The organism is Sphingomonas sp. GM_Shp_1 (assembly GCF_026540895.1).
Lineage (GTDB): Bacteria > Pseudomonadota > Alphaproteobacteria > Sphingomonadales > Sphingomonadaceae > Sphingomonas.
The window spans coordinates 1-52,221 of record NZ_JALNUR010000015.1; the positions used below are offsets into that span (position 1 = coordinate 1).

Below are 52,221 nucleotides of genomic sequence, written 5' to 3' on the forward strand. Positions count from 1 at the left end.
AGATGTGTATAAGAGACAGCTCCCCGACCGGCCGAGTGCGATCCTGTGCAGCAGCGACGACATGGCCGCCGGGCTGATCGGCGAGGCGCACCGCATGGGACTGCGCCTGCCGGGCGATCTGACGGTGACGGGGTTCGACGATACCGCGATCGCGGCGCGGCTCTGGCCGCCGCTGACGGTGATCCGCCAGCCGGTCGGCGACATGGCGTTCCGCGCGGTCGAGCAGGTCTTGGCCTCGCTCCGGTCGCGGCAGGTGGAGGACCGGGTGGTGGAATTTGAGCTGGTCACGCGGGAGTCGGTGGGGCGGGGGTAGTTTCGTGAATCCCGTGGCCTTCGACTTCGCTCAGGCTGAACGGAGGTTGGGATTGGGGTTCAAGCCATCCAGCCCGTTCGCACTGAGCGAAGTCGAAGTGCACGCGCCAACATCGCCGCAAATCCCCGCCCCCCAGAAAAGCATCGAGAGGGCGGGGACATCACTCCCCTATCACCCCGTCCGGCCATACTCCGCCACCAGCGCCACTTCCTCCGGATCGCCCAGCACCACACCGACCCGCTGGTGCAGGCCGATCGCCTCGACATCCATGATCGGGATCGCGCCGTCGATCGACGCGCCGCCCGCCTGTTCGATCAGGAAGCTCATCGGGTTCGCTTCGTACAACAGCCGCAGCTTGGCCTTGCCCGGCTGGCGGTGGTCGCCGGGATAGAGGAACACGCCGCCGCGCTTCAGGATGCGGTGGATGTCCGCAACCATCGAGGCGGTCCAGCGCATATTATAGTCGACGCCGCACGGCCCTTCGCTGCCCAGGATGCGCTCCTCGATATAGCGGGCGATGCCGGGCGACCATTGGCGGCGGCGGGCCATGTTGATCGCGAATTCGCGCGTTCCCGCCGGAATGCGCATCGGCCCATCGGTCAGCCGCCACGATCCCAGTTCGCGGTCGAGGGTGAATTCATACACCCCCTCGCCGACGGTCAGCACCAACAGCGTCTGCGGCCCGTAGATCGCATAGCCCGCCGCCACCTGCGCGCGGCCGGGTTGCAGGAAGTCCGCCTCGGTCACCTCGCGCCCTGCGCAATCCTCGGGCGCGCGCAGGACCGAGAAGATGGTGCCGACCGACAGGTCGACATCGACATTGCTCGACCCGTCGATGGGATCGAACAGCAGCAGATACTCGCCCTTGGGATAGCGGTTGGGGATGCGATGGATCGTCTCCATCTCCTCCGACGCCATCGCGGCGAGGTGCCCGCCCCATTCATTGGCGTCGAGCAGCAGGTCGTTGGCGATCACGTCCAGCTTCTTCTGGACCTCGCCCTGCACATTCTCGCTGCCCAGCGAGCCCAGCACATCGCCCAGCGCACCCTTGGAAATCGCCTGGTTTACCGCCTTGCACGCCCGCGCGACCGTCTCGATCAGCAGGCGGAGTTCGGGCGGGCAGGTTTCCGGCGATCGGCGTTGCTGCTCGATCAGGAAACGGGTCAGCGTCGTCTGGCGCGGGGTGGTCATCGTCGCACGGCTCCGGGGACAGGGATGGGGACGATCGACCGTGCGGGCTCCCGTCCCGCCTGGCCGAGCCATGTGGCACGCGCCTCCATGCCCAAGCCCCGGCGCATCCGCAACCGCAGGTTAAGACAAGCGCGTGCTTTATAGGGACGAAGCATTTCTGTTATATCCCATTTGCCAAGTGGGATATGATCAGGGTCGGAGGATCGTGATGACGACCAGCAAGCTGACCGCCGCCCCCCGCCACGGGGAAGATGCCGCCACCGGGATCGACGGCATCGTCTCCGCGCTGCGCCTCGCCCGGCATGGCTGGCGTCAGCGGCAGGATGCGGGGCGTGATGTGGAGCGTTTCCCCTCGCGCGCCGGGGTGGAGGATGTCGTCGCGCTGGTCGGCGCCGCACTCTATCCGCGCCGTCTGGGCCATTTCCGGGGAACGCCCGTCGAGGAGGACCGGTTCGTCGCCGCCAAGCTGCTCGCCGCGCTGACCGCGCTGGAGCGGGAGGTCGGGGCCGAACTCGCTTATTGGCAGAAGGATGCCGATACGGCCTTCCCGCCCGAACAGGCGGCGCTGATCGCCCGGCTGTTCGGCGCGACCCTGCCGCATGTGCGCGAGATGATCGACAGCGATGTCGAGGCGGCGTTCCTGGCCGATCCGGCGGCGCGCAGCGTCGATGAGATATTGCTCTGCTATCCGGGTGCCGTCGCCAGTCTGCATCACCGGATCGCGCATGAGCTGAACGGGCTGGGCGCGCCGATCGTCGCGCGGATGATCTCCGAACTTGCCAATGAGCGGACTGGGATCGACATCCACCCGGCCGCGACCATCGGGCGGCATTTCTTCATCGACCATGGCACCGGCGTCGTCATCGGCGAAACGGCGATCGTGGGCGAGCGGGTGCGCGTCTATCAGCATGTGACGCTGGGCGCGCGATCGGCGCTGGGCACCGCGCCGCGTTCGCCGCGCGACCGCTTCGCCCGGCATCCGATCGTCGAGGACGACGTCATCATCTATGCTGGCGCAACCGTGCTCGGTCGGGTTACGATCGGCGCGCGCTCGGTGATCGGGGGCAATGTCTGGCTGCTGAGCGACGTCGCGCCGGACAGCGTCTTGGTCCAGCCCGAGGCGCGGGCCTTGCAGCGGGCGGAGGGGCGCGCGCTGCGACAGGAGCTGGAGGGGACGGCATGACGCGAACACGCAAGCCCATCGTCGGACTGATGTGCGGGAACGAGGTCGCCGGTCGCCCCATCCAGGCGGTAGCGACCCGCTTCATCGAGCCGGTGGTGCGGCTGTGCGGGGCGAGCGTGGTGATGGTCCCCGCCGTGCGCGAGGCGGTCGATCCGGCGGCGATGGCGGACATGCTCGACGGCCTGTTGCTGACCGGCGGGCGATCGCATGTCGAGCCCGCACAATATGAGGATCGCGGCCATCTCGCCCGTCATCTCTGCGATCCGGAGCGGGACAGCGTCGCGCTGTCGCTGGCCGGGCGGATGATAGAACGGGGCAAGCCCGTCTATGGCATCTGCCGGGGAATGCAGGAGATCAACGTGTTGTTCGGCGGCACGCTGACCTGTCTGGGCGGCCTGCCGCGCCACCATCGCGGATCGTGGGACGAGGATTACGAGGCGCTGTTCGGCCATCATCACCCCGTCGATCTGGCGGCGGGCGGCGTGCTGGCGGGGCGCAGTGGGCATCGGCGGCTGGAGGTCAATTCGGTACACCAGCAGGGCGTCGACCGGCTGGGCTATGGCCTGGTGGTCGAGGCGCGCGACAGCGAGGACGGGCTGATTGAGGCGTTTCGCGCGCCCGGCTGCGGCGCGGATGTGCTGGCGGTGCAGTGGCATCCCGAATGGGACGGCGCGCAGTGCAGCGTCGCGCACAGCTTCTTCACCTTGCTGGGCGAATCCATGCAGGGCCGCGCCTGATCCTCATCGGGAAAAACGCACTATCATATTTGCAAGTGGAATCGCGCGGCGGCCATCGGTAAGGAGGGCGGAGCGAGGGAAGGGCGCGTGAGGCGACCCGTTGGAGAAGGAGCCCGATCGATGAAGCTGCTGCGTTATGGTGAACCGGGACGGGAACGCGCGGGACTTCTGGATGCCGATGGTCGCATCCGTGCGTTGCCGGAGGCACTGGGCGATCTGGCCGCCGAACGGCTGAGCCCCGCCGGCCTTGCCGAGATCGCCGCGCTCGACCCCGCCTCGCTGCCGCTGGTCGAGGGCGAACCGCGCCTGGGTTCGTGCGTGGCACGGCCGGGCAAGTTCATCTGCATCGGCCTTAATTATCGCCTTCATGCCGCCGAGAGCAATCTGCCGATCCCGGCCGAGCCGGTGGTGTTCGGGAAATGGTCCAGCGCGGTCGTCGGCCCGAACGACGATGTCGAAATCCCGCGCGGCTCGGAAAAGACCGATTGGGAAGTCGAACTCGGCGTCGTGATCGGCACCCGCGCGCGCTATGTCGACCAGGCCTCGGCACTGGACCATGTCGCGGGCTATTGCGTCATCAACGATGTCAGCGAACGTGCCTATCAGTTGGAGCGCGGCGGCACCTGGGACAAGGGCAAGGGCTGCGACACCTTCGGCCCGACCGGCCCGTGGCTGGTGACGGCGGACGAGGTCGCCGATCCGCAGGCCCTGCATCTGTGGCTGGAGGTCGACGGCCACCGCTATCAGGACGGCAACACCAGCGACATGATCTTCACCGTTGCCGAGATCGTCTCCTATCTCAGCCAGTTCTGCACGCTGGAGCCGGGCGACATCATCTCGACCGGCACGCCCAAGGGCGTCGGCATGGGCCAGAAGCCGCAAACCTATCTGCGTCCGGGACAGACGGTACGGCTGGGCATCGAGGGCTTGGGCGAACAGACCCAGCGCTTCGTCGCGGCGGCCTGACACGACGGCGTGCGTTTCCCTTTCCCCGGGGCAGGGGAAGGTAGGGTCGGCCTTCAACCGGAAGGTTCATCATTCCTCCCCTGTAAGGGGAGGGGGACCATGCGCAGCATGGTGAGGGGTGTCCCCCTATCGAGAGGGCGACACCTCTTCGTCAGGCCTGACGGCCTGCCATCTCCCCTGCAAGGGGAGGAATGGGATGAATGCCGACCGGTCTTGCCCGTCACGGCCAAGGCCGGAAAGAGCCATGCCCGCTTGACGGAACCAGCGGGTTGCGCGAACCCGCTGGCCATGGCCGATACACCTCAAAAATCGGAGGCGAAGGACACGCTGCGCTTCTTCCTGAAGCTGGCGCTGTTCGTCTTCATCCTGCGCAGCTTCATCGTGACGTCGTTCGTCATCCCGTCGGAGTCGATGCTGCCGCGTCTGCTGATCGGCGACTATCTGTTCGTGACCAAGTGGAATTACGGCTATTCACGCTGGTCGCTGCCCTTCGGCCTGCCGTTGCTGCCCGGCCATATCCTGGCCCGTGCGCCTGCGCGCGGCGATGTGGTGGTGTTCCGCTCGCCGGGGCCCGACGATCATGACGTCATCAAGCGGGTGATCGGCCTGCCGGGCGACACGATCCAGGTGACGAACGGCCAGGTCATCCTGAACGGTCGCCCGATCCCCAAGCAGCGGATCGCCGATTTCGTCCTGCCGCTGACGCCCAATTTCGATGCCGACAAATGCGGCCCCTTCCTCGACACGGTCGCAGGGAAACCCGTCTGCCGATACCCCCGCTTCCGCGAGACGCTGCCCAACGGCAAGAGCTATGAGGTGCTCGACCAGGGCAATCTGCCCGATCGCGACGACACGGTGGTCTACACCGTTCCGGCGGACAATGTCTTCCTGATGGGCGACAATCGCGACGATTCGGCGGACAGCCGTTTCGCGCCGCCCATGGGCATGGGCTATATCCCGATGAACCGGCTGGAGGGCCGCGCGGCGGTGACCTTCTTCTCGACCGACGGCTCGGCGGAGTGGATCAAGCCCTGGACCTGGGTGACGGCGGCCCGCTGGAACCGGATCGGAGAAGGGTTTTGAGCGCGCTTGAGCCTTGGCTGGCCGAAATGTTCGGTCGCGCGCCCGCCGATGTCGCGCCCTTCCAGCGCGCGCTGACCCATGGCAGCCAGGCGGCGGAGAATTACGAGCGGCTGGAGTTTCTGGGCGACCGGGTGCTGGGCCTCATCATGGCCGAATGGCTGTGGGAGCAGTTCCCGAACGAGCCCGAGGGGCAATTGTCGCGTCGTTTGAATACGTTGGTGACGGGCGCGGTCTGTGCCGATGTCGCGCGCGACCTGGGCGTTCGCGATCATCTGCGGCTGGGCAAGCAGGCGCGCGATGACGGCGCATCGGACAGCGACAATGTGCTGGGCGACGTGATGGAGGCGCTGATCGGCGCCTGGTATCGCGAGGCGGGGCTGGAGGCGGCGCGCGCGTTCGTCCGCAAGGCCTGGGGCGACCGGGTCCATTCGCAGGGCAAGGCGCCCCAGCATCCCAAGTCGGCGCTTCAGGAATGGGCCGCCGCGCATAACCGCAAGGCGCCGGAATATGTGGTGACGGACCGCTCGGGCCCGCATCATGCGCCGCGCTTCACCGTGACGGTGCGGATCAACCGGTCGGGCGAGGCGACGGCTACTGGGGCGAACAAGCAGGAGGCGGAAACCGCTGCGGCGAAGGCGTTGCTGGCGAAGTTGAAGGAGTGAGGGTTCCCTTGGACCCTTCGACTTCGCTCAGGACGGGCTTCGACTTCGCTCAGCCTGAACGGCTTTTGTACGGGAGGTCCATTCCCAACCTCCGTTCAGCCTGAGCGAAGTCGAAGGCCACGGGAAGCCCTAAACCCCGCTCAAGCCGATTCCCGCGCCTCAGTGCTTGGCCGCCGCGTCCTTCTTCGCCTGAACCTTCGCCCGGTGATGCCCGATCGCGCAGCCCGCCGCGGCGCCCAGCACGGCATGGCCCTTGCCGACGAAATGCCCACCGACTCCGCCGACCGCCGCGCCCTTCAGGCAACCCTTGGCCGAGGCGGGGCCCGCGACGGTCAGCAGCGCGGCGGCCGACAAGGCGGTGAGAAGGGTCTTCATAACGTCTCTCCTTGCTCTGAAATCATGGGAGAAAAATGCGCGCTTCGCCGTGGCCGTTCCGTGATGGCCCCATTACATCGCGTCCATGCGGGCTTTCCCTTGCCGGGAAGGGGGCTTGGCCTGTACCGCTGGCAGCCATGACTGAACAACGTTGCGGCCTCGTCGCCGTCGTCGGCGCGCCCAATGCCGGCAAATCCACCCTCGTCAATGCGCTGGTCGGCCAGAAGGTCGCCATCGTCAGCCCCAAGGCGCAGACGACCCGCGCCAAGCTGCTCGGCGTCGCGATCGAGGGGGATGCGCAGATCCTGCTGGTCGATACGCCCGGCATCTTCGAGCCCAAGCGCCGCCTGGACCGGGCGATGGTCGCCGCCGCCTGGGAAGGGGCGGAGGGCGCCGACATCCTGGCGCTGGTCGTCGACGGGAAGGGCGGCATCGGCCCCAAGGTCACCGCCATCGCCGAGTCGATCGCGCACCGGCCCGAGCCCAAGCACCTGATCCTCAACAAGGTCGACATCGCCGACAAGGCGCGGCTGCTGGGCCATGCCGAAAAGCTGAACGCGGTCGTGCCCTTCGACGAAATCTGGTTCGTCTCCGCCCAGACCGGTGATGGCCTGCCCGAACTCAAGGCGCATTTCGCCAAGCTGATGCCCGAGGGGCCGTGGCATTATCCCGAGGACCAGGTCTCCGACGCGACCGAGCGCGCGCTGGCGGCCGAAGTGACGCGCGAGCAGATCTACCTCCAGCTCCACGCCGAACTGCCCTATGCCAGCGCGGTCGAGACCGAGGCCTATAAGGAGCGCGAGGACGGATCGGTCGAGATCCACCAGCAGATCCTGGTCGAACGCCCGACCCAGCGCGCCATCGTGCTGGGCAAGAATGGCGTGCGGATCAAGGAGATCGGGGCCAAGGCGCGTGAGGAACTGTCGCGGATCCTGGGGCACAAGGTGCATTTGTACCTGCACGTGAAGGTGAAACCGGGCTGGGACGAGGATAGGTCGGTTTACAAGGATATCGGGTTGGATTGGGTGGATTGATTTCTTGGGGTGGGGGCTCGGTGAGACACCGGAGCCCTCCCCCATCCCCTCCCGCTTGCGGGAGGGGTGCGTTGCTTGGCTGATGTCGTGCGTTAGCAACAAGCCGATCGCTTGTTGATGCGCTGACCGGTCCCGCTTGGCACGCCCCTCCCGCAGGCGGGAGGGGATGGGGGAGGGCAGAGGGGCTAGGCGACCGGCTCGCTCAGCCGCCCCAAAGCCCACTCCGCCGCCTCCACCACCACCGGATCATCGTCCCCCAGCAGCCCCCGCAGCACCGGCACCAACTCCGCCGCCCCGCTATTCCCCGCTGCGATCGCCGCGTTGCGGACCATCCGGTTGCGCCCGATCCGCTTGATCGGCGAGCCTGAGAACACCTGCCGGAACCCGGCATCGTCCAGCGACAGCAAATCCCCCAACTCCGGCGCGGTCAGCTCCGCGCGCGGATGGAACGCCATGTTCGCCTGCGCGGCGGCGGCGAACTTGTTCCAGGGGCACACCGCCAGACAGTCGTCGCAGCCATAGATGCGATTGCCGATCGCGACCCGGAACTCTTCCGGGATCGGCCCCGCATGTTCGATGGTGAGGTAGGAGATACAGCGCCGCGCATCCAGTTGATAAGGCGCGGGAAACGCATCGGTCGGGCAGGCCCGCTGGCACGCATCGCACCGCCCGCACGTGTCGCGCGCAACCGCATCGGGCTCCAGTTCCAGCGTGGTGTAGATCGCCCCCAGGAACAGCCAGCTACCATGATCGCGGCTGACCAGATTGGTGTGCTTGCCCTGCCAACCGAGCCCCGCGGCTTCGGCCAGCGGCTTTTCCATCACCGGCGCGGTGTCGACGAAGACCTTCAGGTCGCAACCCGCCTCCTGCGCCAGCCAGCGGCCCAGCGCCTTCAACTGGCGCTTCACCACATCGTGATAATCCGCCCCTTGCGCATAGACCGAGATGCGCCCGATCCGCACCCGGTTCGCCAGCCGCATCGGGTCCTCGGCGGGGGCATAGCTGACGCCCAGCGAGAGGATGCTCTTCACCTCGGGCCACAGGCTGGCGGGGCTTTGGCGCTGGTGCGCACGGTCGGCCATCCAGATCATCGATCCGTGCCGTCCCTCGGCCAGCCATTGGTGCAATCGCTCGACCGTCTTCGGCGCGGCCTCGGCATGGGTGATGCCGATCGCGGCGAAGCCCAGTTCCGCCGCCTTCGCCTTGATCCGGGTTTCCAGCTTGTCTTGCGCCACGTCCGCCCGCTACCACAGCCGCTCAGGGAGGAACAGTTGCGTGGATAATCAGTGGGCGGTCAGCGCCTCGGGCCTCGCCAAGCGATTTGGCGACCGGCGTGTGGTGGATGGCGTCGACATCGCGGTTCCGACCGGCGCGGTTTACGGTGTTCTGGGGCCCAACGGTGCGGGCAAGACGACGACGCTGCGGATGCTGTTGGGCATTATCGAGCCCGACGAGGGCCGGCGCACGCTGCTCGGCCATGACCATCCGCGCGAGGCCAGCGATCTGGTCGGCTATCTGCCCGAGGAGCGCGGGCTCTACCCCGCTATGAAGGCGCGCGAGGCGATCGCCTTCATGGGGGCGCTGCGCGGGCTCGACTGGGCGACCGGGCGGGCGCGGGCGGTCGAACTGCTCGACCAGGCCGGGCTGGGCCATGCCGCCGACACCAAGATTCGCAAATTGTCCAAGGGCATGGCGCAACTGGTGCAGTTGCTCGGCTCGGTCGTCCACCGGCCCAAATTACTCGTGCTGGACGAACCCTTTTCGGGGCTCGATCCGGTCAATCAGGAACGGCTGGAGGCACTGATTCTGGGAGAGCGTGACCGGGGCGCGACCATCCTGTTCTCCACCCATGTCATGGCTCATGCCGAGCGGCTGTGCGACCGCCTGGCCATCATTGCAGGCGGGCAGCGGCGGTTCGAGGGGACGGTGGACGAGGCACGCGGCACGTTGCGTTCGCGCGTCCGCTATCGCCCGCGCGACCCCGAGCGGGCGTCCCCCGACCTACTTCCCGCCGACGCGGTGCGGGAAGGGGAGGATTGGCGCTTCGTCCTGCCCGATGAGGGGATCGAGCCGGTGCTGGGACGGCTGCTGGCGGCGGGCGCGGGGATCATGAACCTCTCGATCGAGCGTCCCAGCCTGCACGAGGCCTTTGTCCGCATCGTCGGCGAGCCGGTTGAGGAGAAGGCGGCATGAGCCGGACACGTCGATTGCTTCGCCAGACCATGACGATCGCCCGCCGCGATTTCGTCGCAACGGTCTTCACGCCGATCTTCCTGCTGTTCCTGTTCGCACCGCTGATCATGGTGGCGTTCAGCACCATCGGCGCGATGGGCGCGGCGCAGGCGGCGGATCACGGTGCCGACCATGTGCGCATCGTCGCCATCGTGCCGAACGCGGTGGCGGGCGCCTTTGTCGAGGCGGACAAGCGCGCGCGCATCGTCTTCCGCCGCGACGAAGAACCGCCCGCGCTGGCGATCCTCAGCCCCTCGGGCGAGCCAGCGGCCCAGGCGCGCAAGGCGTTCGAGTCCGGCGACTATGACGCGACGGCGGTGCTCTATGGTCCGCTCGACCGGCCGACGATCCTGTATGGCCCGCGCGGCACGCGGGCGGCGGACTATCTGGCGGTGCTGGCGAGCAGCGCGCTGTCGGCCGAGCGGCTGGGCGGCGAACTGCCCCGGGTCGACGCCACCAAGGTGCCGTTCAGTCGCCAGCGCGCGACGCTGGGCGGGCAGAACCAGACCGCCTTCCTGGCGGTGTTCGGCGTCTTCTTCCTGACCCTGTTCCTTGCGGGGCAGGTCGTCGGCACCATGGCGGAGGAACGGTCGAACAAGGTGATCGAGGTGCTGGCCGCCGCCGTGCCCCTGGAGGCGGTGTTCCTGGGCAAGCTGCTGGGCATGTTCGGGGTGGCGGTGCTGTTCATCGGCTTCTGGGGCACGGTGCTGGGCCAGGTGACCAGCGTGCTGCCGCCCGCCTTCAGCGGCATGGTGGGCGAACTGTCCCCGGCGGTCGGCCTGCCGATGTTCATCCTGTTGTTCGTGACCTATTTCACCATGGCCTATCTGCTGCTTGGATCGGTGTTCCTGACGATCGGCGCGCAGGCCTCGACCATGCGCGAGATTCAGATGCTGTCACTGCCGATCACCATCGTGCAGGTGGGCATGTTCACCCTGACGCTCAGCGGCCTGTCCAAGCCCGATAGCTGGCTGGCGGTGATCGCGGAGGTGTTCCCGCTTTCCTCGCCCTTCGCGATGGCGGGGATGGCGGCGGCGAGCGACTCGCTCTGGCCGCATGCGGTGGCGCTGGCCTGGCAGGCGCTGTGGGTGGCGATCTTCGTGACGATGGGCGCGCGGTTGTTCCGGCGGGGCGTGTTGCAGTCGGGCAGTGTGCGGCCCTTCTGGCGGCGCAAGGGGGCGTAACCAAGTCCCCCCCATCGGAGATGGGGAGGATTTAGGATAGGTCCTTATCCCGAGTGGGGTGCCTTCCTATCTTGGGTTTATGACCGCATCTCCTTCCAATCGCCGCGCTTTTCTGTCGCTGATGGGGCTTGGCGCCCTGGGTGCGGGCCTGTCCGCCTGCGGGCGGGAGGCCGAGGCGGCGGAGCGCTTTCCCGTTGCGATGAGCGATGCGGCATGGCGGCAGAAGCTGGGCCCGGCGGCCTATAACGTCTTGCGTCAGGAGGGGACCGAGCGTCCCTATTCCAGTCCGCTCAACGACGAGCATCGCAGCGGCGTCTTTGCCTGCAAGGGATGCGCGCAGCCGGTCTTTTCATCCAAGACCAAGTTCGAGAGCGGCACCGGCTGGCCGAGCTTCTGGGCGCCCTTGCCCCGAGCCGTCGGGACACGCAGCGATCGGTCGCTGATGATGGCGCGGGTGGAGGTGCATTGCAGCCGCTGTGGCGGGCATCTCGGCCATGTCTTCGACGATGGGCCCAAGCCGACGGGGAAGCGCTATTGTATGAACGGCGTGGCGATGACGTTTCGGGCGGCGTGAGTACCGGCGTACCGCTTGGGCGGCTGGTCCCGTGGCCCCTTCGTCTATGCTCAGGACAGGCTTCGACTTCGCTCAGGCTGAACGGGCGTTAGGATTGTTGAACCGGCCCCTTGCCGAAATACGAAACCCACAGCCGTTCGCGCTGAGCGAAGTCGAAGCGCATGTTTCGCGTTTGCGGCTGGGCGGGGTCATCTCCCCCAGGAGCAGGAAACTTACTCGACCGGAGCGGCGAAGGTCAGGATGCCGCTGACACGGCCATCGGTGCGCGAGGCGATCTGGGTGGCGGGCAGGTCGGCGACGTTGCTCTTGTGGCCGGAATAGATGAAGCCCTTGGTCGGGTAGGCCGAGGTGCCCAGATCGCCATTGGGGCCGTACCACACCTTGACCATCGACCAGTCGTTGTTCGGCGAGACGTCGATCGCGCGGACGTCGCGCTCGATGCCGCCGCGGCGCGACCAGTTGGCGTGGGTGAGGAGGACTTCGCGGTCGCTGACGACCTTGCTGACCATCGCGACATGGCCGACGCGCATCCGGCGGGTGGCGTCGAAGGCGAGGACCGAGCCCGGCTGCGGGGTGTGGCCACGCTCGTAGCGGCCCTCGGCTTGGCCCCACCAGGTGTTGGCGTTGCCGTGAAGATCGATGCCCGAAATCTCGCGGGCATAGGGTGCACACTGCCAGAACTGCGCGGCAGCAGGGGTGGCCATCATCAGGCCGCACGATGCCATCAGCGCGAATCGCACTGCAAATGCCTTGAACTTCACAGGACCCCCCGGTCGGAATGTCGGTGTGAGTGTCGATTAACCGGGGCTAAACGGCTTGGAAAGGCGGGCCGGAACCATATCCGGTGAACGGTGTTTCGGCGGCGGTGACCTGAAAATCCGGCGGCGAAACGAAAATTTCGTTCCTCGTTTCGCCGCCGACGATACTCGGTTCATCGCCCGAGCAGGCGATCCACGGTAACCTGTGTGACCGAATGATAACCGGGACGCGCCTTGTCATAGATTCGCTTGGCCAGCGCCTGTCCCCATTCGCCCTGCCCCTGAAGCTGCTGGAACAGCGGTGCGACGAACTTGCGGCGGCCTTGCGACGTCAGGAACTGCTCGGCGGACGCCTCGGCGGGCGGATAACGATTGGCGAGCGCCAGCCGCAGCCAGGCGAAGCGGATCTCGCTGTTACCCGTCTCGTTCCAGTGGAAGCGTCCATCCAGCGCGGCGAGCCGATCGGCGGAGAGCTGGCGCGGTAACTGGTCGAGGAAGCGGACATATTCCTGCGTCGTGACCTTGTCGGGCAGCGCCGCCACCGGACCGCCTGCCGCAAAGGCTTTCGCCGCCGCATCGATCGCGGGGAAGGCGTCGGAGCGGACATGGACCGCATTGGCGGGAATGCCGGGCTGATAGACCCAGGCATCGACGCCGATCCTCTCGGCCTCACCGGGCTTGAGCAGATTCGCCTTCAGATCGGCGAGGAAGCCCGCGCTGGTCTGCGGCTGGAAGGCGTGGCGATCGAAATAGCTGCGCAGATAGGCGTCCCAGCGCGCCCGCCCGACCACCGACTCGATGGTGCGCAGGAAGGTCGCGCCCTTGTCATAGGCGATCTGGGTCATGCCATCGTCGGGGTCGCGCTTCGCGTCGAGATCGAGATGCAACTTGGTGTCGGGCGAGGCGGGGCCGCCCGCTTCCTTCACGGCGTTCTGCATGTCGGTCCAGGCGAGGTCCGCCTCCATCGCGGCGCGGCGCTTGCCGTACATCGACTCCATGATCCGGTTCTCGAAATAGCTGGTGAAGCCTTCGTTCAGCCAAAAATCGTCCCAGGTCGCGTTGGTCACCAGATTGCCCGACCAGCTATGCGCCAACTCATGCGCGATCAGGCTGACCAAGCTGCGGTCGCCCGCCAGCACGGTCGGTGTCGCGAAGGTCAACATCGGGTTTTCCATGCCCCCGAACGGAAAGCTGGGCGGCAGGACCAGCACGTCGTAGCGGCCCCAGCGATAGGGGCCGTACAGCCCTTCCGCCGCCGTCACGAACTTGTCGAGCCCGGCGAACTCCCAGGCCGATTTGTCGAGCATCGCGGGTTCGGTCCAGATGCCGGTGTTGCGGCTGAGCGGGCGGAATTGCAGGTCGCCGATCGCCATTGCGATCAGATAGGGGGCGACCGGCTTGTCCATGCGATAGCTGGCGGTGTGGCGGCCATCCTCGCACGGGGATTTGGCGACCCGCTCGCCGCTCATCACCACGGTCAGCGCGCAGGGCGCATTGACGGTGGCGTCCCAGGTCTGGCGGATGCCCGGCGAATCCTGCGTCGGGATCCAACTGCGGTTGAGGATCGCCTCGCCCTGGCTGAACAGATAGGGGTGTTTCTTGCCCGCCGTCTGTTCGGGCGACAGCCATTGCAGCGCCTTGGCGCCCGGCGCGGAGGCATAGGCGATCCGCACAATGCGCTGCCCGTTCAAGGTGATGGTCAGCGGCGCGCCGTGCACCGCATCGCCCTTGCCGACGCTATAGGGCAGGGGGCGGTTCTGCGCATCGGTGACGGTGACGATGCGCAGGCCGTTGTCGTCGACGACCAGCGTCTTGGCATCGGGCTTTGCGTCGACCGACAGCGTCGCGATCCCGCGCATCACATGGCTGTCGAAATCGGCATAGAGGTTGAGCGAGACATGGGTGACCCGCGCCTCCAGCGGGCGGGCGAAGCTGTGTACGTCGCGCGCGTCCGCGCTGGTCAGCACGGGCGCGGTCTGCGGGGCGGCGGCGGGGGATTGAACGGCGAGCAGCATCGCCAGGGCGGCCAGGAACATGGGCACTCCGAATGGGACAGGATGATTGCACCATAGCCGGATTGTCCGGGATTGTTAGGGCTCTGGACGGACGGACTTCGGCGCACCAGCTTGGGGCGCATGGACGAAATGACGCTGGCGGTGGTGGGAATCGACTTTCCCAATGAGGACAAGGCGCGGAGCAACCGGCGCTTCGAATGGCTGGCGTCCGCGATCGGCGATCCGGTGACGCTGCGCCCCGAGCCGCGCAACCGGCATGACCCCCATGCCGTGGCGGTGTTCAGCCAGCGCGAGGTCCAGCTCGGCTATTTATCCGCCGAACGGGCCCCGCTGATCGGGGCGCGATTGCGGCGTGGGGAAGAGGTGAGCGCCATCTATCAGGGGCTGAGGGGATCGGTCGCCTATATCCGCGTCCGTTTCGGCGGCGGTGCGCCCACCTTGCCGCCGGAGCGCGAACCGGTCGATCCCGTCGCGTCGTCGGGGGACGATGGCTTCTACCCCGATCCGGACGGTCCCGAATGGGGGGCGTGATCCGCGTTCCGGTCATCGCCCAACGAAAAAGGGAGCCGAAACCGGCTCCCTCCCCCCGCATGGTTGCCCATGCGCCAATGGTCCGGGCAGGGTTTCCCCCGCCCACGACGATCAGTTGCTGTCCGCGTCGTCGTCCTTGACGATCGCGACAACGCCGATGGCAACGACGCCAGCAGCGATGATCGCGGCCAGGATGCCCGCACCGGCCAGCTTGTTGTTCTTGGCGGTCGGAGCCGACGCGCGGACCGACTTCGAAACCGACAGGCTGGCGGCCGGGTTCGTCGGAGCAGCAGCAACCGGAGCAGCGACCAGAGCGGTGGCGGCAACAGCAGACAGGAACTTCATCATACTCAATCTCCCATGGCGAACTACCGCCAAGACGCGGTGGTGTTCATCGTCCCGATAGCGCATACGCGCGCCACAGTAAATTTGTTCCTGCACCGCACCAATTTTTTTGCAACTGCGCGGAACATTTCTGAACTATGAATTTCCGTTAACTATAGTGTCAGGAAAAATCGTTTCATTATGGATGGATCGCCGGTCCGCTGATCGCCAGGGTCGCCGCGACGAAGGCGATCCAAAGGTCTGGCCGCATCAGCGTCCGCCGTCACGCCGGGTCAGCGCCGCGACGCAACTCGCCCGGTCGATTGCGCTGCCATCGGGCTCGCGCGCGTCGAGATAGGTGACGCGCGGCTCCGACCCGTCCTTGGGATAGAGATAGGCGTCGAGCACGCAGAAACTGCCCTGGAACTGCAATTTGCGGGCGGCTCCTTCGCGGACATCGGCATCGGGATTGCCGAACAGCTTGGTCAGCCCGGCGGCATCCTGGCCCAGCACGCGTTCCAGCCCGACGCTGGTATAGGGCACCGCCACCGGGGCCATGCCGGTGCTGCGAACCGGGGCGGCGGTTTGCGGCACGGTACAGCCGGCCAGCAGGATCAGGGGGAGCAGCAGCGGCGCGGGGAACCGGATCATGGCTGTCGTCTCTTGTGAAAGAAATGGGTCGCCATGCTCGCCCCCAGGACGGGCGCGAGCAGGTTCAGTCCCGGAACCACGAACAGGGCGGCGGCGGCAAGTCCCAACAGGAAGCGGGCAGGCCCGGTCGCCTTGCGCCAGCGACGCATGGCGGGGCCGTCCATATGCCGCGCCGCCACCATGTCGCCCAGGTCGCGCGACAACAGCCAGGCATTGACCAGCAGGAACGCCGCCGCCGTCCCCACGCCGGTCGCGAGCAGGATGATGTAAAGCGGCAGCAGCAGCAGGTTGACCGCGATCACCCGGAGCGCCGATCCCAGGCCCATCGCCATGCCCCGCGCCAGCGCCACCGGCCGCGCGCTTGCCAGCGCCTGGGGATAGTGCCTGGCCTCCACCGCCGCGACGATGTCGTCGGCGAAGATACCGACGACCGCCACCGCGACCGCGCGAAAGGCGAGCCATAGCGCCAGCAACTCGACCACCAGGGTCAGCGCCGCCGACCATCCGCCCGCCTGCGCGCCCAGCCACCCGGTCAGGGCCGCCCGGACGCCCCACCACATCGCCACGCCGGCGGCGGCGAACAGCGCGAAGGTGACCGCCAGCGAACGGACCAGCACCCGGCGAATGGCCGGATCGCCCAATTGGGCCAGCGACAGGAAGAAGGCGCGGAACATGCCTCCGGGATGGCGCGGCGCGGGCCCTCAAGTCAATGCGGCGCGGGGATGGTCGCCCCAGTGCGGCACCGTGGCTTGCGCGGGGGGTAGGCCCTGACTAGGGCGGCTCCATCCAACTGCTTTATCTCCGGAGTCCGTTACTTGACCAAGCCCACTTACGACGTGGTGGCGATCGGCAATGCCATCGTCGACATCCTCGCCTCTGCCGAGGATGATTTCATCGCCGAGCAGGGCATGACCAAGGGCGCGATGCAGTTGGTCTTCTCGACCGAGGAAGCCGATGCGCTCTATGCCAAGATGGGCCCGGGGCGCGAGATTTCGGGCGGATCGGCGGCGAACACGCTGGCGGGCATCGCGGCGCTGGGCGGCAAGACCGCGTTCATCGGCCAGGTCGCCGACGACCAGTTGGGCCAGGTCTTCGCGCACGACATCCGCGCGGCGGGCGTCCGCTTCGACGTCCCGGCGCGTTCGGGCCTGCCGACCACCGCGCGCTGCATGATCTTCGTCAGCCCCGATGGGCAGCGGACGATGAACACCTTCCTGGGCGCGTCGCACTATCTGCCCGCCGAGGCGCTCGACCGTGCGTTGATCGCCGATGCGGCCTATCTGTATATCGAGGGCTATCTCTGGGACCCGGAAGAGCCGCGCGCCGCGATGCGCGCCGCGATCCAGGTCGCGCGTGAGGCGGGCCGCAAGATCGCCTTCACCGCCTCGGCCGAGTTCGTGATCGACCGCCACCGCGCCGATTTCCATGCGCTGATCGACGGCGGCATGATCGACGTGATCTTCGCCAACGAGACCGAGATCGTCGCGCTGACCGAGACGGCGGATGTCGAAGCGGCGATCGCGTCGCTGAAGGACAAGGTCGAGACTTTGGTCGTGACGCTCGCCGAAAAGGGTGCGCTGGCGCAGCGCGGTGAGGAGCGGGTGACGGTGCCCGCCCATCCGGTCGACAAGGTGGTCGATACGACCGGCGCGGGCGACCTGTTCGCGGCGGGCTTCCTCTATGGCCAGACGCAGGGCCAGGACCTGAAGGCCTCGCTGACCCTGGGCGCGGCCTGCGCGGCCGAGATCATCAGCCATTTCGGCGCACGGCCCCAGGTCGACCTGAAGACGCTGGCCGCTAGCCTCTGAACCCCGATCCTCCCCAAGCTATGCTTGGGGAGGGGGACCATCGCGACGCGATGGTGGAGGGGCAAAAGCCCCAAAGCAAAAGGGCCGGGGGATCGCTCCCCCGGCCCTTTTTTCATGCCTTGGCGAAAGCCGATCAGCGATCGATCGGCTTGGCGATTTCCGGCTGCATCGCGGGGTCCTCGACCACGTCGATGATGCCACGCCCGACATAGCTGCGCTTGCGGCTGTAAAGGAAGTAGATCGCCAGACCCACCGCGCCCCAGCCCGGCAGGACCAGGATCGCGATCAGCGGCAGCGAGAAGTAGAGATAGGCGCAACCCACCATGGCCAGCGGCGCGACGACCCATACGGCGGGCGTACGGAACGGACGCTTGCGGGTCGGGTCGGTCTTGCGCAGTACCATCACCGACAGCGCCACCATGAAGAAGGCGAACAGCGTACCCGAGTTGGAATAGTCCGCCAGCTTGCCGACCGGCAGGAAGGCCGAGGCGATGGTGGCGGCGATGCCGGTCACGATCGTCACGACGTGCGGCGTGTGATAGCGCGGATGCACCGAGGCCAGCTTTTCGGGCAGCAGGCCGTCACGCGCCATGGTGAAGAACACGCGGGTCTGGCCGAACATCATCATCAGGACGACCGAAGGCAGCGCCAGCGTGGCGGCCAGGCCGATCAGGTTGCCGATCTTTTCCCAGCCGATGGTGCGCAGGACATGCGCCAGCGCCTCGCGCGAGCAGGACAGGGGCTCGGCCACGCCGCTGGCGACGATCGCCTTGCACTGCGCGGCCAGTTCCGAGGTGCCCGGCGACAGGACGGTGCCCGCCGCATCGCGCACCGGCTGCGCCCCCAAGGGCGAGCCGATCGCGCCTGCCGATACCAGCAGGTAGAAGAGGGTGCAGAACAGCAGCGAGGCGATCAGGCCGATCGGCACGTTGCGCTGCGGGTTCTTGGTCTCCTCGGCGGCGGTCGACACCGCGTCGAAGCCGACATAGGCGAAGAAGATCGACGCCGCCGCTCCCGCGACGCCGGTCAGGCCGGTGGGCATGAACGGCTCGAAATGCGCGCCGTTGATGACCGGCACCGACAGGGCGATGAACAGGGTCAGCGCGGCGACCTTGATCGCGACGAGGATCGCGTTGAAGCGCGCGCTCTCGGTGGTGCCGATGACGAGCAGCCAGGTGACGAGCAGCGAGATGACGACGGCGGGCAGGTTGATATACCCGCCCGATGACGGGCCGTTGACCCACTCCATCGGTATGTCGATGCCCAGCAAATTGCGGATCTGCCCCACGACATAGCCGGACCAGCCGACCGCGACGGCGGATGCACCCACCGCATATTCCAGGATCAGCGCCCAGCCGACCATCCAGGCGAGCAACTCGCCCATGACCGCATAGGTATAGGTATAGGCCGATCCCGCGACCGGCACCATCGAGGCCAGCTCGGAATAGCAGAGCGCCGCCACGGCGCAGACGAAGCCCGCCATCACGAAGGACAGCATCATCCCCGGCCCCGCCTTTTGCGCGGCTTCGGAGGTGAGAACGAAGATGCCCGTGCCGATGACGGCGCCAATACCCAGCATGGTGAGCTGGAACGCGCCTAGCGATCGTTGCAGCCCCTTCTTCTCGGCGGTCGCCAAAATGGCGTCCAGAGGCTTAACGCGCCCGAAAATCATGAATGTCCAATCCCCCCAAGGGAAGGGCGGTCCCATTTGGAACGCCCCCGGTGTTTGGTGAATGATCCGGAAGGTTAGCTGCAATTTTATTGCGCGCAATCCCTAAGACGCCGGGGATGCGCCCAGGGGAGGGGAAAGGCGGTGATTACCGCGCTTCTCCCGTCAGCACCGAGGAACGGGATTGCCATTCCGTATCGCGGTAAGCCCCTCCCGTAAGCGGGAGGGGTTTGGGGAGGGCAGGGGGTCTCACAGAGCCTATTGCCCGTGGCTTTCCCTCCCCCCATCCCCTCCCGCCTGCGGGAGGGGCGTGCCAAGCGTCTCGATCAGCGCGCCAGCATCGGGCCCAGGGGCTTGCCCGCCAGGATGTGGACATGGAGATGCGGCACTTCCGGTCCCGCATCCGGCCCGATATTCGCCAGCAGCCGATATCCCGGCTCGACCGCGCCCGCCTCGCGCGCGACATGGCCGACCGCGCGGACGAAGCCCGCGATCTCCGCCTCGCTGGCCCGTGCCGAGAAATCGTCCCACGAGACATAGGCCCCGCGCGGGATCACCAGGATGTGCGTCGGCGCGTGCGGCGCGATGTCGTGGAAGGCTACCGCCCACTCGTCCTCATACACCCGCTTCGACGGGATTTCGTCGCGCAGGATCTTCGCGAAGATATTCTGGTCGTCATAGGGAAGGGTGGCGTCGATCGGCATCGAAACTCTCCGTAAAATCAGCGAGGCCGCGCGGCCTTTTCGTCATGCCCCGACACGCCCTCGCGCCGCGCCAGTTCGGCCCGGACATCGTCCAGCGAATGGCCGGCATCGGTCAGCAACACGATCAGGTGGAACATCAGGTCGGCGGCCTCGGACACGATCTTGTCCGGCTGCGCCATGGCGGCGATGACGGTTTCGACCGCTTCCTCGCCCAGCTTCTGGGCGATCTTGGGCCGTCCCTTGGCGAACAGGCTGGCGGCATAGGAGGCGGCGGGGTCGCCTGCGTCGCGGCGCGCGCGGATCGTGGCTTCGAGGCGGTCGAACATGTCCATGGCGGCTGGGTGGCGTGGGGAGCGGCCCGCGTCAATCCTTGCGATTGCGGCGGCGCATGGCGCGGCGCAGGAACCAGATCGCGCCAATGGCGAAGACGAACAGCGCGATGTCCGACCATTCGGGATGGGTGCGGACGTTGATGACATCGCTATGGCCGTTGGCGGCGGTCATGATGGAGAGGGGCATGGGGGGAGTTTAGCAGCGTGTTCGGCGGCGGTCATCGGGGGGATTGCGGTTCACGCGAAGACGCGAAGACGCGAAGGTTTTTGGTTCGCGCGGAGGGGCGGAGGCGCGGAGAGTTTGGTTTCGTGGTGACGCTTTGCCCTCTTCGCGAGGATTGGAAGGTCTGCCGATCGAGAGCCGTCGCCCCACAACCTCACCCCCGTTCGGCCTGAGCGAAGTCGAAGGCTACGGGAATCCGCGTAACCGAAGGCAGGGCGTGCGCTTCGACTTCGCTCAGCGCGAACGGAGGTTGGGATGAAGCCCGCGATCGGGAGACAAAAGCGCATCGTGGATTTTCCGGACACTTGCCCCGAAACCAACCTCTCCGCGCCTCCGCGCCTCCGCGCGGAAATCAATGCGTCCGAACCGGCACTCCCGCCGCCGCCAGTGCCTGGTGGGCATCCGCGATCGACGCATCGCCGAAGTGGAAGATCGACGCCGCCAGCACCGCCGAGGCATGACCGTCGCGCACCCCCGCGACCAGATCGTCCAAGCCGCCGACGCCGCCGGACGCGACCACTGGCACGCTGGTCCGGTCGGCGATGGTGCGGATCAGGTCGAGGTCGTACCCGCCCCGCGTCCCGTCGCGATCCATCGAGGTGACGAGCAATTCCCCCGCACCCAGTTCGGCCAGGCGCAGCGCATGTTCCACCGCGTCGATCCCGGTCGCGCGCCGCCCGCCATGGGTGAACACCTCCCAGCCACCCGCCGTCCGCCGCGCGTCGACACTGGCGACGCAGCACTGGCTGCCGAATCGCTCGGCGATGTCGGAGACGACCTCCGGGCGGCTGACGGCGGCTGAGTTGACCGCCACCTTGTCCGCGCCCGCCAGCAGCAGCGCGCGCGCATCCTCCGCCGTGCGCACCCCGCCGCCCACGGTCAGCGGCATGAAGCACACCGCCGCCGTCCGCCGCACCACGTCCAGGATCGTGCCGCGCGCCTCATGGCTGGCAGTGATGTCCAGGAAACAGAGTTCGTCGGCTCCCGCCGCGTCATAGGCGCGGGCCTGTTCGACCGGATCGCCCGCGTCGATCAGGTCGACGAAGTTGACGCCCTTGACCACGCGCCCATTGGCGACGTCCAGGCAGGGGATGACGCGCGCGCGGACGGTCATGCGGCGGCCGCCACAGACAAGGCCGCCGCCAGATCGAGCCGCCCGTCATAAAGCGCGCGGCCGGTGATCACGCCCTCGACCCCGTCCTGATGATGGAGCGCCAGCATATGGATGTCGCCGATCCCCGCGACCCCGCCGCTGGCAATGACCGGAATCCGCACCGCGCGGGCGAGGTCGACCGTCGCGGGCACGTTGCAGCCCTTCAGCATCCCGTCGCGACCGACATCGGTGAACAGCAGCGCGGCAACGCCCGCATCCTCGAACCGCCGCGCCAGATCCTCGACCGACACGTCCGACACATCGGCCCAGCCGCGAGTCGCGACCATGCCGTCCTTGGCGTCGACTGCAACGACGATGCCGCCGGGATACGCCTTGGCCATGTCGCGCACGAAGTCGGGCTTCTCCAGCGCCGCCGTGCCGATCACGACGCGCGACACGCCCAGGTCGAACCAGCGCTCGACATTCTCCGGCTTGCGGATGCCGCCGCCCAGCTGAACGTGACCCGGAAAGGCTTTGACGATCGCCTGCACCGCTTCGCCATTGACCGACTCGCCCGCGAACGCGCCGTCCAGGTCGACGACATGGAGATGCTGCGCCCCCGCCTCGGCGAACAGCATCGCCTGATGCGTGGGGTCGTCGCCATAGACGGTGGCGCGGTCCATATCGCCCTCGGCCAGGCGGACGACCTGGCCGCCCTTCAGGTCGATAGCGGGGAAGACGATGAGGCTCACGGATGCCACTCCAGGAAACGGGTCAGGAACGAGAGGCCGTAGCGCTGGCTCTTCTCAGGATGGAATTGCGCGCCGACCACGGTGTCGCGGCCGATGGCGGCGGTCACCGGGCCGTCATGGTCGGTGGTCGCCAGCACATGTTCGCCGGTAAAGGCGTAGCTGTGGAGGAAATAGGCCTCGCCCGGCACGATCAGCGGATGGTCGACCAAGGGCTGCACATCGTTCCAGCCCATATGCGGCACCTTGGCCATCGGATCGGTGGGCGTCAGCCGCGCGACTCGGCCGGGAATCCAGCCCAAGCCCCGATGCTCGCCCATCTCATCGCTCCCATCGGCGAGAAGCTGCATGCCGACGCAAATGCCCAGAAAGGGCCGTGCGCGGGTGAGGGCGGCATCGCGCAACGCTTCCTCCAGCCCGTCGACCGCGCGCAAATTCGCCGCGCACGCCCCGAACGCGCCGACGCCGGGCAAGACGATCCGGTCGGCCTTGGCGATCACGTCCGGGTCGGCGGTGATCACGACATCGCTCGCCCCCGCCGCGCGCAGCGCGTTCTCGACCGAGCGGAGATTGCCCGATTCGATGTCGATCAGCGCCAGCGTCACAACATGCCCTTGGTCGAGGGGATGGCGTCCGCCTTGCGCGGGTCGATCTCCACCGCCATGCGCAGCGCGCGGGCGAGGCCCTTGAAGATGCTCTCGGCGATGTGATGGTTGTTGTGGCCGTGCAGCAGCTCGACGTGCAGCGTGATGCCCGCTTCCTGCGCGAAGCTGTGGAACCAGTGCTCGATCATCTCGGTCTGGAGGGTGCCCAGCATGGGATTGGTGAACGGCACCTTCCACACCAGCCAGGGGCGGCCCGAAATGTCGAGCGCGGTGCGGGTCAGCACCTCGTCCATCGGCGACAGCGCCTCGCCGTAACGGTAGATGCCGCGCTTGTCCCCCAGCGCCTTGGCAAAGGCCTGTCCGATCGCCAGCGCGCTGTCCTCGGTCGTGTGATGCCCGTCGATATGCAGGTCGCCCTGGACCTTGACCGACAGGTCGATCAGCGAATGCCGCGACAGCTGGTCGAGCATATGGTCGAGAAACCCGATGCCGGTGGCGTTCTGATAGACGCCGGTGCCGTCGAGATTGACGGTGACGTCGATGACGGTTTCCGCGGTGGCGCGGTGGACGGTGGCGGTGCGCATGGCCTCTCCCTTAAACACCTATCCGTCCCATGCAATCTTGACCCGCGAACAAAGGCCGCTAGTCCATGGCGCATGACCGAAGGATTGCCCGACAGCCTCATCCCCTATGACGAGATCGTACAGGAGGCCCTGCGCGCCGTGGTGGGGCGTGTGCTCGGCCCGGTGGCGGAGACGGGGCACCTGCCCGGCACCCACCATTTCTATATCACTTTCAAGACCCAGGCGCCCGGCGTCGACATTCCGCAGCGGCTGATCGAGCGTTTCCCCGACGAGATGACCATCGTCCTGCAGAATCGATTCTGGGACCTGACGGTGGACGAGAATCGATTCTCGGTGGGGCTGAGCTTCAACCAGGTGCCGTCGAAGCTGGTCATCCCCTATTCGGCGATCACCCGTTTCCACGACCCGGAAGTGCAGTTCGAGCTGGGCTTCCACGTCGCTGACGACCCCGAGGGCGATCCCGATCCGCATGATTCGGCCGAGAATGACGAACCCGTCGGCAAGCCCGTCGAGGACGGCAGCAATGTCGTCGCGGTGGATTTCAAGCGGAAGAAGTAAGAGGCATACGGGGAGGGCATGCCCTTCTCCCTCTCCCCTCCGGGGAGAGGGGCGGGGTGAGGGGTGATGCTGGGCGAAGGCCTCCGACGTATTGCCGGGCCCCAGCCCCTCACCCAACCCTCTCCCCGGAGGGGAGAGGGCTTTAAGGGCTGAGCCGTGGGCTCTACACTGATCGGGAACCCATTCCCCATCCGGTGAGTCCCTGTCCCATGAGCCAAACCCGCACCGAAACCGACTCGATCGGCCCGATCGAAGTTCCCGCCACCGCCTATTGGGGGGCGCAGACCGAGCGGAGCCTGGAGAATTTCCCCTTTGGCGCGCGCGAGCAGATGCCCATCGGCATCGTCCATGCGCTGGCCATCGTCAAAAAGGCCGCCGCGCGAATCAATCGCGGCCATGGCTTGGCGGTGGAAAAGGCCGATGCGATCGAGGCGGCGGCGCAGGAGGTGATCGACGGGCGCCATGACGACCAGTTTCCGCTGGTGATCTGGCAGACGGGCTCGGGCACCCAGTCCAACATGAACGCCAATGAGGTGATCGCGGGCCGCGCCAATGAGATGCTGACGGGCACGCGCGGCGGCAAGTCGCCGGTCCATCCCAATGACGACGTGAATCGCGGCCAGTCCTCCAACGACACCTTCCCGACCGCACTTCATGTCGCCGCCGCGCTGGCGGTGACGAAGCAGCTTTTCCCCGCGCTCGACCGGCTCCACGCCGCGCTCGATGCCAAGGCGAAGGAATGGGACTCCATCGTCAAGATCGGCCGCACCCATTTGCAGGACGCGACCCCGCTGACGCTCGGTCAGGAATTTTCCGGTTACGTCCAGCAACTCGCCAATGCCCGCGACCGGATCGAGGGGACGCTCCACCGCAACATCCTGCCCCTGGCGCAAGGGGGAACGGCGGTCGGCACCGGGTTGAACGCGCCGAACGGTTTCGCCGAGGCGATCGCGGCGGAGATCGCGGAGGCGACCGGACTCGACTTCGTGACCGCGCCCAACAAGTTCGAGGCGCTGGCGAGCAATGACGGGCTGGTCGACCTGCACGGGACGCTGAACGTCCTGGCGGTGGCGCTGACCAAGATCGCCAACGACATTCGCCTGCTCGGCTCCGGCCCGCGCTCGGGGCTGGGCGAGCTGGAACTGCCCGCCAATGAGCCGGGCAGCTCGATCATGCCCGGCAAGGTCAATCCGACCCAGTGCGAGATGCTGACCATGGTGGCCGCCCAGGTGATCGGCAACAACGCCGCCGTCACGGTCGGGGGCTTGCAGGGGCATTTGGAACTGAATGTCTTCAAGCCGCTGATCGGTGCGAATGTGCTGCGCTCGATCCATCTGCTGGCGGTCGGCATGGAGAGCTTCGCCGAGCGGACGGTCGAGGGGATGACGGTCAATCGCGACCGGATCACCGAACTGCTCGACCGCTCGCTGATGCTAGTGACGGCGCTGGCGCCCGAGATCGGCTATGACAATGCCGCCAAGATCGCCAAGCACGCGCATCAGAATGGCCAGACGCTGAAGGAGGCCGGGCTGGAACTGGGGCTGGTCGACGAGTCGACCTTCGACCGGGTGGTGCGGCCGGAGTTGATGCTCGGGCGGTGATCGCCGAGGCTTCGTGAACCAAGCAGGGCATATCTCCAAACCGCCGTTCAGCCTGAGCGAAGTCGAAGGCCAAGGGAATCCGCCGGCCAAGCCGCAACGGCAGGACGTGCGCTTCGACTTCGCTCAGCGCGAACGGGAGGTGGGGTGTCTCGACGGGCTCACTCCCGATCCCAACCCTTGGCCGGATAGGCGGGCAGGGCGATCCGGTAATGGATCGCCGCCCCGCGCAGCACGAACCCTGCCAGCGCCGCGATCGGCCCGGCCAGCGGCACGCCCAGCAAGGTCAGGATGACATAGCTGGTCGAGGCCAGTGCGGCGGCGGTGACGTACAGCTCGGGCCGCATCAGGATCGACGGCTCGCCCGCGATCACGTCGCGGATGATCCCGCCGACACAGGCCGACACCACCCCCAGCATCGCCGCCGGGATGGGCGAGATGCCATAGCCGCTCGCCTTGGCCGCACCATAGACCGCATAGGCCGCCAGCCCCACCGCATCGAACCAGTCGAGCGCGCTGCCCCGCCACCAGCGCTCGGGCGTCGCCCACACCGCGATCGCGGCGATCAGGCAGACCAGCGGCACGCGCGGGTCATGCACCCAGAAGACCGGCGCATCGATCAACAGGTCGCGCAGCGTCCCGCCGCCGACTCCGGTGATCAGCGCGAAGAAGACCAGCGTCACCATGGTCTGGCGATGCTTGGCGGCGACCAGCGCGCCCGACACAGCGAACACCGCCAGCCCGGCGAGGTCGAGCCAGGGCATCACGGCGGGCAGCATGGCGGTGGGTTCGGGCAGCATCGGCAGCGATCCTAGAGCCCCTGTCCCGCGCCGGAAAGGCCGTCCGCAAGATGAATGCGACGTTATCTCGCGTTCATGCAACGGACAGTAGAATATGGACGTTACGGCGTCAGATCATTTTGAAAGGAACAATGTCATGCGGAAATTGATGCTCGCTTTGGGTTGCACGGCGATGGTCGTCCCCTCGCTGATCGTGCCCGTCACCGCCGCCGATGCGCAGCGCCGCTACAAGTATCGCGAATGGCGTGACGATCGCGGTCGCGTCCGCTGCCGCAAGCCCGATGGCACGACCGGTCTGGTCGTGGGCGGCGTCGCGGGTGCGCTGCTGGGCCGCACGATCGATACGCGCGGCGACCGTACGCTGGGTACGCTGGGCGGTGCCGCCGTCGGCGCGCTGGCGGGTCGTGAAGTCGAGCGGAGCACCAGCAACCGTCGCTGCCGCTAAATATCCACAGACCGGTTCGCCGGAATGACGAAAAGGACGTCACCTTCGGGCGGCGTCCTTTTTGTTGAGTTAGAACAACAATTAACGCTGTCCCGATCGTGAACGGGACGTAGTTTTCGGTTCACGCAACAGGCCGGCAAAGATGCGCGTTAAATCCGCATCATCATCGGGAGTCCAGTCATGCGTATCGCTCTCTTGTCGGCCACGATTGCCGCCACCGCCTTTACCGCCATGCCCGCCGCCGCCCAGCGCAACGGATGGGAAGCACGCCAGGAATATCGCGAGGACGTTCGCGATGCCCGCCGCGACTATCGCCGCGATGTTCGCAATGCCGATTCGCGCCGCGACGTTCGCGAGGCGCGCCAGGAATATCGCGAAGACATGCGCGACGCGCGCAAGGACTATCGACGCGACACGCGCAACGTCCGTTGGCGCAATTACGACTATAACCGGTTCGAACCGGGCCAGCGCGGTTACTATCCCGAGCGCTATTATCGCGATGGTCGCTACTATCAGCCGCGCACGCTGGGGCGGAACGATCGCATCTATCGCGGGATGAACGGGCGCTATTATTGCCGTCGCAACGACGGCACCACAGGGCTGGTGATCGGCGGTCTGGCGGGCGGTGCGCTGGGCAATATCATCGCGGGCGGCGGTTCGCGGCTGCTGGGCACCGTGATCGGCGCGGGCGGCGGCGCGCTGCTGGGTCAGCAGATCGATCGCGGTCAGGTACGCTGCCGCTGATCCGGCAGGCCGGAGGATCGGGACGGCCCGGCGGGGAGACTCGCCGGGCCGTTCCTCGTTCAGATCAGACCGCCGCCCAGCATCAGGCGAAGGCCGAAGATCAGGATGAGGATCAGGTTGAGATTGCGCCCGCTGTTCCGCGACGACAGCGCGCCCACCGCCGCGCCGACGATCGCGATGGGAATGACGAACCAATAGCCCCAGGCGAAAAAGGGCAGGAACGGCACGATGCCGAGCATAAGCGCGACAAAGCCGATAAGGATCGAGAACAGGTTCAGCATGGCGGCAAGATGGCGTCGCTCTTGCCGATGCACAAGCGGCGCGTGGACGATCCCGCACCGGGACGCCGGGCTGGCCAGGCGCGTTCGCGATTAAGGATCGCGTCGCTTCCTCATGCTAGGAACGGCGGATGATGGTCATGTCGCGACGAGTCCTTGTGTCCCTGGGGTATCTCCTGCTCGCCGGTTGCGGAGGCAGGCAGGATGACGATGCGCAACTCAATGCGCTCGACAAGGAATTGGCCGAGATGAACGACGGCAGCCCGACGCGCGACCCGCAATTGCGCGAGGCGCTGGCCGGGCAGATCATGGTCGATCCCGGCCTGACCCAAAGCGCCAACGCCAATGCGGTGCGCCCGCCCAACCAGCCCGCCAGCGACAAGCTGCCCTCGCTGCCGCTGCCCGCCGATCCGGTCGATGCCAAGACGCTGAAATCCGCGCCGCTGGCCGCGCGCGACTGTCCCGAATGTCGTGCATCCGCCGGGGCCTTCACCCTCGCCGCGAAGGCGGGGCAGCAGGTGGGCAATGCCGCCTGCATGGGCGGTCTTCGCTATTCGGCGGGATGGGCGGGGCGCCTGCCCGCCGCGCTCCCCGTCTATCCGGGAAGCCAGGTGGCGGAGGCGGCGGGCAATGACGCACAGGGCTGTGCCTTGTGGATCGTCAGCATCCGCACCTCGGCCCCGGCGGCGAAGGTCATCGACTATTATTACACGCGCGCCTCGGGTGCGGGATATTCCGCCGAGCACAAGATGGACGGCACGCAGCATGTGCTGGGCGGCACGCGGGGGGACGCGGCCTATATGATCTACGCCACTGTGCGGGCGGGTGGTGGCACCGATGTCGATCTGGTGGTGAAGGGCGGGTAGGGCATGATCTCATCCCTCCCTTGCAAGGGGAGGAAAGGGGGGCGTGGACTGACACTACGGCCCGAAACGCTTGTCCTTTGCGCCGAACGCGCGGTTGCGCTAGGGGGACGGGATTATGTCACCGCTTCTACTCGTGATGCTGGGCGGCGCGCTGGGCTCGGGGGGACGGTATTGGACGGGGCGGGTGCTGACCGATGCACTCGGTCCCGGCTTTCCGTTCGGTACGCTGGCGGTCAACTGGATCGGCTGTTTCGCCATGGGCCTGCTCGCGGGCACGCTGACGCGGATCGGTGGGCATGAGGGGTGGCGGCTGTTCATCGGCGTTGGGGTGCTGGGGGGCTATACGACCTTCTCCGCCTTTTCGCTGGACACCATCACGCTGATCGAGCGGGGGCAGGGGGCGGTGGCGCTCGCTTACGTCGCGCTGTCTGTATTGGGTTCACTGGTCGCCTTGTGGGCCGGGCTTTCGTTGACGAGGATTTTCGCATGACGGACTCTGTCCGCCAATTCACGGTCGGCTATGACGATGACGGCATCCGGCTGGATCGCTGGTTCAAGCGGCATCTGCCCGAAACCAGCTTCACGACGGTCGCCAAATGGGCCCGCACCGGGCAGTTGCGCGTCGACGGCGCGCGCGCGACGCCGGGCGACCGCATCATCGCGGGCCAGGTGCTGCGGGTGCCCCCCGCCGAGCCCGCCCTGGTCGAGAACAGCAAGCCGACGATGCGACCGCGCAACATCCTGTCCGAGGATGAAGAGGCCTTTGCGCGTGAGATGGTGATCCACAAGGATCGCGACGCGCTGGTCCTCAACAAGCCGCCGGGCCTGGCGACGCAGGGGGGGACCAAGACGACCACCCATGTCGACGGCCTGCTCGACGCGTTGCAGTTCGAGGCGGAGGGGCGGCCCAAGCTGGTCCATCGGCTCGACAAGGACACCTCGGGCGCGTTGCTCGTCGCGCGCAATGCGCGGGCGGCGGCGTTCTTCGCCAAGGCCTTTTCGGGGCGCACCGCCAAGAAGATCTATTGGGCACTGGTCGTCGGCGTCCCCTCGATCGAGGACGGCACGATCGAACTGCCCATCGGCAAGCAGCCGGGCACCGGCGGCGAGAAGATGCATGTCGATGAGGAGAACGGCCAGGCGGCGCGCTCGCGCTACCGGGTGATCGAGCGGGCGGGCAATCGCTGCTGCTGGGTCGAGTTGCAGCCGTTCACGGGGCGAACCCATCAGTTGCGCGTCCACATGGCGGCGATCGGCCATCCCATTGTCGGCGACGGCAAATATGGCGGGGCGGCGGCTTTCCTGACCGGCGGGATCAGCCGCAAGATGCACCTGCACGCGCGGCGCATCCGGGTCGATCACCCCGATGGCGGGCGGATCGACCAGACCGCCGAACTGCCCAGCCACTTCGCCGAGTCGATGAACCAGCTCGGCTTCGACGAGATTCGTGGCGATGTGCTGCCCCAGGACGAGGATCGCGGTCCGCCGCCCAAGGACGTGCTGAAGCAGCGTGCCAAGGCGCACGCCAAGCAATATCGCAAGGAACGTCGCGGCGAACGGCGGGGCCGGGGCGCACGCTGACCCCTATTCCTCCCCTACAAGGGGAGGTGGCAGGCCATAGGCCTGACGGAGGGGTGTCCCGGTCAGCGAGGGGATGAAGGCGAGCGATCAAGCCCCTCCACCATCCTTTGGATGGTCCCCCTCCCCAAGTGGAACTTGGGGAGGAATTAGATAGCGGCCCGCCCCAACAGATGCCGCCCGGTGCCGCGCAGCACCAGCGTCGCCAGCGCATAGCAACCCAGCGCCCCGGCCAGCGCGACCGGCAGGATCCACAGGCCCATGACCTCCGGCGCGGCGGGCGGGTCGGTCAGGATGCCGAAGGCCCCGCCTTGGGGCAGCGACCACAGCCCGACATGGGCGGGGAGTAGCGGCTTCGTCACCGCGACGGCGGCGAAGCAGAAGGCGAACAGATACAGCAGCATCGCCGCCAGCACCGCGCCGAACGCCGCGACGCTCCGTCCCGACCGGACCAGCATCGCGCCGATCAGCGGGGCCGGGCGATCCTCCGCCAGCGCCCCCGCCAACCGATATTCCTGAACGAACCGCGCCGCCAGCGCGTGCGGCGATCCCAGCGCCGAGAGGCTGGCGTCCAGCCTGTCCGGTCCGGCGGCAAGGCTGTCCGTCAGATGGCTCTCGATCTCCCGCACGATGCCCGTCCGATCCTCGCTGGGGATCGCCTGGAGCGACCAGCGGAGACGGCGCACATAGTCGGCGATCATTCGGGTGGGCTCGGTCATGGCTGATCCTCCACTAGGGTCGTGATGGTGGTGCGAAAGTCGATCCAGGCGGCGCGCATCGCGGTGGCGAGCGCGGCCCCTTCCTCGGTCAGGCGATAATATTTGCGCGGATTGCCGCCCTCGACCGGCAATTCCCAGCGCGCGGCGATGCGGCCCGATTTCTCCAACCGGCTTAGCAGCGGATAGAGCGTGCCCTCGCTGACCAAGTCACCGCCTTCGCGGATGCGCGCCAGGATTTCGACGCCATAGGCCTCGCCGCGTGCGAGCACGCAGAGCAGCACCAGCTCGGCCGCCCCTTTGCGCAATTGTGACTGCCAACCCGCGATATCCATGGGTTTGACTGTAATGCCATATGCCTTGCTATGCAAGGTACCGTATCGCCAAAGTGTGTTCCGAGGTGACGAATACGGAAAACCCCGCCGACCAGAAGGCCGACGGGGCTCCGACGAAACCGGGGGGAGGGGGGCGAACCCCCTTGAAAACCGGGCGTTAGCGGCAATAGCCGGGGTTATTCGACTTTTCGATCGCATGACCGGCCAGCGCACCGGCGCCACCGCCCAGGATCGTGCCGAGGGTACGATCGCCCCGGCTGTCGATGGTGCGGCCCAGCAGGCCACCGGCGATCGCGCCGACGATGGTGCCCGTGGTGCCGCTGTTGCAGCGCTGCGGGCCGCGATTGTAATAACCGCGATCATAGCCGCCGCGACGGTCGTAATAGCCACGGTCATAGCCCGGGCCACGGTTGTAACCGTCCGAATAGGCCCCGCCATAGGCGCGGTCGTAGCGGTCATAATAACGCTGCGCCGAAGCAGCGGTGGGAACCATGGCCGTGGCGCCGACGGCAAGGGCGGCGGCAGCGAGCGAGAGCTTCTTGAACATCACAATCTCCCTTGATCTTCGATCCGGCGGCGGCGGGGATTCCCGTCGTCGTTGATGCTCTTCTGCCCGATTCGCGATGTTCCGATGCTGAATGCGGTTGTTAGCTGTTGTTCATGCGAAACGTCATGCTTCCCCCATGGGCCCCATGCCGATAGGAGAGGATGGATGACGCGACCGCGCCTTGCCCTGTTCGATTGCGACGGCACCCTTGTCGATAGCCAGGCCAATATCTGCCTCGCGGCGGTCGAGGCGTTCGCCCTGTCCGGCCTGACCCCGCCGCCCGCCTCCGCGATTCGCCGAATCGTCGGATTGAGCCTGGTCGAGGCGATGCGGGTACTCGCCCCCGACCAGCCGGAGGCGGCGCATCATCGCCTCGCCGCCGACTATAAGGCCGCCTTTTTCCGGCTGCGCACCGAAGGCGAGCTGGAGCCCGAGCCCTTGTTCGATGGGATCGCAGCGCTGCTCGATCATCTGGCCGAACAGGGATGGCTGATGGGCGTGGCGACCGGCAAGTCCGATCGCGGTCTGGCGCGGGTGCTGGCTGAACATGGGCTGGCGCATCATTTCGTCACGTTGCAGACCGCCGACCGTCACCCGTCCAAGCCCGACCCATCGATGCTCCTCGCCGCCATGGCCGAGACCGGGGTGGCCGCCGAAGACGTGGCGATGATCGGGGATACGAGCTTCGACATGGCGATGGGCAAGGCGGCGGGCGCCTTCGCGGTCGGTGTCGCCTGGGGATATCATGACGTGCACGAACTGGTGAAGGCGGGGGCCGAAGTCGTCGCGCAAGAGGTGGTCGACCTGCCCGCCCTGCTGGTGCGGCCATGAGCGAGGATATCGCACGCGCCCGGCGGCGCTGGCTGGTGATCGTCGCGGTGCGGCTGATCGGTGTGGCGGGTGCGGTGTTCGGTATCGTCCTGGCGTCGCGCGGGGTGGCCTGGCCGCACAAGGTGCTGGGCGTGGCGATCGTCCTGTCGGCGCTGGCGATGATCGCGATCGTGCCCGCCGGGCTGGCGCATCGCTGGCGGAGTGGTGGCGAGTGAAGCGTTTCTGGAAGCAGGTCGACGTCGATGCCGATCGCGTCGTGCGGCTGGACGATCGCCCGGTGCGGACGCCGGGCCGTACCCCGCTGGCCCTGCCGACGCCCGCATTGGCCGAGGCGGTGGCGGAGGAGTGGCGCTCGGTCGGCGAGACGGTCGATCCGCGGGCCATGCCGCTGACCGGGCTGGCCAATGCGGCGATCGACCGGATCGCGGTCGACCCCGCGCCCTTCGCCGCCGGGCTGGCTCGCTATGCCGAGAGCGATCTGCTCTGTTACCGCGCCGATTCGCCGCCGGAGCTGATCGCGCGGCAGGATGCGGTGTGGAACCCGCTGCTCGACTGGGCGCGCGACCGCTATGACGTTCACTTCACGCTGGTGACGGGGATCATGCACCAGCCGCAGCCCGAGGCGACCGTCGCGCGACTGGCGCAGGCGGTGGCGGCGCTGGGGGCGTTTCAACTGGCCGCGCTGTCGCCGGTGGTGACGATCACCGGGTCGCTGGTCCTGGCGCTGGCGCTGCTGGAGGGGGCGGCGGATCCCGATGCCGTGTGGACGGCGGCGCATGTCGACGAGGATTTCCAGGCCGAGCAATGGGGCGAGGATTATCTCGCCCTGGAAGCGCGCGAGGCGAAGCGGCGGGAGTTCGATGCGGCGGTCGGGTTCCTGAAGGCGCTCGGGGGATGATCTGCGTGGTGGGCTTGTCGACCAACCGCGCCCTCCGTTCGCGCTGAGCGAAGTCGAAGCGCACGGGATTCCGCTGGCGGACAGGGCGGGGCGTGGGCTTCGACTTCGCTCAGCCTGAACGGGGCGGGGGTGCCCCTTCGTTTTCTATCGCCACTCTTCCGTTCGCACTGAGCGAAGTCGAAGTGCAGGCGACACCACCCCCTGCGGAGCAGCGAACCCCTTACTTCGTCGTGAGCTTTCGGATGAACCCGATCAGCCCGGTCTGCCGCGAACGCTTCAGCCGTTCGGCTTGCAGGATGGTCTTCACCCCCTGGAAGCATTTTTCGACATCGTCATTGACCAGGACATAGTCGTATCCGTCCCAGTGGCTGACCTCATTGGCCGCGCGGGCCATGCGCGCGTCGATCACCTCGACCGAATCGGTCGCGCGGCGTTCGAGCCGCTGGCGAAGTTCCTCCATCGACGGGGGGAAGATGAAGACGCGGACCACGTCGCCGCCCGCGATCTGGAAAAGCTGCTGCGCGCCCTGCCAGTCGATATCGAACAGCACGTCCTTGCCCGTCGCCAGCATCGCCTCGACCTGTGCGCGGGGGGTGCCGTAGCGATTGTCGAAGACATGCGCCCATTCGAGGAATTCGTCATTCGCCACCATCCGGCGAAACTCTTCCAGATCGACGAAGTGATAGTCCTTGCCGTCGACCTCGCCGGGCCGCATTCCGCGCGTCGTCGCCGACACCGACATTTGCAGGCCGTCATCATCGGCCAGCAGCTTGCGCGCGATGGTCGACTTGCCCGCGCCCGAGGGAGAGGACAGCACGAACAACATGCCGCGGCGCTTCAGCTTGTGGGGATCGTCGGGATGGGCGGGCGAATTGGACATGCCTGCCTTTGACGCACGCGGTCGCAGCGCGTCAAGACATGCTTGACGCGCTGCGACAAGTGGAGCGGGACGAAACCGTCCTTAGTAGCGGTCGCCCGCGATCTTGCTTGCCTTGTGCCGGTCATAGGCCTTCTTGGCTGCATAGCCGCCGCCGAGCAGCAGACCGAGCGGGCCCAGGCGCCGCATTCCGCCGACCGCCAGCGCGCCCAGCGCCGCGCCCTTCAGGCCGCTATTGCCGTCGCGGCGGCTGACTTCGCGCCCGACCAGCGCTCCCACGATCCGTCCGATCATTGCACTTCTCCGAAAACACGGTCCTTGAGTTCACCCGCGCCGCGCAGCACCGCCCAGCCGACCGCATAGGTGATGGCGAGCGGCAGCACGACCTTCAGGACATTGGCGGTGACCGCCCCGATCACCGCGCCGTCGCCAACCCCGTCATCGCCCGACATCCCGTCGATGGCGGCGCCGACCAGCGCGCCGATTGTCGTTGCACCCATGCTCATGCCCTTCGTTGCTTGGGACAGGAAAAGCATGGGACGGGGGATGGGTTCCGTGGGGGCTAATCCTCCCCGGTACGGGGAGGTGGCAGGCCGAAGGCCTGACGGAGGGGGGCTTCCACACAAGACGTCCCTGGCGGCGAGCCCCCTCCACCATGCTTCGCATGGTCCACCTCCCCTTGCAGGGGAGGAATAAGCTCAACCCTTCGCAGCGACCTTGGCCTCGATCGCGTCCCAGATCAGCCCGGCGACATCGGTGCCGTCGAATTTCTCGATCGCGACGATCCCGGTGGGGGAGGTGACGTTGATCTCGGTCAGCCATTCGCCGCCGATCACGTCGATCCCGACGAACAGTAGCCCGCGCCGCTTGAGTTCCGGCCCCAGCACCGCGCAGATCTCGCGCTCGCGCTCCGTCAACTCCGTCTTCTGCGCCGAACCGCCGACCGCCAGGTTGGAGCGGATCTCGCCCTCGCCCGGCAGGCGGTTGATCGCGCCCGCCACCTCGCCGTCGATCAGGACGATGCGCTTGTCGCCCTTGGCCACGGCGGGAAGGAACGCCTGGACCATGTGCGGCTCGCGATAGGCGGTGTTGAACACCTCGATCAGCGCGGACAGGTTCGCGCCGTCACGCCCGACCTTGAAGATCGCCTTGCCGCCATTGCCGTGCAGCGGCTTGATGACGATCTCGCCATGCTCCGCCAGAAACGCGCGCGCCTCGTCCAGCGAACGGGTGACCAGCGTCGGCGGCATGAACTGCGGATAGTCGAGGACGAAGACCTTTTCCGGCGCATTGCGCACACTGCGCGGATTGTTGACGACCAGCGTCTTCTCGGCGACCCGCTCCAGCAAATGGGTGGCGGTGATATAGCCCAGGTCGAAGGGCGGGTCCTGTCGCATCAGCACGACATCGGCCTCATCGCCCAGGTCCAGCTTCACCGGCTCGTCGAAGCTGTAATGGTCGCCCGCCACGCGCTGGACGGTGACGGGGTGCGCCCTGGTCCAGAGATGCCCGTCCGACCAGTTGAGGTCGCCCGCATCATAATGGAACAGCCGGTGCCCGCGCGTCTGGGCGGAGAGCATCAGCGCGAAGGTCGAATCGCCCGCGATATTGATCTGGTCCATCGGGTCCATCTGGACGGCGACGGTCAGCGGCTTGGACATGGGGGTGTTCCTTCGTTCGGGCGGGTCTTTCGGGAGGGGAGGTAATCCTTCGCTCGTCCGCTGTCACCCGCACCAGGCATTTTCGATATGGCGCGGCCGGGTGCCCGGCGCGAGCAGGATCACGTCGACGCGGATATCGTCGCCCGGCCCGGCGTAAGTGGGCATCAGCACTTCGGCGGCGGCGGCCACCCGTGCGAGTCGCCGCTCGTCGATCGCGAAGTCCAGTTCCGCGGCGGTCTTGCGCGTCTTCACCTCGACGAATGCGACCAGTGACCCGCGCCGCGCGATCAGGTCGACCTCGCCCGCAGGCGTGCGGACGCGGCGGTCGAGAATGGTCCAGCCCTTCAGGCGCAGCCACCAGGCGGCGAGGCGTTCGCCGCGTCGGCCTGCCGCTTCGGCACGCTGGCGTTCGGGCGTCGGCCTTTTGGCGATGGGACGCCCGCCCTCGCTTGCTGTCAGAGAACGGCTACGGGACCGTATGCGGACATGATCGGATGCCATGCCATATCGTGCGAAGCGCCATCGATCGGCGCAAGCCCGTATCGGTCCGGTTTCGTTTCGGCCCTCAAGCCGCCACTTCCTCCGGCGCGGTCAGCCAAGCCAGGCTGTCTTCGGCGGGATCGAACACCCGCAAATAGGGCTGGGTCATCAGCCGCCGGATCTGCTGGCGCCCGATCGCGCTGCCGTTGACCATCGCGATCCGGCTGGCGCGGGGGAAATCGCGCAGCGCCTCGTGCACCGTCATGATCGCGTCCTTGGGCTGGACGTTGATCGCCGACATGTCGATGCGCAACCGATAGCCGGGGCGGAAACCGCTGCGCCGGAAGGCGTCCAGCAATTCCCGGGCATAGCGCATGGCGATCTCGGGCGTGAAATGCCCGGTCCACTGGATGTCGAGCAGGTTGAGGTCGTGACGAAATTGGAAGGCGTACATGGGGGAGCGGCTCCTGACCTCTCCCTGCGCGCCCGATCCTTGCCGAATCGCTAATGCCGGACCCTAATCGCCTGCGTTATCGTCCTTCATCGCCAGCGCGCGGGCATAAAGCGCCTTACGGTCGAGCCCCAACGCCTTGGCCACCTCGCTCGCCGCGCGACCGACGGGCAGGCGGGTCAGCGCTTCGGCCAGCGCGGCGTCGGCGTCCTGTTCGGTGGCGGGGGGCGCTTCGCCCGGCGGCGCGACGACGATCGCGATCTCGCCCTTGGGCCCCGCTTCGGCATAGCGGGCGGCGAGGGTGGAGAGGGTGCCGGTCACCGCCTCCTCGAACTTCTTGGTGATCTCGCGCGTCACCGCTGCCTCGCGGTCGCCCAATCCTTGCGCCAGTGCGGTCAGCGTTGCCGCCAGGCGTGGGCCCGATTCATAAAGGACCAGCGTCGCGCGGATGCTGGCGATTTCGGCAATGGCGTCGGCGCGCGCCTTTTCCTTCGGCGGCAGGAAACCCAGGAACAGGAATCGGTCGGTCGGCAGCCCCGCCAACGTCAGCGCGGCGATGGCGGCGCAAGGGCCCGGGATCGTCACCACCGCATGCCCCGCCGCGCGCGCATCGCGGACCAGCTTGTACCCCGGATCGGAGATCAGCGGCGTGCCCGCATCCGACACCAGCGCCACCGCCTGGGTCGCCATGCGGGCGATCAGGCCGGGGCGGACATGCTCGGCATTATGGTCGTGATAGGGCTGCATCGGCCGCTTCACGCCGATATGGCGGAGCAGCCCGGCGGTCACGCGGCTGTCCTCCACCGCGATGACATCGGCCTTCGTCAATATGTTGGCCGCGCGGGGGGACAGATCGCCGAGATTGCCGATAGGGGTCGCGACGATGTACAGGCCGGGTTCGAGAATAGGTTCGGATTGGGTCACGGGGATCGTCATGACAGAGGCAGGGCTGTTCGTACAACCGGGGGCCGTCATTCCGGACTCCGGAAAATGGGGCGTGGGGCGGCTGGGCCGCGCGGTGGCGCTCGCCGCGACGCTGTTTCTGGCGGCCTGTCAGACGATCGTGCCGCGAGGGCCGGTCGAACAACCCCCGGCGCGCCCCGAACAGACCAGCCCGCGCCCCTCGACCGAGGTCGAGCCCGGCCTGCCGCGCGATACGGCGCGGCACCGCATCGCGCTGCTCGTACCGCTATCGGGCAGCAATGCCGGGGTGGGACAGTCGATCGCCAATGCGACGATGATGGCGCTGCTGGATGCGCAGGCCGACACGATCCGAATCACCAATTACGACACCACGCCCGGCGCGGCGGCGGCGGCGCAAAAGGCGATCGCGGAGGGCGCGCAACTGATCCTGGGGCCTTTGCTGTCCGAGGATGTCCGCGCCGTCGCCCCCGTCGCCCGTGCGGCGAAGGTGCCGGTGATCAGCTTTTCCAACGATGCGGGCGTGGCCGGGAACGGCACCTATCTGATGGGCTATACCCCCGCCCAGTCGATCGACCGAGTGGTCGATTATGCGCGCGGGCGCGGCGTCACCAGCTTTGCTGGGCTGGTGCCCAACGGCCTTTATGGCGAGCGCGCCTCGACCGCCTTTCTTCGCGCGGTCGAAGGGGCAGGGGGACAGGTCGTCTCGCTCCAGCCCTATGGCCGGGTTGCGGGCGGCATCGCGGGGGCGGCGCAGCGGCTGAGCGCCAAGGCGCCCTATGACGCGGTGCTGATCGCCGATGGCGGCGCGGCGGCGGCGGCGGCGGCCCCGATCCTGAAGCGGGGATCGGGCGCGACGACGCGGCTGCTGGGCACCGAATTGTGGAATTCCGAATCGGGCATCGCCGCGCGCGCGCCGCTGAACGGGGCATGGTTCGCCAGCGTGTCGAACAACCTCTACCGCCAATATGCGACCAAATACCGCGCCCGGTTCCGGGCCGCGCCCTATCGCCTGTCGAGCCTGGGCTATGACGCGGTGCTGCTGACCGTGCGGATCGCGCGCGACTGGAAGGTGAATGCGGCCTTCCCGGAAGCACGGCTGCGGGCGGCGGATGGCTTTTCCGGGATCGACGGCGCTTTCCGCTTCGGCCGCGACGGCGTGGCGGAGCGCGCGCTGGAGGTGCAGGAGATTCGTGGCGGTACGGCAGTGACGGTGTCGCCCGCGCCGACCGGGTTCAGGGATTGAGCGACGACGCCATCGTCGTAATGTGCGTGGCGGCCTCCCGCGAAGAGGCTGCCGTGATCGCCCAGGCGCTGGTCGAACGGCGGCTGGCGGCCTGTGTTCAGATGATGCCGATCGAAAGCTGGTATCGCTGGAACGGGGCCGTGCAGCACGAGCCCGAGGTGATGCTGCACATCAAGACGGTCCGGGCCCGCTTCGCCCCATTGTGCGAGGCGATCGAGACGCTGCACAGCTATGACGTGCCGGAGATCGTCGCCGTGCCGATCACCGACGCTTCGCCGCGCTATCTGGCGTGGTTGCGCGAGGCGGTGCAATGACGGTGCACGTCAGGGGAACGGTCGCACCGTATCCAGCCGGGCAAAGCCCCTCCCCTTCAGGGGAGCGGTTGGGGTGGGGCCTTGTCCCGAGGGGTGCGCTTGCGGCGACGCCCCACCCCCGGCCCCTTCCCTGAGGGGAGCGGCGGCCTTACCTCATCGCGCATCGGGTTCGTCGGTCACCACCACTTCGCGCAGGATCGCATCGAGCAGCAACGCGCCCGCATCGGTAACGATCAGCCGCTCGTCCTCCATCCGCACCAGCCCCTGCCGCGACAGTGTCGCCACCGCATCCCGGTCCACCATATCGCGTCCATCGGCCAGCGCCGTCACGCGCGCCAGATCCACGCCCTCGGCCAGACGTAGCCCCATGACCAGCGCCTCGGTCGCGCGGGTGATGGGGGACAGGGTTTCCTCCACCTCGATGCCATGGCCGTTGCGGTCGACCGCCGCCATCCAGTTTTCGGGCTTCTTGCGGCGCACGGTGGCCACGCCCTCGCGGCGGCCATGCGCGCCGGGGCCGATCCCGGCATAATCGCCATAGCGCCAATAGGTCAGGTTGTGGCGGCTCTCCGCCCCGATCCGGGCGTGGTTGGAGGTTTCATAGGCGGGCAGCCCGGCGGCGGCGGTGATCGCGCGCGTCGTCTCGAACAGGTCGGCGGCGGCATCGCCATCGGGGATGGTCAGCCGCCCCGCCGCCGCTTCGGTATGGAAGCGTGTGCCGGGTTCGATCGTCAACTGATAGAGCGACAGATGCTCGGTCCCGTATCGAAGCGCGCGGGTCAGTTCGGCCTCCCAGTCGGGCAAAGGCTGGCCGGGGCGGGCATAGATCAGGTCGAAGCTGACCCGACCGAACAAGCCTTGCGCCGTCTGGAGCGCGCGCAGCGCCTCGTCCACGCCGTGCGCGCGGCCCAAGAAATGCAGCGCCTGATCGTCCAGCGCCTGCACGCCCAGCGACGCGCGGTTGACCCCGGCGGCGGCGAGATCGGCGAAGCGCGCCGCCTCCACCGAGGAGGGATTGGCCTCCAGCGTGATCTCGATCCCCTCGGCAAAGCCCCAATGGCGCTCGGCGGCGTCCAGGATCGCGGCGACGGTGGCGGGCGGCATCAGCGAAGGGGTGCCACCGCCGAAGAAGATCGACGTCAGCCGCCGCCCCGGCAGCGCCGCCGCCTCATGCGCCAGATCGGCGAGCAGCGCCTTTTGCCACGCCGCCTGGTCCACCGACTCGCGGACATGGCTGTTGAAATCGCAATAGGGGCATTTGGAGACGCAGAAGGGCCAATGGACGTAAAGCGCCAGCGGGGCGGGGGCCAAGGATGAAACAGTCGATATTGCGGAGGACATGATGCGCCCCGATATGGCGGCGATGGTCGCACTTCGCCATCTCTTATCGCTGCCCGTCCTCGCCGCCCTGCTGGCGGGATGCGGTCCTATGGTGTCCGCGCCCAAGGTGTCCGCTCAGGGCGGCTCGACCGAGCGCACCCCGGCGCGCGTGGTGGAGGAACGCGCCTCCGACGCGCCCGCCGCGCGCGGGGTGGGGCTGCTCCGTCAGGCGATGCTGGAGGGGCACCGCGCGGTGCGGGCCGAGATCGGGCTGCCGCCGCTGCTCTGGGACGACCGACTGGCGGCGAGCGCCTTGGCCTATGCGCAGGAGATGGCGCGGACCGGGCGCTTCCAACATGCCGAGCAGCCGATGGGGCCGACCCGGCAGGGCGAGAATCTGTGGACCGGCACGCGCGGCGCCTATCGCTATGACGAGATGATGGGGCATTGGGTCGCGGAGAAGCGCGACTTCGTGAACCTGCCCATCCCCCAGGCCAGCCGCACCGGCCAGTTCGGCGACGTGGCGCATTATACCCAGATCGTCTGGGCCCGATCCACGGCGGTCGGTTGCGCGATGGCGAGCAACAGGCGCGACGACTTCCTCGTTTGCCGCTATAGCCCCACCGGTAACGTCGTCGGCGAGCGGAGCTTCTGACTCGCGCGGAACGGCGGGAAGGCAATATGCAATGGCGAATCCCTATGATCCGATGGCCTGGCTGACCTTCTGGACCGCGCCCGCGCGTTTCGCGGTGATGGCGGGCGAATCGATGCTGAGCGCGCAGAGCGTGATGGCGACCCGCATGGGCGCGATGGCGACCGGCACCTCCTCGGCGGCGGAAATGACGCTGATGGTCAGCGAGAAGGTGAAGGCCTTCGACCAGTCGGCCAAGGTCTGGAACCGCGATCAGGCGGCCTTGTCGAAACTGTCGCGCCACGATCCGCGCGGCGGGGTGCTCGATGCCTGGGAGACGATGGCGCGCGCCATGCTGATCGGCGCGTCGATGCCGCTCCAGGCGATGGCGCCGGTGCACCGCGCGGTGACAGCCAACCAGAAGCGGCTGGCCAAGGGGTAACTTCATCCTCCCCGGTACGGGGAGGGGGACCATCCGAAGGATGGTGGAGGGGGGATCGCCGTAAAGGGCGTTCTTTGCGGAAGCCCCCCTCCGTCAGGCCTTCGGCCTGCCACCTCCCCGTGCCGGGGAGGATTGTTTCAGAACACCGCCTTCACCAACTGGCTGAACGCATCGGCGCGGTGGCTGATGCGGTTTTTTTCGTCTTGGTCCATCTCGGCGAAGGTTTCGGTATAGCCGAGCGGCTGGAAGATCGGGTCATAGCCATGGCCCTTGTCGCCCCTCGGCGGCCAGACGATGGTGCCGTCGACGCGCCCCTCGAACCATTCGACATGGCCATCGGGCCAGCCCACCGCCAGCGCGCAGACGAAATGCGCGGTCCGGCTCATGTCCGGCTCCTCGTTCAGCCGATCCTCGACCGAGCGCATCGCCATCGCGAAGTCCTTGGTCGGCCCCGCCCAGCGCGCCGAGAACAGCCCCGGATCGCCGCCCAGCGCATCGACGCACAGGCCGCTATCGTCGGACAGCGCGGGAAGCCCCGACAGGTCCGCCGCCGCCAGCGCCTTCAATTCGGCATTGGCGACGAAGGTGGTGCCGGTTTCCTCCGGCTCGGGCAGGTCGAGGTCGCCCGCCGCGATCACCTCGACGCCGTAAGGTGCCAGGAGTTCGCGGAATTCGACGATCTTGCCCTTGTTGTGGCTGGCCAGCACCAGCTTGCCGGGTTCGAGCTTGCGGATCGCCTGACGGCCGTTTCCTTCGCCGCTCATGCGCGGATCGCCCGGTCCTGCGCCGCGAAAATCTCGGTGCAGCCCATGCGCGCCAGGCGGAGCAGACGCAGCAGCGCCTCTTCGTCATAGGTCGCGTGTTCGGCGGTCGCCTGGACCTCGGCGATATGGCCGTTTTCGATCAGCACGAAATTGGCGTCGGCATCGGCACCCGAGTCCTCGATATAGTCGAGGTCGAGTACGGGCGTGCCCTGATGGATGCCGCACGACACGGCGGCGACCTTGTGGCGGATCGGATCGCTGGTCAGCTTGCCCTCGGCGAGGAGCTTGTTGACCGCCATGCGCAGCGCGACCCATGCGCCCGAAATCGCGGCGGTGCGGGTGCCGCCATCGGCCTGGATCACGTCGCAGTCGATGGTGATCTGCCGCTCGCCCAGTGCCTTCAGGTCGCATACGGCGCGCAAGGATCGGCCGATCAACCGCTGGATTTCCTGGGTGCGGCCCGACTGCTTGCCCTTGGCGGCCTCACGGCTGCCGCGCGTATGGGTGGCGCGGGGGAGCATGCCGTACTCGGCGGTGACCCAGCCCTCGCCCTTGCCGCGCAGGAAGGGGGGGACGCGCTCCTCGACGCTGGCGGTGACGAGCACCTTGGTATCGCCGAACCCGATCAGCACCGATCCTTCGGCGTGGCGGGTGAAATTCGGCTCGATGGTGATGGGACGCATCTGGTCGGGCATCCGGCCGGACGGGCGCATAGTCTTCTCCTTGTTCCTTGCCCCCAGCCCTAACCGCCCCCTGCGATTAGCGCCAGAGACCAAGGGGGGGCGATCGGAAGACACTCTTCTCTTCTCTGCGTCCTCTGCGCCTCTGCGCGCAAAAAAGAAGATTGGTTCACGCGGAGGCGCGGAGACGCGGAGGGGAAGCCAAACAATCTCCGCGGCTCCGCGTCTCCGCGTGAGAAATTTCGCGCAGAGGCGCAGAGGACGCAGAGAAGAAGGCGGTTGTCTCCCGATCGCTTGAGCCGGTGCGGGGGGATGCCTACATTCGCCCCATGGTCACCGTACCGATCACCGAGTTGACCGACAGGGCGCGCGATATTTTTCGCGTGGTGGTCGACAGCTATCTGACCAGCGGCCAGCCCGTTGGGTCGAAGACGATCGCACTGTCGGGGATCAACCTATCGCCCGCCTCGATCCGCAACGTCCTTCAGGAACTGGAGGAGCGGGGATTGCTCGCCGCGCCGCATACCAGTGCGGGGCGGATGCCGACCGATATGGGGCTGCGGCTGTTCGTCGACGGCATGATGCACGCGATGGAGCCCAGCATCGAGGAACGCGCCGCGATCGAGGCGCGGGCGGCCCGCTCCGGCCCGGTCGAGGAGGCGCTGGCGGCGACCACGGCGGTGCTGTCCGGCCTGTCGGCCTGTGCGGGGCTGGTGATGGTGCCCAAGCGCGAGATGAAGCTGCGCTCGATCGGCTTCGTGCCGATTTCGGCGACCCAGGCGCTGGCCGTGCTCGTTGCCGAGGACGGCGCGGTCGAGAACCGGGTGCTGGAACTGCCGCCGGGCATGACGGGATCGACGCTGATCGAGGCGGGCAATTACCTGTCCGCCACGCTTGCCGGGCTGACGCTGGGCCAGGCGCGTGAACGGCTGGAGCGCGAACTGGCGGCCGGCCGCGCGGCGCTCGACGGCGCGGCGCGGGCGCTGGTCGAACAGGGGCTGGCCGTCTGGAGCGAAGACGGCGAACGCCGTCCCATCCTGATCGTGCGGGGGCAGGGGCGGCTGATCGATGCCGCCGCCGCCGCCGATCTGGAGCGGGTCCGCGACCTGCTCGACGATCTGGAGGGCAAGCAGGAGATTGCGCACCTGCTCGATTCCGCGCGGGCGGGGGATTCGACCCGCATCTTCATCGGCGCGGAGAACAAATTGTTCGCGCTGTCGGGATCGTCGGTGATCGCGCGGCCGTTTCGCGGGCTGGACGGCCAGGTGGTCGGTGTGGTCGGCGTAATTGGCCCCACGCGGTTGAACTATGCCCGCGTCGTGCCCATGGTGGATTTCACGGCGGCAACGCTTGCCCGGATGATGGGCTGAACAGGGATTATGATGAGCGACAACAAGACGAACGAGACCCAGACCGATCTTCGCGAGGAAACGGCGGAGGCCGCGCCCGAAGTGGCGGGGCAGGACCGTCTGGCCGAGTTGGAGAACCAGTTGGCCGAGGCCAAGCAGCAATATCTCTATGCCCAGGCCGAGATTCAGAATGTCCGCCGCCGCGCCGAAAAGGAATCGGCGGACGCGCGCAACTATGCCGCGACGTCCTTCGCGCGCGACATCCTGTCGGTCGCGGACAATCTCCAGCGCGCCCTGGCGACCATCCCCGCCGACCTGCGCGAGGATGACAAGTGGAAGGGGCTGGTGACCGGCCTGGACGCCACCGGCCGTGAGATGGACAGCGTGCTGGGCCGTCACGGCATCACCAAGATCGAGGCGATGGGCCAGCCGCTGGACCCCAACAAGCATCAGGCGATGATCGAAATGCCCTCCGACCGGGAGCCGGGCACGATCGTTCAGGAGATGCAGTCGGGTTACATGATCAAGGATCGCCTGCTGCGCCCGGCGCTGGTGGCGGTGGCGAAGAAGCCGGATTGATCCGGTCTTTGTGTGATGCATGACGGAAGGGGCGGGCCGGTGGGTCCGCCCTTTTTGTGTTTGGGAATGCGTGGCTTTCCCTCCCCCATCCCCTCCCGCTTGCGGGAGGGGCGTGCCTGAGGCGGCCGCATGCGCGCCGTCGAGAATGGGGCGCATCCTTGCCGCGCATCGCACCCCTCCCGCAGGCGGGAGGGGATGGGGGAGGGCCTTCGCCCCAAGCGATTCGCCCTCGCTAAGCCCCCTGAAACGGCACCAACGTCTCATATTGCGCCACCGGTGGCGCCCCCGCCACCACCGCGCCCCGCCGCAGCAGGAACGCATGCCGCACGATCTCCGCCTGCTGCTCGATGCCATAGCGGGTGAAGGCCTGCCCCGGCTTCAGCGCATAGCTGTAGCGGCAAAAGGGATGGCGCTTCAGCGGCAGGAAGATACCCCGCTGATGCTGCCAGATATGCACCATCTCATGCACGAACAGCCCCTGTTCGTGGAGCGGGCAGCCGCCGAAATCCTCGCGCCACAACCCGCCCTTGGGATGGAAATGGATGCAGCCGGTCGGCGCCATCACCGTATCGCGCGGCTGGAAGAAGGCCCATTTGGTGGGCGACAGCCGCACCCGGTCATAATCGATGGCATCGCCGAAGACGCTTCGCGCCAGCGCTTCCTCCCCCGGGGTGAGCGGCCGCTTCGTCACGAGTCCGTCGGCGCCGGATCGCCCGCGCCGACCACCCGCGCGCCCTGGCGCAGGCGGGTGCCGTCGGAAAAGGTGAGGAGCAGCGACAGGATGCGCCCCGGTTTCACGCCCGGGTTCATGTCGTACATCATCACATGCCGCCCGCCCGGCTCGAACCGCACCGTCCCGCCCGCCGGAACGCTGACCCGCTCGAGCTTGCGCATCGCCATGCCGCCCTCATGCATCTCGGTGGTGATGGCGACGTCGCTGCCGACCGAGATCAGGTCGACCGGCTTCGGCCCGCCATGGACGATGAAATAGGCGGCCGCCGGGCGACCGGGCACGGCGGCCAGGCGGACCCAGCCTTCCTCGGCATAAAGCTCCGGCGCGCCGCTGCATCCCGCCAGCGTCGCCGCCCCGGCTAGTGCCCCAAGGCCCAGAAAAATGGCGCGACGCATGACAAACCCTCCCGTTTCGGCAAATCCTGACGCGACCCTAGGTTCCATCCAATCTTGCGGCAACGGATCGCCCACCTATATCCGGCCAGTGAACGGGGTTTTCGGGTTGCCGCTTTCGGGACCGGATGACCCCGGCATTTGACTTCCAGACTATGTTCTTGAGGGGCATTTAGAGACTTATGGCAAAAGTGATCGGCATCGACCTCGGCACCACCAACAGCTGCGTCGCTGTCATGGAGGGCGGCAAGCCCAAGGTCATCGAAAACGCGGAAGGTGCGCGCACCACGCCGTCCATCGTCGCCTTCGCCAAGGATGGCGAGCGCCTGATCGGCCAGCCCGCCAAGCGCCAGGCGGTGACCAATCCCGACAACACCATCTTCGCGGTGAAGCGCCTGATCGGTCGCCGCTTCGACGACCCCGTCACCAAGAAGGACACCGAGCTGGTTCCCTACACCATCGCGCGCGGGCCGAACGGCGACGCGTGGGTGAATGCAGGCGGCAAGGATTACAGCCCGTCGCAGATCAGCGCCTTCACGCTCCAGAAGATGAAGGAAACCGCCGAGAGCTATCTGGGCGAGACGGTGACCCAGGCGGTCATCACGGTTCCGGCCTATTTCAACGACGCGCAGCGCCAGGCGACCAAGGACGCCGGCCAGATCGCAGGGTTGGAAGTGCTGCGCATCATCAACGAGCCGACCGCGGCTGCTCTGGCGTACGGCCTGGAGAAGCAGGACGGCAAGACGATCGCGGTCTATGACCTTGGCGGCGGCACCTTCGACATCTCGATCCTCGAGATCGGCGACGGCGTGTTCGAGGTGAAGGCGACCAACGGCGACACCTTCCTGGGCGGCGAGGACTTCGACAACAAGATCGTCGATTTCCTGGCGTCGGGCTTCCAGAAGGAAGAGGGCATCGACCTCACCAAGGACAAGCTGGCGCTCCAGCGTCTGAAGGAAGCGGCCGAAAAGGCGAAGATTGAGCTGTCCTCGGCCCAGTCGACCGAGGTCAACCTGCCCTTCATCACCGCCGACCAGAACGGCCCGAAGCATCTGGTGAAGACCATCACTCGCGCCGATCTGGAGCGTCTGGTCGAAGACCTGATCCAGCGCACGCTGGAACCCTGCAAGAAGGCGCTGGCCGATGCGGGCATGAAGGCCGACGAGATCGCCGACGTGGTGCTGGTGGGCGGCATGACCCGCATGCCGCGCGTCCGTGAGGTGGTGAAGAACTTCTTCGGCAAGGATCCGCACACCGGTGTGAACCCCGACGAAGTCGTTGCCATGGGCGCGGCGATCCAGGCGGGCGTGCTCCAGGGCGACGTCAAGGACGTGCTGCTGCTCGACGTGACCCCGCTGTCGCTGGGTATCGAGACGCTGGGCGGCATCATGACCAAGATGATCGACCGCAACACGACGATCCCGACCAAGAAGAGCCAGGTCTATTCGACCGCCGACGACAACCAGAATGCGGTGACGATCCGGGTCTTCCAGGGCGAGCGCGAAATGGCGCAGGACAACAAGCTGCTGGGTCAGTTCGACCTGGTCGGCATCCCGCCCGCACCGCGCGGCGTGCCGCAGATCGAGGTCACGTTCGACATCGACGCCAACGGCATCGTCAACGTCTCGGCCAAGGACAAGGGCACCGGCAAGGAGCAGCAGATCCGCATCCAGGCGTCCGGCGGCCTGTCGGACAACGACATCGACCAGATGGTCCGTGACGCGGAGAAGTTCGCGGAAGAGGACAAGAAGCGTCGTGCCGAGGCCGAGGCGAAGAACAACGCCGAATCGCTGATCCACACCACCGAGCGTCAGCTGGCCGACAATGGCGACAAGGTCGACGCCGCGCTGAAGTCGGAAATCGAGGCGGCGATCGCCGAGGCCAAGACCGCGGTCGAGGGTGGCAATCCCGATACGATGAACGAGAAGGCGCAGGCCCTCGCTCAGGTCGCGATGAAGATGGGCCAGGCGATCTACGAGAAGCAGCAGCAGGCCGATGCCTCGCCTGCCGCCGACGCTGGTGCGCCCAAGCAGGACGATGTCGTCGACGCCGAATTCTCGGAAGTCGACGAGACCAAGTAAGGCCCATGCGCCCGGTCCGCCTTCGGGTGGGCCGGGCCATGGTCGTTTGGAATACCGCCCCGGTGTGTAGAGCCGGGGCCCATGACGAAGCGCTTCGCGGTGTCGCTCCGTCCGGCCTGTCGGGCGCGGTCGGCCAGCGAAGCGCGCACGGGCGGACGGGGCGAAACCGGGCATGAGCACGACGATCGACTATTATGAACTGCTCGAATGCGAGCGCACGGCGGACGATGCGACGATCAAGTCGCGCTATCGCAAGCTGGCCATGCAGTACCATCCGGACCGCAATGCGGGCTGCAAGGAATCCGAGGCCAAGTTCAAGGCGATCAGCGAGGCCTATGACTGTCTGAAGGACCCCCAGAAGCGTGCGGCCTATGACCGCTACGGCCATGCCGCTTTCCAGCAGGGCATGGGCGGCGGTGGCGGCGGCCACGGCGCGCAGGACTTCGGCGCCTTTTCCGACATTTTCGAAAGCGTCTTCGGCGAGTTCATGGGCGGCGGACGCGGCGGCGGGCGGCAAAGTCCCAGGCGTGGCGCGGACCTGCGCTACGACATGGAGATCACGCTCGAGGAAGCGTTCCACGGCAAGCAGACCGAGATCACCGTCGATGTCTCTGCGGTGTGCGACACCTGCGACGGCTCGGGCGCCAAGACCGGGACCAGCGCCAAGACCTGTCAGCAATGCGGCGGGCACGGCAAGGTGCGCGCGCAGCAGGGCTTTTTCGTGGTCGAGCGGACCTGCCCGGTTTGTCAGGGCGCAGGCCAGATCATCGCCGATCCCTGCCCCGATTGTCGCGGCGACGGCCGGGTCGAAAAGACCAAGACGCTGGCGGTCAATATCCCGGCGGGCGTGGACGAGGGCACCCGTATCCGCCTGTCCGGCGAGGGCGAGGCGGGCGCACGCGGAGCACCGGCGGGCGACCTCTACATCTTCCTCCACGTGAAGCGGCACGCGATCTTCGAGCGCGAGGGCACCACCCTGTTCGCGCGCGCACCGATCAGCTTCACCACGGCGGCTCTGGGCGGATCGCTGTCCATCCCCGGCCTCGACGGGCGGACCCATGAGATCAAGATCCCGGCGGGCATCCAGTCGGGCAAGCAACTCCGCCAGCGCGGCGCGGGCATGCCCGTCCTGCAAGGGCGCGGGACCGGCGATCTGGTCATCCAGATCGAGGTGGAGACGCCGACCCGGTTGTCGACCCGCCAGCGCGAACTGCTCGAACTCTTCCGCGAAACCGAGACGGGCGACGAATGCCCCGAGAGCCAGGGCTTTTTCGCCAAGTTGAAGAGCGTCTTCGCGGGGGAGTAAGCGCCTTCCCGTCCCTGAGATCGAACGGCAGCAAGGCCGGGGCGAGGATTTGCCCCGGCCTTGTCGATTCCGGCCCATCGCGGATGGGGACGGGAGGAGGGGGCGATGCGTCGGCGGTACGCCCGCCCCGCGGAGGCGGAGTTGGTTTCAGCGACATCGACCCCAAGCAAAGCCATATTGCATTGCCGCGACGGGCGCGCTCCAATGGCGGGAATGTTGAGGGAGATCGTCATGTCGCCGTGGAAAGCCGCTTTGCCCCTGATCGCCGCCTGTGCGCTCCTTCCCGCCGCCGCGCCCGTATCGGCTCCGCGTGTCGGGATCGCCAGTTTCGAGGCGCTGCCCAAGCCGTTGCCGCTGCCCTATCATGCCGGGGACGCCAAGGCGGCGATCGCTGCCGCACGAGCACGGGCGGTCAAGGCGCATAAGCGCTTGCTGATCGATCTGGGGGGCAATTGGTGCCTCGACTGCCGGTTACTGGCGGGGGTGATGGAAACGCCGCAGATGCGGCCCTTCGTCGCCAAGCATTTCGAGGTGGTGACGGTCGATGTCGGCCGGTTCGACCAGAATATGGATATTCCGGCGGCCTATGGCATCCAGGGGCGGCTGAAGGGGGTGCCCGCCGTCCTGATCGTCGATCCCAAGACCAACAAGCTGATCAATGCAGGGCGGGAAACGGCGCTGGCCGATGCGCGGGCGATGACGCCGCAGGCGGTGGCAGACTGGTTGGCCGGTTGGGTGGGGTGAGACCCAATGGCCGGTTGATATTTCGCTGGCCGATTTCCCTCCCCCATCCCCTCCCGCTTGCGGGAGGGGCGAGGTTAAGAGGTCAGCGCTTCTGCACATAACTCCCCTCCCGCAGGCGGGAGGGGTTGGGGGAGGGGAGTCCCTATCCAAGCGTCATTGCGCTTGGGGAACTCCCCCCATCATCACGCTTCGCCGAACACCCGCGCGAAGATCGTGTCGACATTCTTGTAATGATAATCGAGGTCGAACCGCGCCTCGATCTCTTCCGGCGACAGCGCCGCCGTCACGTCCGCATCGGCCTTGAGCAGTTCCATCAGCGACAATTCGCCGTCCGACTCCCACACCTTCATCGCGTTGCGCTGGACCAGGCGATAGCTGTCCTCGCGGCTCACCCCGGCCTGGGTCAGCGCCAGCAGGACGCGCTGCGAATGGACGAGTCCACCCATCTTGTTGAGGTTCTTCTCCATCCGCGCCGGATAGACGACCAGCTTGTCGATCACGCCGGTCAGGCGGGCCAGCGCGAAGTCCAGGGTGATGGTCGCGTCGGGGCCGATATAACGCTCGACCGAGGAGTGGCTGATGTCGCGCTCATGCCACAAGGCGACATTCTCCAGCGCGGGCGTCACGTAACCGCGCACCATGCGGGCGAGACCTGTGAGATTCTCGGTCAGCACCGGGTTGCGCTTGTGCGGCATCGCCGACGAGCCCTTCTGGCCGGGCGAGAAATATTCCTCGGCCTCCAGCACTTCGGTGCGCTGCAGGTGACGGACCTCGGTGGCCAGACGCTCGATCGAGCTGGCGATGACGCCCAGCGTCGCGAAGAACATCGCGTGACGGTCGCGCGGGATGACCTGGGTGGAGACGGGCTCGACGGTCAGCCCCATCTTCTCGGCGACATGGGCCTCCACGCGCGGGTCGATATTGGCGAAGGTGCCGACCGCACCCGAGATGGCGCAGGTGGCGATGTCGGCGCGCGCGGCGACCAGGCGGGCGCGGTTGCGGTCGAACTCGGCATAGGCTTGCGCGAGCTTGAGGCCGAAGGTGACGGGCTCGGCATGGATGCCATGGCTGCGCCCGATGGTCGGGGTCAGCTTATGCTCGTATGCACGGCGCTTGATGACGGCGAGCAGCGCGTCCAGATCCTCGATCAGGATGTCGGAGGCGCGGGCCAACTGCACCGCCAGACAGGTGTCGAGCACGTCGGACGAGGTCATGCCCTGGTGCAGGAAGCGCGCTTCCGGCCCGGTCCGCTCGGCGACATGGGTCAGGAAGGCGATGACGTCGTGCTTGGTCTCCGCCTCGATCGAATCGATGCGGTCGATGTCGAAGTCCCCGGCGGCCTTGTCGGCTTCCCAGATGCGCGCGGCGGCTTCCTTGGGGACGACGCCCAGTTCTGCCAGCGCGTCCGTGGCGTGCGCCTCGATCTCGAACCAGATGCGGAAACGGGTCTGCGGATCCCAGATCCGGGTCATGGGG

65 protein-coding genes (1 of these 65 only partly in view) are annotated in these 52,221 nt (G+C 67.2%); 31 read left to right on the forward strand and 34 right to left on the reverse strand.

The window, feature by feature from the left end; genetic code table 11:
• Window positions 1-313, forward strand: a 313-nt coding sequence (locus OXQ33_RS09325) for a substrate-binding domain-containing protein (RefSeq protein ID WP_267434412.1), incomplete at its 5' end; no start/stop codon positions are given.
• A gap of 171 nt (window positions 314-484) precedes the next feature.
• Here the strand turns inward: OXQ33_RS09325 and OXQ33_RS09330 are convergent.
• Window positions 485-1,504 carry a class 1 fructose-bisphosphatase gene (locus OXQ33_RS09330; protein WP_267434413.1) on the reverse strand — a complete coding sequence of 340 codons (1,020 nt, stop codon included), beginning with the start codon at window positions 1,502-1,504 and terminating at the stop codon, window positions 485-487.
• A gap of 208 nt (window positions 1,505-1,712) precedes the next feature.
• Here OXQ33_RS09330 and epsC point away from each other — a divergent pair, with 208 nt between their 5' ends.
• From epsC to rnc, 5 genes are all read left to right on the forward strand, one after another.
• Window positions 1,713-2,687, forward strand: a complete 975-nt coding sequence (gene epsC / locus OXQ33_RS09335) for a serine O-acetyltransferase EpsC (protein ID WP_267434414.1) — start codon at window positions 1,713-1,715, stop codon at window positions 2,685-2,687.
• Window positions 2,684-3,424 carry a gamma-glutamyl-gamma-aminobutyrate hydrolase family protein gene (locus tag OXQ33_RS09340; RefSeq protein ID WP_267434415.1) on the forward strand — a complete coding sequence of 247 codons (741 nt, stop codon included), beginning with the start codon at window positions 2,684-2,686 and terminating at the stop codon, window positions 3,422-3,424. The genes epsC and OXQ33_RS09340 overlap by 4 nt, the downstream gene beginning before the upstream one ends.
• 120 nt (window positions 3,425-3,544) lie before the next feature.
• Window positions 3,545-4,390 (forward strand): fumarylacetoacetate hydrolase family protein, encoded by an 846-nt coding sequence (locus tag OXQ33_RS09345; protein WP_267434416.1) that lies wholly within the window; start codon window positions 3,545-3,547, stop codon window positions 4,388-4,390.
• Window positions 4,391-4,678: 288 nt separating this feature from the next.
• Window positions 4,679-5,473, forward strand: coding sequence for a signal peptidase I (gene lepB, locus OXQ33_RS09350; protein ID WP_267434417.1), 795 nt, complete (start codon window positions 4,679-4,681; stop codon window positions 5,471-5,473).
• A 26-nt stretch (window positions 5,474-5,499) separates the two neighbouring features.
• Window positions 5,500-6,135, forward strand: coding sequence for a ribonuclease III (rnc, locus tag OXQ33_RS09355; RefSeq protein WP_267434504.1), 636 nt, complete (start codon window positions 5,500-5,502; stop codon window positions 6,133-6,135).
• Between the two features lie 159 nt (window positions 6,136-6,294).
• On the opposite strand, the gene OXQ33_RS09360 is transcribed toward rnc, so the two are convergent.
• Window positions 6,295-6,510 carry a hypothetical protein gene (locus tag OXQ33_RS09360; RefSeq protein WP_267434418.1) on the reverse strand — a complete coding sequence of 72 codons (216 nt, stop codon included), beginning with the start codon at window positions 6,508-6,510 and terminating at the stop codon, window positions 6,295-6,297.
• Window positions 6,511-6,647: 137 nt separating this feature from the next.
• Between OXQ33_RS09360 and era the strand changes: the two genes are divergently transcribed.
• On the forward strand, window positions 6,648-7,544 hold the full coding sequence (gene era / locus OXQ33_RS09365; RefSeq protein WP_058716522.1) for a GTPase Era: 897 nt from the start codon (window positions 6,648-6,650) through the stop codon (window positions 7,542-7,544).
• Between the two features lie 185 nt (window positions 7,545-7,729).
• On the opposite strand, the gene queG is transcribed toward era, so the two are convergent.
• The gene (gene queG / locus OXQ33_RS09370; RefSeq protein ID WP_267434419.1) at window positions 7,730-8,779 is read right to left on the reverse strand and encodes a tRNA epoxyqueuosine(34) reductase QueG; all 1,050 of its coding nucleotides are present in this window, start codon (window positions 8,777-8,779) and stop codon (window positions 7,730-7,732) included.
• A gap of 40 nt (window positions 8,780-8,819) precedes the next feature.
• On the opposite strand from queG, the gene OXQ33_RS09375 reads away from it, so the two are divergent.
• From OXQ33_RS09375 to msrB, 3 genes are all read left to right on the forward strand, one after another.
• Window positions 8,820-9,737 carry an ATP-binding cassette domain-containing protein gene (locus OXQ33_RS09375; protein WP_267434420.1) on the forward strand — a complete coding sequence of 306 codons (918 nt, stop codon included), beginning with the start codon at window positions 8,820-8,822 and terminating at the stop codon, window positions 9,735-9,737.
• The gene (locus OXQ33_RS09380) at window positions 9,734-10,960 is read left to right on the forward strand and encodes an ABC transporter permease (protein WP_267434421.1); all 1,227 of its coding nucleotides are present in this window, start codon (window positions 9,734-9,736) and stop codon (window positions 10,958-10,960) included. The genes OXQ33_RS09375 and OXQ33_RS09380 overlap by 4 nt, the downstream gene beginning before the upstream one ends.
• 79 nt (window positions 10,961-11,039) lie before the next feature.
• Entirely contained in the window at window positions 11,040-11,534 is a 495-nt protein-coding gene (gene msrB, locus OXQ33_RS09385) for a peptide-methionine (R)-S-oxide reductase MsrB (protein WP_267434422.1), read from the forward strand.
• Window positions 11,535-11,746: 212 nt separating this feature from the next.
• Here msrB and OXQ33_RS09390 read toward each other — a convergent pair whose 3' ends face one another.
• The gene (locus OXQ33_RS09390; RefSeq protein WP_267434505.1) at window positions 11,747-12,259 is read right to left on the reverse strand and encodes a CHAP domain-containing protein; all 513 of its coding nucleotides are present in this window, start codon (window positions 12,257-12,259) and stop codon (window positions 11,747-11,749) included.
• Between the two features lie 206 nt (window positions 12,260-12,465).
• Window positions 12,466-14,328, reverse strand: coding sequence for a M1 family metallopeptidase (locus OXQ33_RS09395; RefSeq protein ID WP_267434423.1), 1,863 nt, complete (start codon window positions 14,326-14,328; stop codon window positions 12,466-12,468).
• A 99-nt stretch (window positions 14,329-14,427) separates the two neighbouring features.
• On the opposite strand from OXQ33_RS09395, the gene OXQ33_RS09400 reads away from it, so the two are divergent.
• A complete protein-coding gene (locus OXQ33_RS09400; RefSeq protein ID WP_267434424.1) occupies window positions 14,428-14,838 on the forward strand; it encodes an HIRAN domain-containing protein in 411 nt (136 codons plus the stop codon).
• A 111-nt stretch (window positions 14,839-14,949) separates the two neighbouring features.
• Here OXQ33_RS09400 and OXQ33_RS09405 read toward each other — a convergent pair whose 3' ends face one another.
• From OXQ33_RS09405 to OXQ33_RS09415, 3 genes are all read right to left on the reverse strand, one after another.
• Window positions 14,950-15,186, reverse strand: coding sequence for a hypothetical protein (locus tag OXQ33_RS09405; protein WP_267434425.1), 237 nt, complete (start codon window positions 15,184-15,186; stop codon window positions 14,950-14,952).
• A gap of 246 nt (window positions 15,187-15,432) precedes the next feature.
• Entirely contained in the window at window positions 15,433-15,813 is a 381-nt protein-coding gene (locus OXQ33_RS09410) for a hypothetical protein (protein ID WP_267434426.1), read from the reverse strand.
• Window positions 15,810-16,487, reverse strand: coding sequence for an EI24 domain-containing protein (locus tag OXQ33_RS09415; protein ID WP_267434427.1), 678 nt, complete (start codon window positions 16,485-16,487; stop codon window positions 15,810-15,812). Before OXQ33_RS09415 ends, OXQ33_RS09410 begins: the two co-directional genes overlap by 4 nt.
• A 141-nt stretch (window positions 16,488-16,628) precedes the next feature.
• Here OXQ33_RS09415 and OXQ33_RS09420 point away from each other — a divergent pair, with 141 nt between their 5' ends.
• Entirely contained in the window at window positions 16,629-17,621 is a 993-nt protein-coding gene (locus OXQ33_RS09420) for an adenosine kinase (protein WP_267434428.1), read from the forward strand.
• A gap of 133 nt (window positions 17,622-17,754) precedes the next feature.
• Here the strand turns inward: OXQ33_RS09420 and OXQ33_RS09425 are convergent, their stop codons facing one another.
• From OXQ33_RS09425 to hisB, 8 genes are all read right to left on the reverse strand, one after another.
• A complete protein-coding gene (locus OXQ33_RS09425) occupies window positions 17,755-19,293 on the reverse strand; it encodes an amino acid permease (RefSeq protein WP_267434429.1) in 1,539 nt (512 codons plus the stop codon).
• A 323-nt stretch (window positions 19,294-19,616) separates the two neighbouring features.
• Window positions 19,617-19,994 (reverse strand): histidine triad nucleotide-binding protein, encoded by a 378-nt coding sequence (locus OXQ33_RS09430; protein WP_267434430.1) that lies wholly within the window; start codon window positions 19,992-19,994, stop codon window positions 19,617-19,619.
• A 17-nt stretch (window positions 19,995-20,011) separates the two neighbouring features.
• Window positions 20,012-20,326 carry a phosphoribosyl-ATP diphosphatase gene (locus tag OXQ33_RS09435; protein WP_267434431.1) on the reverse strand — a complete coding sequence of 105 codons (315 nt, stop codon included), beginning with the start codon at window positions 20,324-20,326 and terminating at the stop codon, window positions 20,012-20,014.
• 31 nt (window positions 20,327-20,357) lie between these two features.
• Entirely contained in the window at window positions 20,358-20,513 is a 156-nt protein-coding gene (locus OXQ33_RS09440; RefSeq protein ID WP_267434432.1) for a hypothetical protein, read from the reverse strand.
• Window positions 20,514-20,901: 388 nt separating this feature from the next.
• Window positions 20,902-21,663, reverse strand: coding sequence for an imidazole glycerol phosphate synthase subunit HisF (hisF, locus tag OXQ33_RS09445; protein WP_267434433.1), 762 nt, complete (start codon window positions 21,661-21,663; stop codon window positions 20,902-20,904).
• A complete protein-coding gene (gene hisA / locus OXQ33_RS09450) occupies window positions 21,660-22,394 on the reverse strand; it encodes a 1-(5-phosphoribosyl)-5-[(5-phosphoribosylamino)methylideneamino]imidazole-4-carboxamide isomerase (protein WP_267434434.1) in 735 nt (244 codons plus the stop codon). Before hisA ends, hisF begins: the two co-directional genes overlap by 4 nt.
• Entirely contained in the window at window positions 22,391-22,996 is a 606-nt protein-coding gene (gene hisH, locus OXQ33_RS09455) for an imidazole glycerol phosphate synthase subunit HisH (protein WP_267434435.1), read from the reverse strand. Before hisH ends, hisA begins: the two co-directional genes overlap by 4 nt.
• Complete coding sequence (gene hisB, locus OXQ33_RS09460; RefSeq protein WP_058752125.1) at window positions 22,993-23,580, reverse strand: imidazoleglycerol-phosphate dehydratase HisB; 588 nt, start codon at window positions 23,578-23,580, stop codon at window positions 22,993-22,995. The genes hisH and hisB overlap by 4 nt, the downstream gene beginning before the upstream one ends.
• A gap of 72 nt (window positions 23,581-23,652) precedes the next feature.
• Between hisB and OXQ33_RS09465 the strand changes: the two genes are divergently transcribed.
• Together OXQ33_RS09465 and fumC are read left to right on the forward strand one after the other, a co-directional pair.
• A complete protein-coding gene (locus tag OXQ33_RS09465) occupies window positions 23,653-24,138 on the forward strand; it encodes a ClpXP protease specificity-enhancing factor SspB (protein ID WP_267434436.1) in 486 nt (161 codons plus the stop codon).
• Between the two features lie 209 nt (window positions 24,139-24,347).
• A complete protein-coding gene (gene fumC, locus OXQ33_RS09470) occupies window positions 24,348-25,739 on the forward strand; it encodes a class II fumarate hydratase (protein ID WP_267434437.1) in 1,392 nt (463 codons plus the stop codon).
• 158 nt (window positions 25,740-25,897) lie between these two features.
• Here fumC and OXQ33_RS09475 read toward each other — a convergent pair whose 3' ends face one another.
• Complete coding sequence (locus OXQ33_RS09475; RefSeq protein WP_267434438.1) at window positions 25,898-26,536, reverse strand: trimeric intracellular cation channel family protein; 639 nt, start codon at window positions 26,534-26,536, stop codon at window positions 25,898-25,900.
• Window positions 26,537-26,672: 136 nt separating this feature from the next.
• On the opposite strand from OXQ33_RS09475, the gene OXQ33_RS09480 reads away from it, so the two are divergent.
• Window positions 26,673-26,981: a glycine zipper 2TM domain-containing protein gene (locus tag OXQ33_RS09480; RefSeq protein ID WP_267434439.1), complete on the forward strand. Its 309-nt coding sequence runs from the start codon at window positions 26,673-26,675 to the stop codon at window positions 26,979-26,981.
• Window positions 26,982-27,161: 180 nt separating this feature from the next.
• Window positions 27,162-27,725, forward strand: coding sequence for a glycine zipper 2TM domain-containing protein (locus OXQ33_RS09485; protein WP_267434440.1), 564 nt, complete (start codon window positions 27,162-27,164; stop codon window positions 27,723-27,725).
• 59 nt (window positions 27,726-27,784) lie between these two features.
• Here OXQ33_RS09485 and OXQ33_RS09490 read toward each other — a convergent pair whose 3' ends face one another.
• Window positions 27,785-28,006, reverse strand: coding sequence for a hypothetical protein (locus OXQ33_RS09490; protein ID WP_267434441.1), 222 nt, complete (start codon window positions 28,004-28,006; stop codon window positions 27,785-27,787).
• A 155-nt stretch (window positions 28,007-28,161) separates the two neighbouring features.
• On the opposite strand from OXQ33_RS09490, the gene OXQ33_RS09495 reads away from it, so the two are divergent.
• The 3 genes from OXQ33_RS09495 (at window position 28,162) to OXQ33_RS09505 (ending at window position 30,450) form a co-directional block, all read left to right on the forward strand.
• Complete coding sequence (locus tag OXQ33_RS09495) at window positions 28,162-28,869, forward strand: hypothetical protein (protein ID WP_267434442.1); 708 nt, start codon at window positions 28,162-28,164, stop codon at window positions 28,867-28,869.
• A 115-nt stretch (window positions 28,870-28,984) separates the two neighbouring features.
• A complete protein-coding gene (crcB, locus tag OXQ33_RS09500) occupies window positions 28,985-29,359 on the forward strand; it encodes a fluoride efflux transporter CrcB (protein WP_267434443.1) in 375 nt (124 codons plus the stop codon).
• A complete protein-coding gene (locus tag OXQ33_RS09505; RefSeq protein WP_267434444.1) occupies window positions 29,356-30,450 on the forward strand; it encodes an RluA family pseudouridine synthase in 1,095 nt (364 codons plus the stop codon). The genes crcB and OXQ33_RS09505 overlap by 4 nt, the downstream gene beginning before the upstream one ends.
• A 146-nt stretch (window positions 30,451-30,596) precedes the next feature.
• Here OXQ33_RS09505 and OXQ33_RS09510 read toward each other — a convergent pair whose 3' ends face one another.
• From OXQ33_RS09510 to OXQ33_RS09520, 3 genes are all read right to left on the reverse strand, one after another.
• Entirely contained in the window at window positions 30,597-31,166 is a 570-nt protein-coding gene (locus OXQ33_RS09510) for a hypothetical protein (RefSeq protein WP_267434445.1), read from the reverse strand.
• The gene (locus OXQ33_RS09515) at window positions 31,163-31,498 is read right to left on the reverse strand and encodes a PadR family transcriptional regulator (RefSeq protein ID WP_267434446.1); all 336 of its coding nucleotides are present in this window, start codon (window positions 31,496-31,498) and stop codon (window positions 31,163-31,165) included. The genes OXQ33_RS09510 and OXQ33_RS09515 overlap by 4 nt, the downstream gene beginning before the upstream one ends.
• 157 nt (window positions 31,499-31,655) lie before the next feature.
• Window positions 31,656-32,045 (reverse strand): glycine zipper 2TM domain-containing protein, encoded by a 390-nt coding sequence (locus OXQ33_RS09520; protein ID WP_267434447.1) that lies wholly within the window; start codon window positions 32,043-32,045, stop codon window positions 31,656-31,658.
• Window positions 32,046-32,210: 165 nt separating this feature from the next.
• On the opposite strand from OXQ33_RS09520, the gene OXQ33_RS09525 reads away from it, so the two are divergent.
• Genes OXQ33_RS09525 through OXQ33_RS09535 form a run of 3 tightly spaced genes read left to right on the forward strand, consistent with a single transcriptional unit; the run spans window position 32,211 to window position 33,774 of the window.
• Window positions 32,211-32,876 carry an HAD-IA family hydrolase gene (locus OXQ33_RS09525; protein WP_267434448.1) on the forward strand — a complete coding sequence of 222 codons (666 nt, stop codon included), beginning with the start codon at window positions 32,211-32,213 and terminating at the stop codon, window positions 32,874-32,876.
• A complete protein-coding gene (locus OXQ33_RS09530) occupies window positions 32,873-33,091 on the forward strand; it encodes a hypothetical protein (RefSeq protein WP_267434449.1) in 219 nt (72 codons plus the stop codon). The genes OXQ33_RS09525 and OXQ33_RS09530 overlap by 4 nt, the downstream gene beginning before the upstream one ends.
• Window positions 33,088-33,774 carry an ATP12 family protein gene (locus tag OXQ33_RS09535; protein ID WP_267434450.1) on the forward strand — a complete coding sequence of 229 codons (687 nt, stop codon included), beginning with the start codon at window positions 33,088-33,090 and terminating at the stop codon, window positions 33,772-33,774. The genes OXQ33_RS09530 and OXQ33_RS09535 overlap by 4 nt, the downstream gene beginning before the upstream one ends.
• A gap of 220 nt (window positions 33,775-33,994) precedes the next feature.
• Here the strand turns inward: OXQ33_RS09535 and gmk are convergent, their stop codons facing one another.
• The 7 genes from gmk to rsmI all read right to left on the reverse strand — a co-directional run bounded on the left by gmk (window position 33,995) and on the right by rsmI (window position 38,179).
• Window positions 33,995-34,654 (reverse strand): guanylate kinase, encoded by a 660-nt coding sequence (gene gmk / locus OXQ33_RS09540; RefSeq protein WP_267434451.1) that lies wholly within the window; start codon window positions 34,652-34,654, stop codon window positions 33,995-33,997.
• A gap of 81 nt (window positions 34,655-34,735) precedes the next feature.
• On the reverse strand, window positions 34,736-34,945 hold the full coding sequence (locus tag OXQ33_RS09545) for a hypothetical protein (protein WP_267434452.1): 210 nt from the start codon (window positions 34,943-34,945) through the stop codon (window positions 34,736-34,738).
• Window positions 34,942-35,151: a hypothetical protein gene (locus OXQ33_RS09550; protein ID WP_267434453.1), complete on the reverse strand. Its 210-nt coding sequence runs from the start codon at window positions 35,149-35,151 to the stop codon at window positions 34,942-34,944. The genes OXQ33_RS09545 and OXQ33_RS09550 overlap by 4 nt, the downstream gene beginning before the upstream one ends.
• A 198-nt stretch (window positions 35,152-35,349) precedes the next feature.
• Complete coding sequence (gshB, locus tag OXQ33_RS09555; RefSeq protein WP_267434454.1) at window positions 35,350-36,312, reverse strand: glutathione synthase; 963 nt, start codon at window positions 36,310-36,312, stop codon at window positions 35,350-35,352.
• A gap of 63 nt (window positions 36,313-36,375) precedes the next feature.
• The gene (locus OXQ33_RS09560) at window positions 36,376-36,813 is read right to left on the reverse strand and encodes a YraN family protein (protein ID WP_267434455.1); all 438 of its coding nucleotides are present in this window, start codon (window positions 36,811-36,813) and stop codon (window positions 36,376-36,378) included.
• Window positions 36,814-36,877: 64 nt separating this feature from the next.
• Window positions 36,878-37,246 carry an STAS/SEC14 domain-containing protein gene (locus OXQ33_RS09565; RefSeq protein ID WP_267434456.1) on the reverse strand — a complete coding sequence of 123 codons (369 nt, stop codon included), beginning with the start codon at window positions 37,244-37,246 and terminating at the stop codon, window positions 36,878-36,880.
• Between the two features lie 63 nt (window positions 37,247-37,309).
• Window positions 37,310-38,179: a 16S rRNA (cytidine(1402)-2'-O)-methyltransferase gene (gene rsmI / locus OXQ33_RS09570; RefSeq protein ID WP_267434457.1), complete on the reverse strand. Its 870-nt coding sequence runs from the start codon at window positions 38,177-38,179 to the stop codon at window positions 37,310-37,312.
• Between rsmI and OXQ33_RS09575 the strand changes: the two genes are divergently transcribed.
• Both OXQ33_RS09575 and cutA read left to right on the forward strand, forming a co-directional pair.
• On the forward strand, window positions 38,178-39,410 hold the full coding sequence (locus tag OXQ33_RS09575) for a penicillin-binding protein activator (RefSeq protein ID WP_267434458.1): 1,233 nt from the start codon (window positions 38,178-38,180) through the stop codon (window positions 39,408-39,410). The genes rsmI and OXQ33_RS09575 overlap by 2 nt on opposite strands.
• Entirely contained in the window at window positions 39,407-39,724 is a 318-nt protein-coding gene (gene cutA / locus OXQ33_RS09580) for a divalent-cation tolerance protein CutA (RefSeq protein ID WP_267434459.1), read from the forward strand. Before OXQ33_RS09575 ends, cutA begins: the two co-directional genes overlap by 4 nt.
• Window positions 39,725-39,877: 153 nt before the next feature.
• Here the strand turns inward: cutA and hemW are convergent, their stop codons facing one another.
• On the reverse strand, window positions 39,878-41,065 hold the full coding sequence (gene hemW, locus OXQ33_RS09585; RefSeq protein WP_267434460.1) for a radical SAM family heme chaperone HemW: 1,188 nt from the start codon (window positions 41,063-41,065) through the stop codon (window positions 39,878-39,880).
• Here hemW and OXQ33_RS09590 point away from each other — a divergent pair.
• Complete coding sequence (locus OXQ33_RS09590) at window positions 41,064-41,699, forward strand: CAP domain-containing protein (RefSeq protein ID WP_267434462.1); 636 nt, start codon at window positions 41,064-41,066, stop codon at window positions 41,697-41,699. The genes hemW and OXQ33_RS09590 overlap by 2 nt on opposite strands.
• A 31-nt stretch (window positions 41,700-41,730) precedes the next feature.
• Window positions 41,731-42,117 (forward strand): hypothetical protein, encoded by a 387-nt coding sequence (locus OXQ33_RS09595; protein ID WP_267434463.1) that lies wholly within the window; start codon window positions 41,731-41,733, stop codon window positions 42,115-42,117.
• A 137-nt stretch (window positions 42,118-42,254) separates the two neighbouring features.
• Here the strand turns inward: OXQ33_RS09595 and rdgB are convergent, their stop codons facing one another.
• Together rdgB and rph are read right to left on the reverse strand one after the other, a co-directional pair.
• Complete coding sequence (rdgB, locus tag OXQ33_RS09600; protein WP_267434464.1) at window positions 42,255-42,881, reverse strand: RdgB/HAM1 family non-canonical purine NTP pyrophosphatase; 627 nt, start codon at window positions 42,879-42,881, stop codon at window positions 42,255-42,257.
• Complete coding sequence (rph, locus tag OXQ33_RS09605) at window positions 42,878-43,594, reverse strand: ribonuclease PH (protein WP_267434465.1); 717 nt, start codon at window positions 43,592-43,594, stop codon at window positions 42,878-42,880. The genes rdgB and rph overlap by 4 nt, the downstream gene beginning before the upstream one ends.
• A 296-nt stretch (window positions 43,595-43,890) precedes the next feature.
• Between rph and hrcA the strand changes: the two genes are divergently transcribed.
• Window positions 43,891-44,931 (forward strand): heat-inducible transcriptional repressor HrcA, encoded by a 1,041-nt coding sequence (gene hrcA / locus OXQ33_RS09610; protein ID WP_267434466.1) that lies wholly within the window; start codon window positions 43,891-43,893, stop codon window positions 44,929-44,931.
• Window positions 44,932-44,943: 12 nt separating this feature from the next.
• Window positions 44,944-45,489: a nucleotide exchange factor GrpE gene (gene grpE / locus OXQ33_RS09615; protein WP_267434506.1), complete on the forward strand. Its 546-nt coding sequence runs from the start codon at window positions 44,944-44,946 to the stop codon at window positions 45,487-45,489.
• A gap of 232 nt (window positions 45,490-45,721) precedes the next feature.
• On the opposite strand, the gene OXQ33_RS09620 is transcribed toward grpE, so the two are convergent.
• On the reverse strand, window positions 45,722-46,180 hold the full coding sequence (locus tag OXQ33_RS09620) for a vgr related protein (RefSeq protein WP_267434467.1): 459 nt from the start codon (window positions 46,178-46,180) through the stop codon (window positions 45,722-45,724).
• Window positions 46,177-46,617, reverse strand: coding sequence for a copper chaperone PCu(A)C (locus tag OXQ33_RS09625; protein WP_267434468.1), 441 nt, complete (start codon window positions 46,615-46,617; stop codon window positions 46,177-46,179). The genes OXQ33_RS09620 and OXQ33_RS09625 overlap by 4 nt, the downstream gene beginning before the upstream one ends.
• 179 nt (window positions 46,618-46,796) lie before the next feature.
• Here OXQ33_RS09625 and dnaK point away from each other — a divergent pair, with 179 nt between their 5' ends.
• From dnaK to OXQ33_RS09640, 3 genes are all read left to right on the forward strand, one after another.
• Window positions 46,797-48,695, forward strand: a complete 1,899-nt coding sequence (gene dnaK / locus OXQ33_RS09630) for a molecular chaperone DnaK (protein WP_267434469.1) — start codon at window positions 46,797-46,799, stop codon at window positions 48,693-48,695.
• Window positions 48,696-48,867: 172 nt separating this feature from the next.
• The gene (gene dnaJ, locus OXQ33_RS09635) at window positions 48,868-50,001 is read left to right on the forward strand and encodes a molecular chaperone DnaJ (protein ID WP_267434470.1); all 1,134 of its coding nucleotides are present in this window, start codon (window positions 48,868-48,870) and stop codon (window positions 49,999-50,001) included.
• 231 nt (window positions 50,002-50,232) lie between these two features.
• Window positions 50,233-50,745: a thioredoxin family protein gene (locus OXQ33_RS09640; protein WP_267434471.1), complete on the forward strand. Its 513-nt coding sequence runs from the start codon at window positions 50,233-50,235 to the stop codon at window positions 50,743-50,745.
• 182 nt (window positions 50,746-50,927) lie between these two features.
• On the opposite strand, the gene purB is transcribed toward OXQ33_RS09640, so the two are convergent.
• Window positions 50,928-52,221, reverse strand: partial view of an adenylosuccinate lyase gene (gene purB / locus OXQ33_RS09645; RefSeq protein ID WP_267434472.1) — the 3' portion only. It continues 23 nt past the right edge of the window; the window shows 1,294 of its 1,317 coding nt (coding positions 24-1,317); its start codon lies off the right edge, out of view; the stop codon is at window positions 50,928-50,930.

Bases quoted from the DNA above. Each gene is read 5' to 3' on its own strand.
- OXQ33_RS09405 (WP_267434425.1), bottom strand. From the start codon at position 15,186: ATGATGAAGTTCCTGTCTGCTGTTGCCGCCACCGCTCTGGTCGCTGCT.
- grpE (WP_267434506.1), top strand. From the start codon at position 44,944: ATGAGCGACAACAAGACGAACGAGACCCAGACCGATCTTCGCGAGGAA.
- dnaJ (WP_267434470.1), top strand. From the start codon at position 48,868: ATGAGCACGACGATCGACTATTATGAACTGCTCGAATGCGAGCGCACG.
- OXQ33_RS09485 (WP_267434440.1), top strand. From the start codon at position 27,162: ATGCGTATCGCTCTCTTGTCGGCCACGATTGCCGCCACCGCCTTTACC.
- OXQ33_RS09560 (WP_267434455.1), bottom strand. From the start codon at position 36,813: ATGGCATCCGATCATGTCCGCATACGGTCCCGTAGCCGTTCTCTGACA.
- OXQ33_RS09590 (WP_267434462.1), top strand. From the start codon at position 41,064: ATGATGCGCCCCGATATGGCGGCGATGGTCGCACTTCGCCATCTCTTA.
- hrcA (WP_267434466.1), top strand. From the start codon at position 43,891: ATGGTCACCGTACCGATCACCGAGTTGACCGACAGGGCGCGCGATATT.
- OXQ33_RS09345 (WP_267434416.1), top strand. From the start codon at position 3,545: ATGAAGCTGCTGCGTTATGGTGAACCGGGACGGGAACGCGCGGGACTT.
- dnaK (WP_267434469.1), top strand. From the start codon at position 46,797: ATGGCAAAAGTGATCGGCATCGACCTCGGCACCACCAACAGCTGCGTC.
- rph (WP_267434465.1), bottom strand. From the start codon at position 43,594: ATGCGCCCGTCCGGCCGGATGCCCGACCAGATGCGTCCCATCACCATC.
- OXQ33_RS09565 (WP_267434456.1), bottom strand. From the start codon at position 37,246: ATGTACGCCTTCCAATTTCGTCACGACCTCAACCTGCTCGACATCCAG.
- OXQ33_RS09395 (WP_267434423.1), bottom strand. From the start codon at position 14,328: ATGTTCCTGGCCGCCCTGGCGATGCTGCTCGCCGTTCAATCCCCCGCC.
- era (WP_058716522.1), top strand. From the start codon at position 6,648: ATGACTGAACAACGTTGCGGCCTCGTCGCCGTCGTCGGCGCGCCCAAT.
- OXQ33_RS09550 (WP_267434453.1), bottom strand. From the start codon at position 35,151: ATGGGTGCAACGACAATCGGCGCGCTGGTCGGCGCCGCCATCGACGGG.
- rsmI (WP_267434457.1), bottom strand. From the start codon at position 38,179: ATGACGATCCCCGTGACCCAATCCGAACCTATTCTCGAACCCGGCCTG.
- OXQ33_RS09435 (WP_267434431.1), bottom strand. From the start codon at position 20,326: ATGGACATGTTCGACCGCCTCGAAGCCACGATCCGCGCGCGCCGCGAC.
- OXQ33_RS09410 (WP_267434426.1), bottom strand. From the start codon at position 15,813: ATGATCCGGTTCCCCGCGCCGCTGCTGCTCCCCCTGATCCTGCTGGCC.
- OXQ33_RS09340 (WP_267434415.1), top strand. From the start codon at position 2,684: ATGACGCGAACACGCAAGCCCATCGTCGGACTGATGTGCGGGAACGAG.
- OXQ33_RS09400 (WP_267434424.1), top strand. From the start codon at position 14,428: ATGGACGAAATGACGCTGGCGGTGGTGGGAATCGACTTTCCCAATGAG.
- gmk (WP_267434451.1), bottom strand. From the start codon at position 34,654: ATGTCCAATTCGCCCGCCCATCCCGACGATCCCCACAAGCTGAAGCGC.
- msrB (WP_267434422.1), top strand. From the start codon at position 11,040: ATGACCGCATCTCCTTCCAATCGCCGCGCTTTTCTGTCGCTGATGGGG.
- OXQ33_RS09490 (WP_267434441.1), bottom strand. From the start codon at position 28,006: ATGCTGAACCTGTTCTCGATCCTTATCGGCTTTGTCGCGCTTATGCTC.
- OXQ33_RS09475 (WP_267434438.1), bottom strand. From the start codon at position 26,536: ATGCTGCCCGAACCCACCGCCATGCTGCCCGCCGTGATGCCCTGGCTC.
- gshB (WP_267434454.1), bottom strand. From the start codon at position 36,312: ATGTCCAAGCCGCTGACCGTCGCCGTCCAGATGGACCCGATGGACCAG.
- OXQ33_RS09330 (WP_267434413.1), bottom strand. From the start codon at position 1,504: ATGACCACCCCGCGCCAGACGACGCTGACCCGTTTCCTGATCGAGCAG.
- OXQ33_RS09360 (WP_267434418.1), bottom strand. From the start codon at position 6,510: ATGAAGACCCTTCTCACCGCCTTGTCGGCCGCCGCGCTGCTGACCGTC.
- rnc (WP_267434504.1), top strand. From the start codon at position 5,500: ATGTTCGGTCGCGCGCCCGCCGATGTCGCGCCCTTCCAGCGCGCGCTG.
- OXQ33_RS09390 (WP_267434505.1), bottom strand. From the start codon at position 12,259: ATGGCATCGTGCGGCCTGATGATGGCCACCCCTGCTGCCGCGCAGTTC.
- OXQ33_RS09640 (WP_267434471.1), top strand. From the start codon at position 50,233: ATGTCGCCGTGGAAAGCCGCTTTGCCCCTGATCGCCGCCTGTGCGCTC.
- OXQ33_RS09465 (WP_267434436.1), top strand. From the start codon at position 23,653: ATGACCGAAGGATTGCCCGACAGCCTCATCCCCTATGACGAGATCGTA.
- OXQ33_RS09510 (WP_267434445.1), bottom strand. From the start codon at position 31,166: ATGACCGAGCCCACCCGAATGATCGCCGACTATGTGCGCCGTCTCCGC.
- rdgB (WP_267434464.1), bottom strand. From the start codon at position 42,881: ATGAGCGGCGAAGGAAACGGCCGTCAGGCGATCCGCAAGCTCGAACCC.
- OXQ33_RS09440 (WP_267434432.1), bottom strand. From the start codon at position 20,513: ATGCCCCTCTCCATCATGACCGCCGCCAACGGCCATAGCGATGTCATC.
- OXQ33_RS09530 (WP_267434449.1), top strand. From the start codon at position 32,873: ATGAGCGAGGATATCGCACGCGCCCGGCGGCGCTGGCTGGTGATCGTC.
- crcB (WP_267434443.1), top strand. From the start codon at position 28,985: ATGTCACCGCTTCTACTCGTGATGCTGGGCGGCGCGCTGGGCTCGGGG.
- hisF (WP_267434433.1), bottom strand. From the start codon at position 21,663: ATGACCGTCCGCGCGCGCGTCATCCCCTGCCTGGACGTCGCCAATGGG.
- OXQ33_RS09545 (WP_267434452.1), bottom strand. From the start codon at position 34,945: ATGATCGGACGGATCGTGGGAGCGCTGGTCGGGCGCGAAGTCAGCCGC.
- OXQ33_RS09625 (WP_267434468.1), bottom strand. From the start codon at position 46,617: ATGCGTCGCGCCATTTTTCTGGGCCTTGGGGCACTAGCCGGGGCGGCG.
- OXQ33_RS09525 (WP_267434448.1), top strand. From the start codon at position 32,211: ATGACGCGACCGCGCCTTGCCCTGTTCGATTGCGACGGCACCCTTGTC.
- epsC (WP_267434414.1), top strand. From the start codon at position 1,713: ATGACGACCAGCAAGCTGACCGCCGCCCCCCGCCACGGGGAAGATGCC.
- OXQ33_RS09520 (WP_267434447.1), bottom strand. From the start codon at position 32,045: ATGTTCAAGAAGCTCTCGCTCGCTGCCGCCGCCCTTGCCGTCGGCGCC.
- hemW (WP_267434460.1), bottom strand. From the start codon at position 41,065: ATGTCCTCCGCAATATCGACTGTTTCATCCTTGGCCCCCGCCCCGCTG.
- OXQ33_RS09515 (WP_267434446.1), bottom strand. From the start codon at position 31,498: ATGGATATCGCGGGTTGGCAGTCACAATTGCGCAAAGGGGCGGCCGAG.
- hisB (WP_058752125.1), bottom strand. From the start codon at position 23,580: ATGCGCACCGCCACCGTCCACCGCGCCACCGCGGAAACCGTCATCGAC.
- OXQ33_RS09595 (WP_267434463.1), top strand. From the start codon at position 41,731: ATGGCGAATCCCTATGATCCGATGGCCTGGCTGACCTTCTGGACCGCG.
- OXQ33_RS09480 (WP_267434439.1), top strand. From the start codon at position 26,673: ATGCGGAAATTGATGCTCGCTTTGGGTTGCACGGCGATGGTCGTCCCC.
- lepB (WP_267434417.1), top strand. From the start codon at position 4,679: ATGGCCGATACACCTCAAAAATCGGAGGCGAAGGACACGCTGCGCTTC.
- OXQ33_RS09415 (WP_267434427.1), bottom strand. From the start codon at position 16,487: ATGTTCCGCGCCTTCTTCCTGTCGCTGGCCCAATTGGGCGATCCGGCC.
- OXQ33_RS09430 (WP_267434430.1), bottom strand. From the start codon at position 19,994: ATGCCGATCGACGCCACCCTTCCCTATGACGACCAGAATATCTTCGCG.
- OXQ33_RS09575 (WP_267434458.1), top strand. From the start codon at position 38,178: ATGACAGAGGCAGGGCTGTTCGTACAACCGGGGGCCGTCATTCCGGAC.
- OXQ33_RS09425 (WP_267434429.1), bottom strand. From the start codon at position 19,293: ATGATTTTCGGGCGCGTTAAGCCTCTGGACGCCATTTTGGCGACCGCC.
- fumC (WP_267434437.1), top strand. From the start codon at position 24,348: ATGAGCCAAACCCGCACCGAAACCGACTCGATCGGCCCGATCGAAGTT.
- OXQ33_RS09380 (WP_267434421.1), top strand. From the start codon at position 9,734: ATGAGCCGGACACGTCGATTGCTTCGCCAGACCATGACGATCGCCCGC.
- OXQ33_RS09505 (WP_267434444.1), top strand. From the start codon at position 29,356: ATGACGGACTCTGTCCGCCAATTCACGGTCGGCTATGACGATGACGGC.